This is a genomic window from Prochlorococcus marinus str. MIT 9314, from assembly GCF_000760035.1.
In the GTDB taxonomy this organism is placed as follows: domain Bacteria; phylum Cyanobacteriota; class Cyanobacteriia; order PCC-6307; family Cyanobiaceae; genus Prochlorococcus_A; species Prochlorococcus_A marinus_B.
In genome coordinates this window covers 1-57,425 of record NZ_JNAO01000012.1, presented here as the reverse complement: position 1 = coordinate 57,425, position 57,425 = coordinate 1, and the positions used below count along the sequence as shown (strand labels likewise).

General features: G+C 33.5%; 65 protein-coding genes and 2 tRNA genes (1 of these 67 running past the window's edge). 50 read left to right on the top strand and 17 right to left on the bottom strand.

All coding sequences use genetic code 11. The features are described from left to right. The 27 genes from rplB to prfA all read left to right on the top strand — a co-directional run. On the top strand, positions 1-124 hold the final stretch of the coding sequence (gene rplB, locus EU98_RS02780; protein ID WP_002807290.1) for a 50S ribosomal protein L2. It extends 740 nt beyond the left edge of the window; 124 of the gene's 864 nt are visible here — the last part of the coding sequence; its start codon lies beyond the left edge, outside the window; the stop codon is at positions 122-124. Positions 125-161: 37 nt separating this feature from the next. Continuing rightward, on the top strand, positions 162-440 hold the full coding sequence (rpsS, locus tag EU98_RS0109075) for a 30S ribosomal protein S19 (RefSeq protein WP_011819167.1): 279 nt from the start codon (positions 162-164) through the stop codon (positions 438-440). Further along, positions 437-823: a 50S ribosomal protein L22 gene (gene rplV / locus EU98_RS02785; RefSeq protein WP_032516074.1), complete on the top strand. Its 387-nt coding sequence runs from the start codon at positions 437-439 to the stop codon at positions 821-823. The genes rpsS and rplV overlap by 4 nt, the downstream gene beginning before the upstream one ends. Further along, positions 823-1,554 (top strand): 30S ribosomal protein S3, encoded by a 732-nt coding sequence (rpsC, locus tag EU98_RS02790; RefSeq protein WP_011819165.1) that lies wholly within the window; start codon positions 823-825, stop codon positions 1,552-1,554. Before rplV ends, rpsC begins: the two co-directional genes overlap by 1 nt. A gap of 11 nt (positions 1,555-1,565) precedes the next feature. After that, positions 1,566-2,048, top strand: a complete 483-nt coding sequence (gene rplP, locus EU98_RS02795) for a 50S ribosomal protein L16 (protein ID WP_032516073.1) — start codon at positions 1,566-1,568, stop codon at positions 2,046-2,048. Further along, complete coding sequence (gene rpmC, locus EU98_RS02800; RefSeq protein ID WP_032516072.1) at positions 2,045-2,263, top strand: 50S ribosomal protein L29; 219 nt, start codon at positions 2,045-2,047, stop codon at positions 2,261-2,263. The genes rplP and rpmC overlap by 4 nt, the downstream gene beginning before the upstream one ends. A gap of 9 nt (positions 2,264-2,272) precedes the next feature. Next, entirely contained in the window at positions 2,273-2,539 is a 267-nt protein-coding gene (rpsQ, locus tag EU98_RS02805) for a 30S ribosomal protein S17 (protein WP_032516071.1), read from the top strand. Continuing rightward, positions 2,536-2,901, top strand: coding sequence for a 50S ribosomal protein L14 (gene rplN, locus EU98_RS02810; RefSeq protein ID WP_002807235.1), 366 nt, complete (start codon positions 2,536-2,538; stop codon positions 2,899-2,901). The genes rpsQ and rplN overlap by 4 nt, the downstream gene beginning before the upstream one ends. Then, entirely contained in the window at positions 2,902-3,258 is a 357-nt protein-coding gene (gene rplX, locus EU98_RS02815; protein ID WP_025915151.1) for a 50S ribosomal protein L24, read from the top strand. It abuts the gene before it with no gap. 74 nt (positions 3,259-3,332) lie between these two features. Next, on the top strand, positions 3,333-3,872 hold the full coding sequence (rplE, locus tag EU98_RS02820) for a 50S ribosomal protein L5 (RefSeq protein ID WP_032516070.1): 540 nt from the start codon (positions 3,333-3,335) through the stop codon (positions 3,870-3,872). Positions 3,873-3,881: 9 nt separating this feature from the next. Continuing rightward, positions 3,882-4,283: a 30S ribosomal protein S8 gene (gene rpsH, locus EU98_RS02825; RefSeq protein ID WP_032516069.1), complete on the top strand. Its 402-nt coding sequence runs from the start codon at positions 3,882-3,884 to the stop codon at positions 4,281-4,283. Positions 4,284-4,295: 12 nt separating this feature from the next. Next, positions 4,296-4,835, top strand: coding sequence for a 50S ribosomal protein L6 (gene rplF / locus EU98_RS02830; protein ID WP_032516068.1), 540 nt, complete (start codon positions 4,296-4,298; stop codon positions 4,833-4,835). Between the two features lie 14 nt (positions 4,836-4,849). Then, complete coding sequence (gene rplR, locus EU98_RS02835) at positions 4,850-5,218, top strand: 50S ribosomal protein L18 (protein ID WP_032516067.1); 369 nt, start codon at positions 4,850-4,852, stop codon at positions 5,216-5,218. 15 nt (positions 5,219-5,233) lie between these two features. Next, entirely contained in the window at positions 5,234-5,854 is a 621-nt protein-coding gene (gene rpsE, locus EU98_RS02840; RefSeq protein WP_032516066.1) for a 30S ribosomal protein S5, read from the top strand. Positions 5,855-5,858: 4 nt separating this feature from the next. Further along, positions 5,859-6,317: a 50S ribosomal protein L15 gene (rplO, locus tag EU98_RS02845; protein WP_032516065.1), complete on the top strand. Its 459-nt coding sequence runs from the start codon at positions 5,859-5,861 to the stop codon at positions 6,315-6,317. 29 nt (positions 6,318-6,346) lie between these two features. Next, a complete protein-coding gene (gene secY / locus EU98_RS02850; protein WP_032516064.1) occupies positions 6,347-7,666 on the top strand; it encodes a preprotein translocase subunit SecY in 1,320 nt (439 codons plus the stop codon). After that, complete coding sequence (locus tag EU98_RS02855) at positions 7,666-8,214, top strand: adenylate kinase (RefSeq protein WP_032516063.1); 549 nt, start codon at positions 7,666-7,668, stop codon at positions 8,212-8,214. Before secY ends, EU98_RS02855 begins: the two co-directional genes overlap by 1 nt. A 45-nt stretch (positions 8,215-8,259) precedes the next feature. Further along, positions 8,260-8,376, top strand: a complete 117-nt coding sequence (rpmJ, locus tag EU98_RS09540) for a 50S ribosomal protein L36 (protein WP_011377173.1) — start codon at positions 8,260-8,262, stop codon at positions 8,374-8,376. 41 nt (positions 8,377-8,417) lie between these two features. Then, positions 8,418-8,783, top strand: a complete 366-nt coding sequence (gene rpsM / locus EU98_RS02860; RefSeq protein ID WP_002807728.1) for a 30S ribosomal protein S13 — start codon at positions 8,418-8,420, stop codon at positions 8,781-8,783. A 44-nt stretch (positions 8,784-8,827) separates the two neighbouring features. Continuing rightward, positions 8,828-9,220 carry a 30S ribosomal protein S11 gene (gene rpsK, locus EU98_RS02865; protein WP_002805825.1) on the top strand — a complete coding sequence of 131 codons (393 nt, stop codon included), beginning with the start codon at positions 8,828-8,830 and terminating at the stop codon, positions 9,218-9,220. Between the two features lie 56 nt (positions 9,221-9,276). Then, entirely contained in the window at positions 9,277-10,215 is a 939-nt protein-coding gene (locus tag EU98_RS02870; RefSeq protein ID WP_032516062.1) for a DNA-directed RNA polymerase subunit alpha, read from the top strand. A 14-nt stretch (positions 10,216-10,229) separates the two neighbouring features. Further along, entirely contained in the window at positions 10,230-10,580 is a 351-nt protein-coding gene (rplQ, locus tag EU98_RS02875; protein ID WP_032516061.1) for a 50S ribosomal protein L17, read from the top strand. A gap of 37 nt (positions 10,581-10,617) precedes the next feature. Further along, positions 10,618-11,424 carry a tRNA pseudouridine(38-40) synthase TruA gene (gene truA, locus EU98_RS02880; RefSeq protein ID WP_032516060.1) on the top strand — a complete coding sequence of 269 codons (807 nt, stop codon included), beginning with the start codon at positions 10,618-10,620 and terminating at the stop codon, positions 11,422-11,424. Between the two features lie 115 nt (positions 11,425-11,539). Beyond that, on the top strand, positions 11,540-11,971 hold the full coding sequence (gene rplM / locus EU98_RS02885; protein WP_011863640.1) for a 50S ribosomal protein L13: 432 nt from the start codon (positions 11,540-11,542) through the stop codon (positions 11,969-11,971). Between the two features lie 9 nt (positions 11,972-11,980). Continuing rightward, positions 11,981-12,391 carry a 30S ribosomal protein S9 gene (gene rpsI / locus EU98_RS02890; RefSeq protein ID WP_011819147.1) on the top strand — a complete coding sequence of 137 codons (411 nt, stop codon included), beginning with the start codon at positions 11,981-11,983 and terminating at the stop codon, positions 12,389-12,391. 13 nt (positions 12,392-12,404) lie between these two features. After that, on the top strand, positions 12,405-12,665 hold the full coding sequence (rpmE, locus tag EU98_RS02895) for a 50S ribosomal protein L31 (RefSeq protein ID WP_025895047.1): 261 nt from the start codon (positions 12,405-12,407) through the stop codon (positions 12,663-12,665). 28 nt (positions 12,666-12,693) lie between these two features. Continuing rightward, a complete protein-coding gene (gene prfA, locus EU98_RS02900) occupies positions 12,694-13,788 on the top strand; it encodes a peptide chain release factor 1 (protein ID WP_032516059.1) in 1,095 nt (364 codons plus the stop codon). A 10-nt stretch (positions 13,789-13,798) separates the two neighbouring features. Here prfA and EU98_RS02905 read toward each other — a convergent pair whose 3' ends face one another. Next, positions 13,799-14,305 (bottom strand): HNH endonuclease, encoded by a 507-nt coding sequence (locus EU98_RS02905; protein WP_193743024.1) that lies wholly within the window; start codon positions 14,303-14,305, stop codon positions 13,799-13,801. 68 nt (positions 14,306-14,373) lie between these two features. Here EU98_RS02905 and alr point away from each other — a divergent pair, with 68 nt between their 5' ends. The 5 genes from alr to EU98_RS0109060 all read left to right on the top strand — a co-directional run bounded on the left by alr (position 14,374) and on the right by EU98_RS0109060 (position 18,956). Then, on the top strand, positions 14,374-15,573 hold the full coding sequence (gene alr / locus EU98_RS02910) for an alanine racemase (protein WP_032516057.1): 1,200 nt from the start codon (positions 14,374-14,376) through the stop codon (positions 15,571-15,573). A 61-nt stretch (positions 15,574-15,634) separates the two neighbouring features. Then, positions 15,635-15,723, top strand: a tRNA-Ser gene (locus tag EU98_RS02915). 306 nt (positions 15,724-16,029) lie between these two features. Further along, positions 16,030-17,427, top strand: coding sequence for an arylsulfotransferase family protein (locus tag EU98_RS02920; protein WP_032516056.1), 1,398 nt, complete (start codon positions 16,030-16,032; stop codon positions 17,425-17,427). After that, on the top strand, positions 17,420-17,632 hold the full coding sequence (locus EU98_RS0109070) for a hypothetical protein (RefSeq protein ID WP_052045510.1): 213 nt from the start codon (positions 17,420-17,422) through the stop codon (positions 17,630-17,632). The genes EU98_RS02920 and EU98_RS0109070 overlap by 8 nt, the downstream gene beginning before the upstream one ends. A gap of 349 nt (positions 17,633-17,981) precedes the next feature. Then, positions 17,982-18,956 (top strand): sulfotransferase, encoded by a 975-nt coding sequence (locus tag EU98_RS0109060; RefSeq protein ID WP_052045509.1) that lies wholly within the window; start codon positions 17,982-17,984, stop codon positions 18,954-18,956. 294 nt (positions 18,957-19,250) lie between these two features. Here the strand turns inward: EU98_RS0109060 and EU98_RS02925 are convergent, their stop codons facing one another. Together EU98_RS02925 and cobJ are read right to left on the bottom strand one after the other, a co-directional pair. Next, on the bottom strand, positions 19,251-20,039 hold the full coding sequence (locus EU98_RS02925; RefSeq protein ID WP_032516054.1) for a TIGR01548 family HAD-type hydrolase: 789 nt from the start codon (positions 20,037-20,039) through the stop codon (positions 19,251-19,253). A 95-nt stretch (positions 20,040-20,134) separates the two neighbouring features. After that, the gene (gene cobJ / locus EU98_RS02930; RefSeq protein ID WP_032516053.1) at positions 20,135-21,937 is read right to left on the bottom strand and encodes a precorrin-3B C(17)-methyltransferase; all 1,803 of its coding nucleotides are present in this window, start codon (positions 21,935-21,937) and stop codon (positions 20,135-20,137) included. A gap of 333 nt (positions 21,938-22,270) precedes the next feature. Between cobJ and psaA the strand changes: the two genes are divergently transcribed. From psaA to EU98_RS02945, 3 genes are all read left to right on the top strand, one after another. After that, a complete protein-coding gene (gene psaA, locus EU98_RS02935) occupies positions 22,271-24,574 on the top strand; it encodes a photosystem I core protein PsaA (protein WP_032516052.1) in 2,304 nt (767 codons plus the stop codon). Between the two features lie 27 nt (positions 24,575-24,601). Then, complete coding sequence (gene psaB / locus EU98_RS02940) at positions 24,602-26,830, top strand: photosystem I core protein PsaB (RefSeq protein WP_032516051.1); 2,229 nt, start codon at positions 24,602-24,604, stop codon at positions 26,828-26,830. 103 nt (positions 26,831-26,933) lie between these two features. Further along, positions 26,934-27,896, top strand: a complete 963-nt coding sequence (locus EU98_RS02945) for a glycosyltransferase family 2 protein (protein ID WP_032516050.1) — start codon at positions 26,934-26,936, stop codon at positions 27,894-27,896. Positions 27,897-27,900: 4 nt separating this feature from the next. Here the strand turns inward: EU98_RS02945 and EU98_RS10100 are convergent, their stop codons facing one another. After that, positions 27,901-28,065, bottom strand: coding sequence for a hypothetical protein (locus EU98_RS10100; protein ID WP_241466400.1), 165 nt, complete (start codon positions 28,063-28,065; stop codon positions 27,901-27,903). A gap of 320 nt (positions 28,066-28,385) precedes the next feature. Here EU98_RS10100 and EU98_RS09535 point away from each other — a divergent pair, with 320 nt between their 5' ends. Then, positions 28,386-28,499, top strand: a complete 114-nt coding sequence (locus EU98_RS09535; RefSeq protein WP_011863629.1) for a photosystem I reaction center subunit VIII — start codon at positions 28,386-28,388, stop codon at positions 28,497-28,499. A 27-nt stretch (positions 28,500-28,526) separates the two neighbouring features. Beyond that, positions 28,527-29,126 carry a photosystem I reaction center protein subunit XI gene (locus EU98_RS02955; protein ID WP_032516048.1) on the top strand — a complete coding sequence of 200 codons (600 nt, stop codon included), beginning with the start codon at positions 28,527-28,529 and terminating at the stop codon, positions 29,124-29,126. A gap of 64 nt (positions 29,127-29,190) precedes the next feature. Here EU98_RS02955 and EU98_RS02960 read toward each other — a convergent pair whose 3' ends face one another. Continuing rightward, complete coding sequence (locus EU98_RS02960) at positions 29,191-29,949, bottom strand: C40 family peptidase (protein ID WP_032516047.1); 759 nt, start codon at positions 29,947-29,949, stop codon at positions 29,191-29,193. A 3-nt stretch (positions 29,950-29,952) separates the two neighbouring features. Here EU98_RS02960 and EU98_RS02965 point away from each other — a divergent pair, with 3 nt between their 5' ends. Further along, entirely contained in the window at positions 29,953-30,855 is a 903-nt protein-coding gene (locus EU98_RS02965; RefSeq protein WP_032516046.1) for a serine hydrolase, read from the top strand. A gap of 2 nt (positions 30,856-30,857) precedes the next feature. Here the strand turns inward: EU98_RS02965 and EU98_RS02970 are convergent, their stop codons facing one another. Next, positions 30,858-31,070: a hypothetical protein gene (locus tag EU98_RS02970; protein WP_032516045.1), complete on the bottom strand. Its 213-nt coding sequence runs from the start codon at positions 31,068-31,070 to the stop codon at positions 30,858-30,860. 1 nt (position 31,071) lies between these two features. Next, positions 31,072-31,695 (bottom strand): recombinase family protein, encoded by a 624-nt coding sequence (locus EU98_RS02975; protein WP_241466399.1) that lies wholly within the window; start codon positions 31,693-31,695, stop codon positions 31,072-31,074. A gap of 343 nt (positions 31,696-32,038) precedes the next feature. Between EU98_RS02975 and lipA the strand changes: the two genes are divergently transcribed. Continuing rightward, positions 32,039-32,932 (top strand): lipoyl synthase, encoded by an 894-nt coding sequence (lipA, locus tag EU98_RS02980; protein WP_072165459.1) that lies wholly within the window; start codon positions 32,039-32,041, stop codon positions 32,930-32,932. A 6-nt stretch (positions 32,933-32,938) separates the two neighbouring features. Here lipA and EU98_RS02985 read toward each other — a convergent pair whose 3' ends face one another. Next, complete coding sequence (locus EU98_RS02985; RefSeq protein WP_032516043.1) at positions 32,939-33,232, bottom strand: YciI family protein; 294 nt, start codon at positions 33,230-33,232, stop codon at positions 32,939-32,941. Continuing rightward, positions 33,233-37,804: a glutamate synthase large subunit gene (gltB, locus tag EU98_RS02990; RefSeq protein WP_032516042.1), complete on the bottom strand. Its 4,572-nt coding sequence runs from the start codon at positions 37,802-37,804 to the stop codon at positions 33,233-33,235. Positions 37,805-38,000: 196 nt separating this feature from the next. On the opposite strand from gltB, the gene rpsL reads away from it, so the two are divergent. The 7 genes from rpsL (at position 38,001) to EU98_RS03025 (ending at position 44,356) form a co-directional block, all read left to right on the top strand. Further along, on the top strand, positions 38,001-38,375 hold the full coding sequence (gene rpsL / locus EU98_RS02995; protein ID WP_002805703.1) for a 30S ribosomal protein S12: 375 nt from the start codon (positions 38,001-38,003) through the stop codon (positions 38,373-38,375). Positions 38,376-38,400: 25 nt separating this feature from the next. Further along, a complete protein-coding gene (gene rpsG, locus EU98_RS03000) occupies positions 38,401-38,871 on the top strand; it encodes a 30S ribosomal protein S7 (protein ID WP_032516041.1) in 471 nt (156 codons plus the stop codon). Positions 38,872-38,967: 96 nt separating this feature from the next. Next, positions 38,968-41,043 (top strand): elongation factor G, encoded by a 2,076-nt coding sequence (gene fusA, locus EU98_RS03005; protein WP_032516040.1) that lies wholly within the window; start codon positions 38,968-38,970, stop codon positions 41,041-41,043. Between the two features lie 45 nt (positions 41,044-41,088). Continuing rightward, positions 41,089-42,288, top strand: a complete 1,200-nt coding sequence (tuf, locus tag EU98_RS03010; protein WP_032516039.1) for an elongation factor Tu — start codon at positions 41,089-41,091, stop codon at positions 42,286-42,288. A 98-nt stretch (positions 42,289-42,386) separates the two neighbouring features. Continuing rightward, positions 42,387-42,707, top strand: coding sequence for a 30S ribosomal protein S10 (gene rpsJ, locus EU98_RS03015; RefSeq protein ID WP_002807536.1), 321 nt, complete (start codon positions 42,387-42,389; stop codon positions 42,705-42,707). A 56-nt stretch (positions 42,708-42,763) separates the two neighbouring features. Beyond that, on the top strand, positions 42,764-43,420 hold the full coding sequence (locus EU98_RS03020; RefSeq protein ID WP_032516038.1) for an LON peptidase substrate-binding domain-containing protein: 657 nt from the start codon (positions 42,764-42,766) through the stop codon (positions 43,418-43,420). Continuing rightward, positions 43,421-44,356: a methyltransferase domain-containing protein gene (locus tag EU98_RS03025; RefSeq protein ID WP_032516037.1), complete on the top strand. Its 936-nt coding sequence runs from the start codon at positions 43,421-43,423 to the stop codon at positions 44,354-44,356. Between the two features lies 1 nt (position 44,357). On the opposite strand, the gene pheA is transcribed toward EU98_RS03025, so the two are convergent. Further along, positions 44,358-45,203 carry a prephenate dehydratase gene (pheA, locus tag EU98_RS03030; protein WP_032516036.1) on the bottom strand — a complete coding sequence of 282 codons (846 nt, stop codon included), beginning with the start codon at positions 45,201-45,203 and terminating at the stop codon, positions 44,358-44,360. A 49-nt stretch (positions 45,204-45,252) separates the two neighbouring features. Here pheA and EU98_RS03035 point away from each other — a divergent pair, with 49 nt between their 5' ends. Beyond that, positions 45,253-45,771 (top strand): DUF1997 domain-containing protein, encoded by a 519-nt coding sequence (locus tag EU98_RS03035; protein WP_032516035.1) that lies wholly within the window; start codon positions 45,253-45,255, stop codon positions 45,769-45,771. Here EU98_RS03035 and EU98_RS03040 read toward each other — a convergent pair. Beyond that, entirely contained in the window at positions 45,757-46,374 is a 618-nt protein-coding gene (locus EU98_RS03040; protein WP_032516034.1) for a ribonuclease HII, read from the bottom strand. The two genes, EU98_RS03035 and EU98_RS03040, sit on opposite strands and share 15 nt — an antisense overlap. Continuing rightward, entirely contained in the window at positions 46,331-48,151 is a 1,821-nt protein-coding gene (locus tag EU98_RS03045) for an Rne/Rng family ribonuclease (RefSeq protein WP_032516033.1), read from the bottom strand. Before EU98_RS03045 ends, EU98_RS03040 begins: the two co-directional genes overlap by 44 nt. Before the next feature lie 288 nt (positions 48,152-48,439). Between EU98_RS03045 and EU98_RS03050 the strand changes: the two genes are divergently transcribed. Next, positions 48,440-49,666 (top strand): LL-diaminopimelate aminotransferase, encoded by a 1,227-nt coding sequence (locus EU98_RS03050; RefSeq protein WP_032516032.1) that lies wholly within the window; start codon positions 48,440-48,442, stop codon positions 49,664-49,666. A gap of 32 nt (positions 49,667-49,698) precedes the next feature. Beyond that, complete coding sequence (gene clpS, locus EU98_RS03055; RefSeq protein WP_032516031.1) at positions 49,699-50,016, top strand: ATP-dependent Clp protease adapter ClpS; 318 nt, start codon at positions 49,699-49,701, stop codon at positions 50,014-50,016. Positions 50,017-50,031: 15 nt separating this feature from the next. Here clpS and EU98_RS03060 read toward each other — a convergent pair whose 3' ends face one another. The 4 genes from EU98_RS03060 to EU98_RS03075 form a co-directional block, all read right to left on the bottom strand. Then, positions 50,032-51,651, bottom strand: a complete 1,620-nt coding sequence (locus EU98_RS03060; RefSeq protein ID WP_032516030.1) for a photosystem II high light acclimation radical SAM protein — start codon at positions 51,649-51,651, stop codon at positions 50,032-50,034. A gap of 105 nt (positions 51,652-51,756) precedes the next feature. Continuing rightward, entirely contained in the window at positions 51,757-52,848 is a 1,092-nt protein-coding gene (locus tag EU98_RS03065; protein ID WP_032516029.1) for a glycosyltransferase family 2 protein, read from the bottom strand. 41 nt (positions 52,849-52,889) lie between these two features. Next, positions 52,890-54,443 (bottom strand): ArnT family glycosyltransferase, encoded by a 1,554-nt coding sequence (locus EU98_RS03070; RefSeq protein WP_032516028.1) that lies wholly within the window; start codon positions 54,441-54,443, stop codon positions 52,890-52,892. Positions 54,444-54,467: 24 nt separating this feature from the next. Further along, positions 54,468-54,539, bottom strand: a tRNA-Thr gene (locus EU98_RS03075). Positions 54,540-54,593: 54 nt separating this feature from the next. Here EU98_RS03075 and EU98_RS03080 point away from each other — a divergent pair. Next, a complete protein-coding gene (locus tag EU98_RS03080; RefSeq protein WP_032516027.1) occupies positions 54,594-54,830 on the top strand; it encodes a DUF3493 domain-containing protein in 237 nt (78 codons plus the stop codon). 16 nt (positions 54,831-54,846) lie between these two features. On the opposite strand, the gene infB is transcribed toward EU98_RS03080, so the two are convergent. Next, on the bottom strand, positions 54,847-57,425 hold a 2,579-nt coding region (infB, locus tag EU98_RS03085), incomplete at its 5' end, for a translation initiation factor IF-2 (RefSeq protein WP_032516026.1).

The following is a 57,425-nucleotide window of genomic DNA, read 5'->3' as shown; positions in this document are numbered from 1 at the left end:
TACACCATGGGGTAAGCCAGCTCTTGGACTAAAGACACGTAAAAAGAACAAACCAAGTAATAAATTAGTCGTTCGAAGACGCCGTCGCGTTTCTAAGAGAAGTAGAGGAGGAAGAGACTCTTGATTACTTCATTTATTATTTCAATTTCTATTACATAATCATGGGACGTTCACTAAAAAAAGGACCTTTTATAGCAGATAGCCTGCTTAAGAAGGTAGAAAAACAGAATACCGATAATGACAAGTCTGTTATCAAAACGTGGTCAAGATCCTCTACGATTTTACCTCTAATGATCGGTCACACAATCGCAGTACATAATGGCAAGACTCACATTCCAGTATTTATTACTGAACAAATGATTGGTCATAAGCTCGGAGAATTTGCTCCTACACGCACTTACCGAGGTCATATAAGAGATAAGAAAGGAGCAAAATCATGACAAAAACACCTGAAACTACAAAAACAGCAATTGCTCATGGGAATTATGTTCGAGGATCAGCCTCTAAAGTGAGAAGAGTTTTGGATCAGATAAGGGGTAGGTCTTATAGAGATGCATTAATTATGTTGGAATTTATGCCTTACAGATCTACAGACCCCATTACTAAAGTTTTAAGATCTGCGGTTGCCAATGCAGAACATAACCTTGGAATGGATCCATCCACCTTAGTTATTTCCTCTGCATGGGCTAATAGTGGCCCAGTAATGAAAAGGTATAGGCCCAGAGCTCAAGGTCGAGCTTTTTCAATTAAAAAACAGACTTGCCACATCAGTATTTCTGTTGAATCTGTTCCTACTCAAACTAATGCGGAGGTACAAAACTAATGGGACATAAAATACATCCTTCTGGATTAAGGTTAGGAATTACACAAGAGCATCGCTCTAAGTGGTTTGCTACTTCTAAAACATATCCAATTCTTCTCCAAGAAGATTTTAAAATTCGTACCTTCATACAAAAAAAATATGGAGCAGCAGGAATTAGCGATGTTTTAATAGCTAGAAAAGCTGATCAACTGGAACTTGAATTAAAAACAGCAAGACCTGGAGTTATAGTTGGAAGACAAGGAAGTGGGATTGAAGAATTAAGATCTGGCATTCAAAAAACTATAGGGGATAGAACAAGACAAGTCAGAATAAACGTTGTAGAAGTTGAACGCGTAGATGCTGATGCCTTTTTACTAGCTGAATATATTGCGCAACAACTTGAAAAAAGAGTCGCCTTTAGAAGAACTATAAGGATGGCCTTACAAAGGGCTCAAAGGGCTGGAGTCTTAGGGCTTAAAATTCAAGTAGGGGGAAGGTTGAATGGTGCTGAAATAGCTAGAACTGAATGGACTAGAGAAGGTAGAGTTCCATTACATACATTGAGAGCTGAAATTGACTATGCAACACGTGAAGCTAATACAACTTACGGTGTTCTAGGCATTAAAGTTTGGGTTTTCAAAGGTGAAGTTCTCCCTAAAGAAGAACAAACTATCCCTGTGGGTGCGAGCCCTAAGAGGAAAGCTAGTAGAAGACCTCAGCAATTTGAGGATCGTTCAAATGAGAATTCATAGGAGGTATAAAAATGCTTAGTCCAAAACGTACTAAATTCCGTAAACAACATAGAGGCAGAATGAGGGGTGTAGCCTCAAAAGGTAATACTATTGCATTCGGTCAATTTGCTCTACAAGCTCAAGACTGTGGATGGGTAACTGCACGTCAGATTGAAGCAAGTAGAAGAGCTATGACCAGATATATCAAACGTGGTGGTCAAATCTGGATAAGAATATTTCCTGATAAACCCGTAACCATGAGACCTGCCGAAACTAGGATGGGTTCTGGTAAAGGTAATCCAGAGTTTTGGGTCGCAGTTGTAAAACCTGGAAGAATACTTTTTGAAATGGGGGGTGAAGATATTACTGAGGAAGTTGCAAAGGAAGCTATGCGTTTGGCTCAATATAAACTTCCTGTAAAAACTAAATTTATCTCCATTGATAAAAATCTAGAAAATTCCTCCCAAGAAAATACAAAAAATAGTAAAAAATCTCAAGAGGAGGTTAAACAATGAAAAACTCAGAGTCACTTAAGGAATTTAAAAAATTAAATTCTGAACAAATTACTGAAAAGATTGACCAATTACGAAAAGATCTTTTTGACTTGAGATTCAAGCAAGCTACAAGACAGCTCAATGAAACTCATAAATTTAAAATTATCAAGAAACAAGTTGCGCAATTACTCACTTTCAGTAAAAGTCAATCTGCTTCTAAAACAACTTCTGATTAATTATTAGTTATGGCACTTAAAGAAAGAATTGGTACTGTTGTCAGCGACAAAATGGATAAAACAGTTGTTGTTGCTGTTATTAACAGATATCCACATCCCACTTATAAAAAAATTGTAAGTAGAACTACACGATATAAGGCGCATGATCCAGAAAATACATGTGTTTTAGGTGATCGAGTTAAAATTAGAGAAACTAGACCGCTCAGTGCTCATAAAAGATGGGCAATAGAAGAGATTCTCAATAAACCAACTCAGGCTATGGAGGTTAAAAAATGATTCAACAAGAAACCTATTTAACAGTTGCTGATAATAGCGGAGCAAAAAGACTCCAATGTATTAGGGTTTTAGGTTCTAATAGAAGGTATGCGCATGTCGGAGATGTAATAGTAGCAACTGTAAAAGATGCTCTTCCTAACATGGGAGTTAAGAAATCTGAAGTTGTTAAAGCTGTTATCGTTAGAACTAAAGCAACGTTAAGAAGAAATACTGGTAATTCAATCAGATTTGATGACAATGCAGCTGTACTAATTAATGAAGATAAGAACCCTAAAGGTACGAGAGTCTTTGGTCCTGTAGCTAGAGAACTGCGGGATAAAAATTATACAAAGATTGTTTCTCTTGCTCCGGAGGTGATTTAAATGTTGGATTCATTAAAGCAAAAGAAAAATTTCCAGAGAATAAAAATGAGAATTAAAACTGGAGATTTAGTTAAGGTAATTAATGGAAAAGAAAAGGGTAAAACTGGAGAGGTTTTAAAAACTATCCCTCTTGAAAATAGAGTAGTTGTAAAGGGAATTAACCTTAGGACTAAACATGTAAAACCAACTCAGGAAGGAGAAACTGGAAGAATACTTACAGAAGAAGCATCTTTACATGCATCAAATGTAATGTTCTTTTCAAAGGATAAAAATCTTACAAGTAAGATTGAATACTTCATTGATAAAGAGGGGGTTAAGAAAAGAAGATTGAAGAAAACTGGTGAAGTAATTGATTAATTTTTCATCAGAAACCAGATTTCAACTTTTTCTAATTTATCAATTCTGACAAAGACCAGAATTAACAAAAAATTATGACTCTAAAAAATCGCTACAAAGAATCAATAAGACCAAAACTTTTAAAGGATCTTGGTCTTAAAAATATTCATCAAGTACCTAAAGTTGTCAAAGTCAACGTTAACAGAGGTCTTGGTGAGGCAGCTTCAAATTCGAAATCTTTAGAAGCATCTTTAAACGAAATGGCAACAATTACAGGACAAAAGGCACTTGTAACTAGGGCTAAAAAAGCTATCGCGGGTTTTAAAATTCGTGAGGGCATGCCGATTGGTTGTACAGTTACTTTGAGAGGAGACAGGATGTATTCCTTTTTGGAGAGATTTATAAATCTAGCTTTACCTAGAATAAGAGACTTCAGAGGAGTTAATCCAAAAAGTTTCGATGGGAGAGGGAATTATACCGTTGGAGTGAAAGAGCAATTGATTTTTCCTGAAATCTCTTTTGATAAAATAGATTCAATAAGAGGTATGGATATAACTATTGTCACTAGTGCAAAATCAGATCAAGAAGGTAAAGCTCTTTTGCAGGAGTTAGGAATGCCTTTTAGTAAGAATTAAATTAAAACTATGTCAAATCACGATCCTATTTCAGATATGCTTACTCGAATTAGAAATGCGAGTCAAAAAAAGCATACAACCACAACAATCCCAGGTTCAAAAATGTCCTTAAGTATCGCCAAAGTGCTTCAAAAAGAGGGATTCATTTCTGATATTAATGAGGAAGGTGAAGGTTATAAATCACAAATTGTACTCGGTCTCAAATATAGTGGTAAAAACAAATTTCCTACTATCCGATCTATGCAAAGAGTTAGTAAACCTGGTTTGAGAATATATAAAAACACTAGAGGTTTACCAAAAGTTCTTGGAGGTCTTGGTGTTGCCATAATTTCAACTTCCAAAGGCGTTATGAGTGATCGCGATGCTAGAAAGCAAGGCATTGGCGGCGAAGTCCTCTGCTATGTTTATTAAGGAGAATTAATCATGTCAAGAATCGGAAAAACACCAGTACTTATTCCAGAGAAAGTTACAGTTGATTTTGATGGATTAACAGTTACAGTTAAAGGCCCAAAGGGTGAGTTAAAACGCCTCATGCCTGAGGGAGTTAGTTTTGATAAGAAAGATAATACTGTTGTCGTAAGTCCTTCCACAACCAAAATATATTCAAGGCAGAGACATGGTTTATGTAGAGCCTTAATTGCAAATATGGTTGAAGGGGTTACTCAAGGTTTTTCAAAGAAACTAGAAATTGTTGGCGTTGGATCAAGAGCACAAGTAAAAGGTAAAAATCTAGTTGTAAGTGCAGGATATAGTCATCCTGTAGAAATGATCCCCCCTGATGGTATAACATACAAAGTTGAGAGTAATACAAACGTTACCGTATCTGGAATTGATAAGGAAATTGTTGGCAATGAAGCAGCAAAAATCAGATCAATTAGACCTCCAGAGCCATATAAAGGAAAAGGAATTAAATACCATGATGAGAGAATTCTCAGAAAAGCTGGTAAATCTGGCAAAAAATAATTTGAATTAAAAAAATGACCAAACTTTCCAGGAAATTACAAACCCAAAAAAGACATAGAAGATTAAGGAGATTCTTAATTGGAGATGCAACGCGTCCAAGATTATCTGTTTTTCGTTCAAATAACCATATTTATGCCCAGGTCATAGATGATAGATCTCAAACAACTATTTGCTCAGCTTCGACTATTGATAAGGAATTGAAAGAAAAATCTGATAAATTATCTGCTGATTGTAATTCTTCTTCCATTGTTGGAAAATTATTAGCGAATAGAGCGATAAAAAAAGGTATTAAGCAAGTAATTTTTGACCGTGGAGGTAACTTATATCACGGGAGAGTAAAGGCACTTGCTGACGCTGCTCGTGAAGCTGGCCTAGAATTCTAACTCTTAATTTTTACTATGACTGACACTCCAACAAAACAAGAAATTCAATCCAAGAACGATAACGTTCCTGGAGCTATGCCTGTAGAACAAAAAAAGAATAATCGTAATGATCGAAAAAGAAATAGAAGAGGTGATTCAAAAAATCTTGAGAGAGATTCTGATTGGCAAGAAAGAGTTGTTCAAATTCGACGTGTTTCTAAGACTGTTAAAGGTGGAAAAAAAATGAGTTTTAGAGCAATTGTTGTTGTAGGTAATGAGAAAGGTCAAGTTGGAGTTGGAGTTGGTAAAGCAGGGGATGTCATTGGTGCTGTGAGAAAGGGAGTTTCAGATGGTAAAAAGAATCTTGTTAGGGTTCCCTTAACCCCAAATAATTCAATACCGACTTTATCCAAAGGTCGAGATGGTGCTGCTAATGTACTAATTAGACCAGCTGCCCCTGGTACAGGTGTAATTGCTGGTGGTTCAATAAGAACAGTTTTAGAATTAGCCGGCATAAAAAATGTCTTAGCAAAAAGATTGGGTAGTAAAACACCTTTGAATAATGCAAGAGCTGCTATGGTAGCTCTTGCTCAATTAAGAACACACAAATCTGCCTCAAGGGAGAGAGGCATCTCACTTGAACAGCTCTATTCTTAAAATTATGACTTCAACATTAAATACACTTAAATCAAACTCTGGCTCGAGGAAGAAAAAACTAAGAAAGGGTAGAGGAATCGCAGCCGGTCAGGGCGCATCATGTGGTTTTGGAATGAGAGGACAAAAGTCACGTTCTGGAAGACCTACACGTCCAGGTTTTGAAGGTGGCCAAATGCCTTTATATAGAAGAGTTCCAAAATTAAAGCACTTTGAAATAATTAATCAAAAGAACTTTTCCATAATTAATTTAGAAAAATTAAATGATTTCAAAGATAACGATACAGTTAACCTTGACTCATTAGTTAAGAAGGGATTAATCTTCAAACCAAAATTTCCTTTAAAAATCCTTGGTAATGGAAAAATTAATGTAAAGCTAAAAGTCCAAGCTCATGCATTTACAAAAGCTGCAAAACAAAAAATTGAGGACGCAGGTGGATCCTGTGAGCTTATAAATAATAAATAAATTTACTAAAAATTTAAGTAAGCTTTAAAATGTTTGTCAACAAAAGTAGAAATCCTAGCGCTTCTGAAATACTTTCCCAATTATTTTTAAATAAAGAGTTAAGGAGTAGAGTTTTAACTACTTTAGGCCTTCTCCTTTTAGTAAGACTTGGTATATATATCCCTATGCCTGGTATTGATAGGGTAGCTTTTAAAAGTTTTATAGACCAAGGGGGGCAATTAATAGGTTTTTTAGATATTTTTACCGGAGGAGGAATTTCAACCTTAGGAATATTCGCATTAGGCATACTGCCCTTTATTAACGCATCAATTATTATTCAGCTTCTCACAGCTTCATTGCCTGTGCTTGAAGATTTACAAAAAAATGAAGGAGAAGCGGGTAGAAGAAAAATTGCTCAAATAACTAGATATGTCTCATTGGGATGGGGGTTTTTGCAAAGTATAATTTTTTCCTTGATTCTAAGACAATATGCTATTCAGGGGATAAGTGAAACTACATTTGTTTTACAAACCTCCATTGCCTTAGTTACTGGCTCAATGTTAGTAATGTGGTTTAGTGAAATCATTACGGAAAAAGGGATAGGTCAAGGAGCTTCACTGGTAATTTTTTTGAATATTGTTTCGACTTTACCTAAGGCTCTTAGTTCAACAATTGAAAAAGCTCAAACTGGCGATAGAGGAGATGTTTTAGGTATAGCAGTTTTACTTGGAGTCTTTTTACTGACAATTGTTGGGATAATTTTTGTCCAAGAGGGAGCAAGACGCATTCCTATTGTTAGTGCAAAAAGGCAGATAGGTAATTCAACACTACTTCCTACAAGGCAAAGTTATTTACCTTTGAAATTAAATGCAGGAGGAGTCATGCCTATCATATTTGCATCTGCTTTAATATTTTTACCTATTACTATTGCTAATGTTACGGGCAATCCAGTCTTAATTAAGTTAGCCAGTAGTTTAAATCCAGGATCTTCTAATCCATGGCCATATGCTCTTACATTCTTCTCCTTGATTTTGGGGTTCTCCTATTTTTATGCATCTCTTACTATTAATCCAGTTGATGTAGCTTCAAATTTAAAGAAAGGAGGAGTTGCAATACCAGGAGTTAGACCAGGAACTAAGACAGCAAACTACTTATCAGGTATACAAAATAGATTGACTTTATTGGGAGGATTATTTCTTGGCTCAGTAGCTATAATCCCAGCTGCAGTAGAGAGAGCTACAAATGTTCAGACCTTTCAAGGTTTAGGAGCAACTTCATTACTGATTCTTGTTGGTGTTGCTATTGATACTGCTAAGCAAATTCAAACTTATGTTATTTCACAAAGGTATGAGGGACTAATTAACAATTAATGAAGAAACATTTACTATTTTTAGGAGCTCCTGGAGCAGGGAAAGGGACTCAAGCGGAATTGCTAAGTAAAACTAATTCTTACTTACACCTTTCTACTGGTGAATTATTAAGAAAAGAAATCGAAATGAATACTAATCTTGGTATTCAGGTAAAGGATATTATGAATCGAGGGGAACTTGTTAGTGATGAACTAGTATTAAAGATAGTAAGACAAAATTTAGTCAAGGATAATAAAGGTTGGATTCTAGATGGTTACCCAAGAAATCTATCTCAAGTAAATTCATTGAATGAAGTCTTGAATGAAATAAATCAACCTTTGGAATTAGTTTTCTATTTAGATATTCCAGAAGAAGTACTAATTAAGCGTTTGTTATTAAGAGGAAGAAAAGATGATACGGAACAGACAATTAGAAAAAGAGTTGACATTTATAAAAAAACTACAGAACCATTAATTCAATATTTTAAGGATCTCTCATTGTTAGAATATATCGATGCTGATAGAGATTTAAAAATCATTTCCTCTGATATCAAACAAAAAATGGCTTGATGATGATGTAGAATATAGTATTAACGTTTTATTTGTTAAACCCCTATGAAGGTCAGATCTTCAGTCAAAAAAATTAGTCCTGACGATCAGATCGTGAGGAGAAGAGGTAAAATCTATGTTATTAACAAGAAAAGACCTCGCAATAAACAGCGTCAGGGTTAAATTTAAACCCTTAAATTCAAACTTTTACTTATTCAAAACACGTGGCTAGGATTGCAGGAATTGACATACCTCGCGAAAAGCGAGTTGAAATTGCACTTACATACGTCTATGGAATTGGTTTAACGAGATCAAAGCTAATTCTTGCTAATACGGGCGTAAACCCTGATACTCGTGTCAAAGACCTTTCAGATTCTGATGTTCAAAAGCTTAGAGGTGCTACAGAAGAATTCACTTTAGAGGGTGATTTGAGAAGAAAAGAGGGAATGGCTTTAAAACGCCTACAAGATATAGGATGTGTAAGAGGAAGAAGACATAGAATGAGTCTTCCAGTAAGAGGCCAAAGAACTAGAACCAATGCAAGAACAAGACGGGGTTCTAGAAAAACAGTTGCTGGAAGAAAAAAATAAATAACTAAATCTATGTACAAATTGAAGTATTAAATTTAAACATCATGGCAGCTACAGTAAAAAAAACAGGTTCAAAGAAATCTAAACGTAATGTACCTAATGGAGTGGTACATATCCAAAGCACATTTAATAACACCATAGTCTCAATTACTGACACCTCTGGCCATGTAATTTCTTGGTCTTCTGCAGGCGCAAGTGGATTTAAAGGTGCTCGGAAAGGAACCCCATTTGCCGCTCAGACAGCTGCTGAAGCTGCAGCTAGAAGAGCACTTGATCAAGGCATGAGACAAATAGAAGTACTAGTTAGAGGTCCTGGCGCAGGTAGGGAAACGGCCATAAGGGCTTTACAAGTGGCCGGATTAGAAATAACTCTAATAAGAGATGTAACTCCATTACCTCATAATGGATGTAGAAGACCTAAGCGGAGACGCGTTTAGGTCTTAACCATTCTCACCCCCCCCCCAAACAAAAACTCTTAACCTCATTAATTTCCGTGTTGCAATACCAGATTGACAGAATCGACCATCAAATATCAGATGATCGCTCCCAAACAGGAACTTTTCTAATTGGCCCTCTAGAAAGGGGACAAGCTACAACTTTAGGTAATTCACTTAGAAGAGTCCTTATGGGAGGACTTGAAGGGAGTGCAGTTACTGCAGTAAGAATAGCAGGAATTAATCATGAATATGCCACTATTCCTGGAGTTAGAGAAGACGTTTTAGATATTCTTCTTAATTGCAAGCAACTATCAATAAATAGTTCTAATCCAGAGCTCGAAATCGGCAGGTTAGTAGCGAGTGGTCCAATGCAGGTGAAGGCGAACGACATCCAATTCTCCTCTCAAGTTGAAATTGTTGATGGCGAAAAACCGATTGCGACTATTCAGGAGGGTCATAACTTAGAGTTGGAAATCCATGTTGAAAGAGGTATTGGATATAGACCTGTAGACCGTAAGAGTGAAGAGACTACTGCTATTGATTTACTTCAAATAGATGCTGTATTTATGCCAGTGAAGAGAGTAAATTTTACGATTGATGAAACTGCTGTAGCAGAAGGCGGAATAGGAAGAGAAAGATTAAAAATGGAAGTCGTGACAGATGGTTCAACAAGTCCTGACGATGCTATTGCTGAAGCTGCAAATCAGTTAATAGAACTTTTTCAACCCCTTGCTACTGTCACAATGGTTGAGGAAATTCCTGAAGAACCTGAACCATCCCCTGAAGCTCAAATTCCTCTCGAGGAACTAAACTTGTCCGTTAGAGCATATAATTGTTTGAAAAGGGCGCAAGTTAATTCAGTTTCGGATTTAATGGGCTTCAGCTATGAAGATCTTCTTGAAATTAAGAACTTTGGCTCTAAATCTGCAGATGAGGTTATTGAGGCTCTTGAGCGCATCGGTATTTCTATTCCACAAAGTAGAACATCTGTTTAACCATTTTTAAGATTATGAGACACCAACTTAGAATTCCATTATTAAGTAAACCTGCTGACCAGAGGAAAGCACTTTTAAGAGGTTTAACTACGCAATTAATTAGGGAAGGTAGAGTGACGACAACAAAAGCTAGGGCAAAAGCTTTAAGAAATGAAGCTGAAAAAATGATTTCACTCGCTAAAGAGGGAAGTTTGGCTTCTAGGAGACGGGCTATTGGATATATTTATGATAAAAAATTAGTTCATTCATTATTTGAAAAAGCAAAGGAAAGATATGGAGACAGAAATGGTGGTTATACACGCATAGTTAGAACTGTATCTAGAAAAGGTGATAACGCTCAGATGGCCATAATCGAACTCGTTTAAGTTAGATAATTAAGGGGCTTTTACTATAAAATAACTTTTGAAAAGGGTAGCGTTACTAGTCCAATATGATGGATCTCATTATTCAGGTTGGCAAAAACAAAATAATGCAAGTACTGTTCAAGAAATTTTAGATAGAGCTATCTTAAAGATTACAAATAATACAGTAAAGACTTTTGCAGCAGGCAGAACTGATGCTGGGGTTCATGCATCAGGCCAAGTAGTACACTTTGATGTTGATTGTGTTATTCCAGGAAATAGTTTTTCTGATGTCTTAAATAGTCTTTTACCATCAACAATTAGGATTTTGGAATCAGTTGAGGTTAAAGATAGTTGGCATGCATGCTATTCAGCAATGTATAGACATTATCGATATGTCATTAATAATAGTAAATTCCCTAATTTGTTCATTAGTAATTGGTCATGGCATAGATATCAAAAAGTATTAGATGAAGTTTTAATGTTTAATGCATCTAAGACAATGGAAGGAGAACACGATTTTTTTGCTTTTCAAAAAAGTGGAAGTAACCGAACAAACTCTATTACGAAAATAAAAAATATAGATATTAAAAGAGTAGAAGATTTGATTTTAATTGATATTAAAGCTACTGGTTTTCTATATGGAATGGTCCGTTTAATTGTTGGTCAACTTGTTTTAGTTGGAGAAAAAAAAATATCCCCAGAAATTTTCACAGATAGATGGGTTAAAAAAAAGAAAAATGATGTTAAGGAATCTGCTCCAGCTAAGGGGTTATGCTTTGTAAATGCTGTGTATGAAGAAAATGTTTTTAAAAACATTAATAACAATGATTTTTTTCCTTTATTTTTAATTAAGGGTTTTTCTTAAAGAAAGTTTAATTAAGCAAATTTTTTGTTTAAATCATTCAAAACTGTTGTTTATTATTCCTCCAATAAGGTAGAATTTATTACTAACTTTAAATTTATTTGCATAAATTTGGTAAATGAATAAAACAATTACTCCATCTTTAGAAACCATTGAAAGAAATTGGTTTTTAGTTGACGCAAAAGATAAGACACTTGGGAGACTTGCTACAGAAATTGCAACTGTTTTAAGAGGTAAGAATAAACCAACATTTACACCTCACCTAGATACTGGAGATTTTGTCATTGTAGTTAATGCTGAAAAAGTTGAGGTCACAGGTAAAAAAGCATCACAAAAGTTGTATAGAAGACATTCTGGAAGACCCGGAGGAATGAAAATTGAAAAATTTGAGTCTCTACAAGAAAGAATTCCTGAAAGAATTATCGAGCAAGCTGTCAAGGGTATGCTGCCACATAACTCTTTAGGAAGACAGCAATTTAAAAAACTAAAAGTTTATAAAGGTGCTGATCATCCTCATGCTGCTCAGAATCCTGTATTATTAAATAGTTAATTCATAAAAATGAACAGTCAAATAAAAAACAAAGCTGTGTATTGGGGAACTGGAAGAAGAAAAACTTCAGTAGCTAGAGTGCGCTTGATTCCAGGAAATGGACTCATAAAAATTAATGGTCGTTCTGGAGATGATTACTTAAACTTTAACCCTCTTCACTTAAATTCAATAAAAGCACCTTTGCAAACATTAGGCCTTGAGAATTCTTATGATATCCTCGTAAATGTTTTTGGTGGTGGATTGACAGGTCAAGCAGATGCTATTAAGCAAGGAGCCGCAAGAGCACTTTGCGAGTTATCTCCTGACAATAGGAAACCTCTAAAAACTGAAGGTCATCTCAGTAGAGATCCTAGAGCTAAGGAAAGAAGAAAATATGGCCTTAAAAAAGCAAGAAAAGCTCCTCAATTCTCCAAACGTTAAAAAAATTAAAATCATGCCAAAATCAGAAATACACCCAAAATGGTATCCAGATGCAAAGGTTATTTGTAATGGAGAAGTTGTAATGACAACTGGCTCAACTCAGCCTGAATTGCATGTTGATGTATGGAGTGGTAATCATCCCTTCTTCACTGGAACTCAGAAGATTCTTGATACAGAAGGTAGGGTGGATAGGTTTATGAAAAAATATGGAATGGGTTCAGCTAATTCAGCTACATCAAAAGACCAAAAAGAAGAAAAAGATTCTAAAAAATAGAATTTTCAAGAATTAAGCACAATTTCAATTGGAATACTCAACATTAATTGCAAGGTTGAAAACTGCTTCAGAAAGTTTTGAAAATTTGGAAGTGCAACTTGCAGATCCTGATATAGCTAATGATCCAAAAAAATTAGAATCAATAGCAAGAGAAAGGTCAAAATTGGAGCCTTTGGTGATTGATTTTAATAAATTGCTTGATACTGATAAAGAAATCGAAGATTCAAAAAATCTACTAAAAGAGAATAGAAATGATAAAGAAATGGAATCTTTGATAAATGAGGAGTTAATAACTCTAGAGGAATCTAAGAGTGAACTGATTCAAAAAACTACAATCGCCTTATTGCCAAAAGACCCAAGAGATGAAAGAAGTGTAATGTTAGAAATCAGAGCCGGCGCTGGAGGTAACGAGGCTTGTATCTGGGCAGGTGATTTAGCAAGAATGTATGAAAGATATGGCCAAAAAATTGGATGGTCTGTAAAACCTGTTAGTGCTTCCGAGTCAGATATGGGTGGATTTAAGGAGTTAGTTATCTCCGTGAAGGGAGATTCAGTATATAGTCAACTTAAATTTGAGGCTGGTGTACATAGAGTCCAAAGAGTTCCAGCTACTGAATCGCAAGGTAGAGTTCACACCTCCACTGCTACAGTGGCTGTTATGCCTGAGGCTGATCCTGTTGAGGTTAAAATTGATCCAACAGACCTAGAGGTTGGAACAGCAAGATCAGGAGGTGCAGGGGGACAAAATGTTAATAAGGTAGAGACAGCTATTGATCTTCTCCATAAGCCTACAGGAATAAGAGTTTTTTGTACTCAAGAGAGATCACAACTGCAAAATCGCGAACGAGCGATGGAAATTTTAAGAGCTAAATTGTATGAAATTCAATTAAAAGAAGCCAATGCAAAAGAGAGATCACAAAGGCTTTCCCAGGTTGGAACAGGCGATAGAAGTGAAAAAATAAGAACTTACAATTTTAAAGATAACAGGACAACTGATCATAGATTAGGTTCCAATTTTTCTCTTGAGCCAATTCTTGCTGGTCAATTAGAAGAAGTCATTAATGCATGCATAGCTCAAGAACAAAAAAGAATGATGGAAGATTTTAATAAAGAAGTAAATTAAGATTTTTTTATTAGATTGCAACCCCTATTACGTATTTACTCCATTCTTTATGCCTGCCAGAGTCAATTTGTCTTGTAGCTTCAAAATTTAGATTACTTAATGGACGATAAGGCTTACGTTTTAAGGGCATATTCGCCTCTTCGGGGGTTCGATTACCTTTTTGAACATTACATCTGAGACATGCTGTAGTAACATTTTCCCAGTTATCTTTTCCACCTCTGCTTCTAGGTAAAACATGATCTATTGATAGGTCACTACCCATATAGTTACAGTATTGGCAAGAATTATTATCTCTTAGAAGAATATTTTTTCTTGTTAAAGAAACCTCTCTAAAAGGAACTTTGACGTAGTAACGAAGTCTTATAACTGTCGGCAACTTTTTCCCGCTATGTATTGAATATGTTTTATCTTCCTCTAAGCTTTCTGCTTTACCTTTAATCATCAAAATTACTGCTCTTCTCCACGAAGTGATGTTTAAAGGTTCATAAGAAGCATTTAAAACTAGAGTCTGGCCCATGCCAAAATACAATTTACATGTCATGCTAACTGTATATTTCTATAAGCGCATATATTTGTGCAAAGTTAATGCAAAATAGTCAAACAAATCAGGTATTTAATTTTGACAAATTTCCAAATTTTGAAAAAGATATAGATCTAAAACAAAGAGCATGGATAGAAGTTAAAGGTAAAGCAATAGAAACAAACGTTAGACAGTTAAGATCAAAATTAAGTAACAATTGTCAATTTATGGCAGTCGTTAAAGCTGATGGATATGGGCATGATGCGAAATTAGTATCAGAGTATGCTATCAAAGGTGGAGCATCTCAATTAGGTGTTGCCACATTAAATGAAGGCTTTAAGCTTCGTTCTTCTGGAGTTAAAAAACCAATACTTATCCTCGGAAATCTTTATACGAAAAGAGATCTCAATATATGTTTTAAAAATGATCTTATTCCAACTATCAGTAGTATAAGAGAATGTTTAATTTGCAATAATATTGGTAAACACTTTGGAATGAAATTTCCTTTACATCTTAAAATTGATACGGGAATGTCGAGATTAGGATTTGAATACAATAAATTTGTACAGCAATTTGAAAACATCAAATCTTTTGACAATATTTCTATTGAGGGAATATATAGTCATTTATCATCTGCAGATGAACTCAACTCATTAGATCCAAAAAGTATTACACAATTACAAAGGAAGAAGTTTCAGCAATTATTAAAGCAAATTAATGTTGATAGAAATAAAAATATCAAGATTCATTTGGCTAATTCAGCGGGTATGCTTCTTGACAAAAATTTCCATTTTCATATGGTACGTGTTGGATTATCTATGTATGGATATAAACCTTTGTCAAAATTAAATAAAAATTTATTACTTAAACCAGCTTTATCTTTGAAGGTCAAAGTAGCTTTTATAAGAACTATTGATAAAGGTGTAAGTGTAAGTTATGGAGGTCAATTTGTAAGTAGAAGAAAAACTAAGTTAGCTGTATTAAGTATTGGTTATGCAGATGGTGTACCAAGAAATCTTTCAGGCAAGATTAACGTTATCCATAATAATAAATTTTATCCTCAAGTTGGATCTATAACTATGGACCAAATGATGGTAGACATAACAGATTCTAATGAAATTCAAGTTGGTAGTACCATGGTATTACTAGGATCTGACGGAGATAAAATAATTTCTCCTCTTGAATGGGCAAGAAAATCTAATACTATCCCTTGGGAAATTCTTTGTTCTTTTAAAAATAGATTACCGAAAGTTCAAGTAGATTAGACATTTCGATTAAATAAAAAATTTTGAATGTTTGCATAAAAATTGATAATGTATAAGAGCTGGAGAGGTGGCTGAGTGGTTGAAAGCGGCTCCCTGCTAAGGAGTTACAGGAGGTAACTTTTGTCGAGGGTTCGAATCCCTCCCTCTCCGTGATTATTTGGTTCGTGGAAGTTTATAAGAGTTCGCTGAGGTCAGATCTTCTGATACGACTACAGATATCAGAATATGAGGTGCTTACAGGTTCACAGAGGTTCAATATTAAGTCAACAAATTGGTAGGTAAATTGGTGGGTAAAACGAATTTTCGGAGTAAAAATGGTGGGAAGAGATAAACGTAGTCATAGAGATAGTTCCAAGCGATTGTAGTGGATAAAATATAGACTAAATTTGATTTAGTAAATGAGAAATTTAATTGTGGGGCGGTTTATAATTGAAAAAAAATATTTGATGAAATTTAATGTTTAAAAAGATTGAAATTTGGATTCTATTCTTATTTATAATGTTAGGGATACCCATAACCATTGGTTTTGGTGTTTTAGTAAGACAAGAAATAGAGGGAGTTACAAAAAAAGGGAATATTGATATTTCTTTTTTGACTAAACCTGCCGCATATCTTGCAAGATTACCTGAAAAGTTGATAAAAATATATTTAAATCCTTCTTCTAATAGGATAAATGATCCTTGGAATGAAAATAGATATTTCTATAATCAAAATGGTTTCAAAGGAAAACCTCATTCAAAAGAGTCTTATCTTTTGCTCGCTAAATTTGATGGCGATTTAAAAGAGTCAGTAGTTGAACTTATTGATCTAACAAACTTTCAAATATTACATACGTGGAACCCTGATATTGATAAATTTAATAAATTAGTTGAAAAGATTGATAAATTTAAGTATTTAGATCGAGATAGTAATAATTCAAGAGCAAGAATATTTCATCCTCAACTTCTTAAAGATGGAGATTTAATTTTCCATACGAATGGTTCCCCATTAATGAAAATTGATTATTGTTCTAATTTAGTATTTCAAAATAAGCATGATTTATTTCATCACTCTATCTCAATAGATAAAGATCAGAATATATGGGTTCCTTCTCATATGTATCCTCAAAAACTTCCTATATATAAGGTAGGTAGAAAAATGGTTCAAGAAGGTGGGTTTCAGGAAGATGCAATAGTGAAATTATCTTTTGATGGAAGAGTTTTATATGAAAAATCTGTACCTCAAATTTTTATAGAAAATGGGTTGGGTTATCTTTTATTCTCTTTTGGAATAGATGGTTTTTTAAATGATCCAATACACTTAAACGATATTGAACCAGTGGATTTTGATGGGGAATATTGGAAAAAAGGAGATGTTTTTTTATCCTTAAGAAATCAATCTATGGTATTACTTTATAGACCCTCTACTAATAAAATTATTTGGATAGGATCAGGACCATTTGGTCATCAACATGATGTAAATATATTAGATGATCATAGAATTTCTGTTTTAAATAATAACTCTAAATATTTTGAAAATGGAAATGTTGTTGATGGTCATAATGAAGTAATTATTTATGATTTCAAGAAAAATCAATATAATTCATATTTATCAAAAGGTTTAATTACTCATGATGTGAGAACAAAGTCACAAGGTAGAAGTCGTATATTACCAAACGGAGATTTATTTTTTGAAGAAACTGATTATGGAAGGACATTGTATTTTAATAGGGATGGTTCTCTACGATGGAGTCATGTAAATGGTTCAGCAAATGGGGGTGTTTATGGAATAAATTGGTCAACCATTATTTACTCTGAAACAGATAAAATTAATATAAAGAATTTTTTAAAATCACCTATTAACTGTAATGATTAATTTTTTAATTTTTAATACATTCCAATTTTTTGCATATTTAGGACCTGGAATGGGAGGAGGAGTTATTGCAGCAATTTTTGGAATAATTGCAGCATTTTTCTTAGGATTATGGGGTATTTTATATTATCCGATCAAACGTGCTTTTAAAAACAAAAGAAAAAAAAAGAATATTTTATCTAAAAATGCTAATCAAAAAGGGAAGTGAACCATCTGATTCTTTTTATTACTTGTTTATTGACTGTTGAAATATTTATCAGGTCAAATTATTTATGCTTATTCAACTCTACAATTAAAGCCAGCAAGAAAGCGATTGCTATTATATTGAACAAAAATATCAGTGATCACTGGAAAGAAAATATTATTCCCAAATATTCATTGCAGATGATGATGTATTCACTGCAAATGATATTAATTCTATTTTTGGTTATTTTTATCTTTGTTATTGCAGATAACTTGTTTAGCGGATTTCTTGCTTTCACATTGTTTTGGAATGGAATAATCGAATCTATTTTGATCTCTTTTACTTATGCCTATATTAGAAAACTAATATTTAAATGAATAATTACTCTTGGTTAGAACAAAAGTTGCATAAATTTGCTCTTTCATCGCAATTTATGCGTGAAGCAACCTTTGATTTTGAAAGTAGAAATATTTCTTCTATGAGTGAAACTGAAGATCATATTTTTATTACCGGTTTAGCACGGGCAGGTACAACTATCTTATTGAATGCGATTTATAAGTCAAATATTTTTGCATCTATCACTTATGCTGATATGCCATTTGTCCTCGCTCCCAATCTTTGGTCTAAAATAACTTTTAAAAATAAAGATTTGAAGTTAAAGGAAAGAGCACATGGAGATGGAATTAAAGTCTCTACAGATTCACCAGAAGCATTTGAGGAGGTATTTTGGAAAACTTTTGCTGAGGAAGATTATGAGGAATTAGAAGAAAAGTTTAGAGTCTATGTAGGAAATATTCTTCGTAAGTATAAAAAAGGAAGATACCTTAGTAAGAATAATCAAAATATTAAAAGAGTTGAATTAATTAATTCTATTTTTAGTAACTCAAAGATACTTATTCCTTTTAGAGAACCCATACAGCATGCATATTCTTTATTGACTCAGCATAAAAAATTTATTGACATCGCTAAAAATGACAAGTTTACATCAAAATATATGAAATGGATTGGACATACAGAATTTGGTCCTAATTACATTCCTATTCACAATCAAAATCTAAATTTTTATGATGATTTAGAAATAAATCATTGGATTGAACAATGGTATCTCACCTATAGTAATGCTTTTCAATCTTATAAAAATAAGGATAATTTTCATTTCATTTCTTATGAAAAAATCTGTTTAAACAAGGATTATTGGTTCCAAATTCAAAAATTAGTGAAATTAGAGAAACCTTATGATTTTGAATTTAGAGAATCAAAGAAAGATACTCCATGCAACATTGATACAGAATTGAAAGAAAAAGCAATGTCTTTATATTTTTATTTAAATGCTTTAGAACTTATCTAAAAAAAATTAAATATGAAATTATGATGAGACCAGTTAAGTGATTCTATCAAGAAAAATATTACCTAATTCTTAGTTAACACATTATGTTTATACTTTTGCTTAAAATTTGTATTTACTAATTGATAATTAAGAAGCGATAAATTACTAATCTTCAAGTAATATTCAAGGATTGGTGGGTAATTTACTTCCATCTCTTAGCTATTAGTTCAAATAAGATAAGGGGTGTTCGCTTAGGTTTACTTACTTGGGACTCCCTCTGTGATTTATTTAGAAAATATTTAATTAATATTTGTTTTAAAACAAGTCAAGATTAATATATTTAAGGTCATAAATAGAATTTAAAATCAAGTCAGCTCCTGCATCTCTAAGATTTGTTTCGTAAGAATTACGTTCTTTTAATCGAGAATTTAAATGTAAATGAGGGGGAGCTATTCCGATACTTATGAATTTCTGAGATGGTATTTCCTTTCTAGCGTTTATAACTGTATTTATATCTGCAATAGTATCTCCTACATATGCAATGGGAATATTTGATTTGCCAAGTTTATTTCCAATAAGCTTTTTTGATAAGTTAATAAAACCTTTAGGATCAGGCTTGTCAGGGGCATCTCCCATAGATATTAATGGTGGTGATTTTAGTCCAAGTCTTTTTTCTAAAACAAATTTTGCAGAAGCAGTTTCTGCACCACTAACAAAACCCCAAATTATTCCATTACCTTGAATTAAATCAAAAAACTTTTTATCAACTAATAATTCCTCATTCGTTATATAACCAGACCAGTATTTACTATCTTTATTTGGATCTCCGCCAAAGTAAAACTCTTCAAAACATTTTACTATCTCCTCTCTTGGAGGAATTTTAAGGTTTAAGTTCTCTTTTTTTATATATCTTCTTATAAGTTCTAAACTTAAATCCCAGTCATTATTCCAGATCCCTTCATTTTTTGCATTATCAATATCTATATAACTTGGCTCCCATCCGGAAAATTTGTAAACTGTTTTTTTTAATGAAAGTCTGTAACTATTTTCTACGCTGCGAATTACTCCATCAATGTCAAACAATATTAAACCAATATTTTTCAATTAATTTTCCTACATCATTATTATAAAAGATTAGTATTCTTATAAAGAAAAAGCAAAGAAAAACACTTATTTATAAAATTATGGATTATCTAAACTTAATTTTGTAAATATCCTCTGGGAGTGAGAAATATTTCGTCAACTAAGGTTGTTTGAGAATTTCCAATAATAATGATTGATAACATATCAATCTCTTTAAAAGGAATGGTTTTTAAAGTAAAAAATTGTTTGGTTTGATTTTCTCTCCCTACTTGTCTGGCTAATAAAACTGGAGTATCACCATGCCTAGATTGTAAACATATATCTATTACACTTTTTAGCTGCCAATTTCTTTCAATGGATTGAGGATTAAATAAAGCTATTACAAAGTCACCCACAAGGGCTCCTTCAATTCTTTTTTCAATTAAAGACCATGGAGTTAATTTATCGCTTAAGCTTACTGAACAAAAGTCATTCATTAGTGGTGCTCCACTAATCGCAGCAGCTAATTGAACACTACTTATACCTGGATGGATTTCAAAGTAAGGTCTATATTCTTTTTTGATTTTTTGAAGTAATTCTAAAAGTAAACCTGCCATGCCATAAAATCCAGATTCACCTGAAGAAATTAAAGCCACTTTTATTCCTTCCTCAGCTAGTTTAATTGCTTTACTGCATCTCTCTTTTTCTTCAGTAAGTTTACTTTCAATTAAAACTTGGTCACTCCTTTTTAAGGACTTAATTAAATCTAAATACATTTTGTAACCGATCCAAATAGTACATCTTGAAAGTGCTTTTCTTGCATCACTGGTTAGGAAGGAGATATCACCAGGCCCACTTCCAATAATGTGGATTTCGCCGTGGGTTGGATTATATTGATTTTTCGATTCTGCTACAGCGATAGTTACTGCCCCAGATTGATTTTTAAAAATTCTTTTTTCTTCTAATAATTTTGATTCTTCTCCTGCTGCGAGTAAGCAAGAGGCTTCCGCTACAGAAGCGGTGCCAATTTCATTTTTCACAACATTTGATGGATTTGGAACAATTATTTTTGAAAGATCTTCTTTACTAAAAAACTTTATAGGCAAGTTTTTTTCTTCAGCAAGTTCTAAAATTCCTTTCTCATCTTTTTTGATATCAATGGTTGCAAATCCCGCGATTGATTGCTGTGATAAATCTCCTGACTCAAAAAAATTATTTAAAGAATTTGTTATTAATTCTTTGCTTGTATTTCTTTCACATCCAATACCAATCCATAATACTGGCGGGTTCCAAGTTGTTTCATTATTTTCGAATATACTCACATGAAATGTTGATTCTGGTTTTTCAATTTCTTTTTCATTAATTTGATTGATAAACCCACCTGATTCTGAATTTTTCCATAAGCTATTACCAGATGATTGTTTGCAAAATATTTTTTGGTTATTAGCTTGTTTAATTACTAATTTTGACCAAGCTTTTATGTTGCCAGATCTTTCCCAACCCCATTGATTCCCAAATGCATCAAGATTTAAGAAGCGTTGATTATTTGAATTATTAGTTTCTATTATTTCGCCACCAAGCAAATTAGCAATTTGAAATGCAATATTTTGTGTATTTGACTGATGTAAGCCAATTAAAGGAACTATTTTGGAACATTTGTTATCTATTACTATTACACCAGGATCTTTATCTTTAGAGGTTAAAAAAGAATTTATTATGCGTATTGATGCAGCAATGGAGCCTATAAAGATTATTAAATCTATCTCCTGCCATTTTTTAAGTAAGATTTCTCTTGGTTTTTGAACTTGAATAAGTTCATTTTCCTCTCCATTATCTTTTGAAGAACCTGCAATGTATATATCTTTGACAAATTCTGTTTTTTTAAGCCTTTTTAAAATTTCTCTTGAATTATTAGATAGACCTATAGCAATTCCTTTCAAATCAGAAACTATTGATAGTTATATTGAAATTATATCCTGCCGATTGATTTAAAAATTTTCTTTGAAATATAAAAAAAAATTTAAGAAATTTATATTAAATTTAAGTAGAAATACCCATAATTATGTCATAGACTAGAATTTAACAAAATATTCATATAGTAACAATCATTAGAACATTTGTTACGTTAATGCATAACGAAAGAATCTTTGCCTTATTATTTTTGAAACGAATATCAAAAGTTTCGAGGGATTCGTTTTCTTGAACATTATCATTAAAAATAAGTTCAAGATCCGATCAATCGGCTTTAATGTCAATTATTTTCGAGGTGCTAGATGACCATCAGCCCACCAGAAAGTGGAGAAAAAAACAAAAAAGTTTTGGAGGATCCTGTCAAGGCCGATCCAAGACCAATTGATTTTGCCAAATTAGATAAGCCAGGTTTCTGGTCAAGTAAATTATCTAAAGGTCCAAAAACTACAACTTGGATCTGGAATTTGCATGCTGATGCACATGATTTCGATGTGCATACAGGCGATGCTGAAGAAGCAACAAGAAAAATCTTTTCAGCTCATTTTGGACATCTTGCAGTCATTTTTATATGGATGAGTGCTGCATTTTTCCATGGAGCAAGATTTTCTAATTATTCAGGTTGGTTAGCCGATCCAACTCATGTCAAGCCCGGAGCTCAGCAAGTATGGGCAATTGTTGGTCAAGAAATGCTTAATGCTGATCTTGGAGCTAACTACAACGGAATTCAAATCAGTTCTGGAATTTTCCACATGTGGCGAGCATGGGGAATAACTAATGAAAGTGAACTGATGGCTTTAGCAATTGGTGCTGTAGTAATGGCTGCACTTATGCTTCATGCCGGAATCTTTCATTATCACAAAGCAGCTCCAAAAATGGAGTGGTTCCAAGATATTGAGTCTATGCTTAACCACCATATAGCTGGTTTAGTAGGATTAGGATCTTTAGCATGGGCTGGTCATTGTATTCATATCGGAGCTCCTACTGCAGCTCTCTTAGATGCAATTGATGCAGGCTCTCCTTTAGTTATCAATGGTAAAGAAATAGCAACTATTGCAGATATGCCTATGCCGCATCAACTCTGTGATCCACAAATCATCGGTCAGATATTTCCAGGATTAGCAAGTGGTACAGGTAATTTCTTTAGTTTAAATTGGTTAGCTTTCTCAGATTTTCTTACCTTCAAAGGTGGACTTAACCCTGTTACAGGAAGTTTATGGATGACTGATGTTTCACATCATCACTTAGCTTTTGGTGTAATAGCAATCATTGGTGGTCACATGTATAGGACCAATTACGGTATTGGTCATAGTATGAAAGAAATATTAGATTCACAGCAGGGAGACCCAATATTATTTCCTGCTCCTAAAGGTCATCAAGGTCTTTTTGAGTTCATGGCAGAAAGTAGACATGCCCAGCTTGCAGTAAACCTAGCAATGCTTGGATCGATAAGCATACTTGTATCTCATCATATGTATGCGATGCCTCCATATCCATATATAGCTACTGACTACATGACAGTTCTTGGATTATTTACTCATCACATGTGGATAGGTGGATTATTCATAGTAGGTGCAGGCGCCCATGCTGGAATTGCAATGGTTAGAGATTATGATCCAGCAAAACATATTGATAACGTTTTAGACAGAATCCTTAAAGCAAGAGATGCCTTAATTAGTCACTTGAACTGGGTATGTATGTGGTTAGGATTCCATAGCTTTGGACTCTACATTCACAACGATACTATGAGAGCTTTGGGTAGACCTCAAGATATGTTTAGTGATTCTGCAATCCAACTTCAGCCAATTTTTGCTCAATGGGTACAGAGTATTCAAGCATCTGCTGTTGGAACTTCTCTTTTAGCAGGTACTGCAGAAGCTTTACCTCACAAAGCTTTAAGTGAAGTTTTTAACGGAAGCTTAATTGAAGTGGGTGGAAAGGTTGCTATAGCTCCAATTCCATTAGGGACAGCTGATTTAATGATTCATCATATTCATGCTTTCCAAATCCACGTAACTGTTTTGATACTTCTCAAAGGAGTACTTTATGCAAGAAGTTCAAGGTTGATCCCTGATAAAGCTTCTTTAGGATTTAGATTCCCTTGTGATGGACCTGGAAGAGGTGGTACATGTCAAGTTTCTTCATGGGACCACGTGTTCTTAGCCCTTTTTTGGATGTATAACTGTTTATCAATAGTAATTTTCCACTTCTCTTGGAAAATGCAGAGTGATGTTTGGGGACTTACTGGTGGTAACTTCGCACAAAGTTCCATTACTATTAATGGCTGGTTAAGAGATTTCCTTTGGGCGCAAGCTTCTCAAGTATTAACAAGTTATGGTCAATCAATAAGCATGTACGGTTTGATGTTCTTAGGAGCTCACTTTATTTGGGCATTTAGTTTAATGTTCCTCTTTAGTGGAAGGGGATATTGGCAAGAATTATTCGAATCAATTGTTTGGGCACATAACAAACTTAAAGTTGCTCCAACCATTCAACCAAGAGCTTTATCTATCACCCAAGGTAGAGCAGTAGGTGTAACACACTTCCTTGTCGGTGGTATTGCTACCACATGGGCCTTCTTCCACGCTCGCCTTTTCGGCCTGGGCTAATTACCTGAACTTTTCCTTTTTAATACAATGGCAACAAAATTTCCATCATTTAACCAGGGTCTAGCTCAGGACCCTACAACCCGACGAATATGGTACGGAATAGCTACCGCTCACGACTTTGAAAGTCATGATGGTATGACCGAAGAAAAGCTTTATCAGAAGCTTTTCTCCACACATTTTGGTCATCTAGCAATAATCGCTCTTTGGGTAGCTGGTAACTTATTTCATATCGCCTGGCAAGGTAACTTCGAGCAGTTTGTACTTGATCCAACTCACGTTCGTCCTATAGCTCATGCTATTTGGGACCCACATTTTGGATCTGGTATCACAGAAGCAATGACACAAGCTGGAGCTAGTGGTCCAGTAAACATAGCTTATTCAGGTCTCTACCATTGGTGGTACACAATTGGAATGAGAACTAATGAGCAACTCTTCCAAGCTTCAATATTCATGAGTATTTTGGCCTGTTGGACTCTGTTTGCAGGTTGGTTACACTTACAACCAAAATTCAGACCTTCTCTAGCTTGGTTTAAAAATGCAGAATCAAGATTAAATCATCACTTAGCTGTTTTATTTGGTTTCAGTAGTATTGCTTGGACAGGTCATTTGGTTCATGTTGCCATACCTGAATCAAGAGGTCAGCATGTAGGTTGGGATAACTGGTTAACAGTACTTCCACACCCTGCGGGATTAGCTCCTTTCTTTACTTTAAACTGGGGTGCATATGCCCAAAATCCTGATTCTCTAGATCAGGTGTTTGGAACAGCTGAGGGAGCTGGTACAGCAATCTTTACTTTCTTAGGTGGTCTTCATCCTCAAAGTGAAGCATTATGGCTTACTGACATTGCGCATCATCATATCGCTATTGGAACAGTTTTCGTAATTGCTGGTCATATGTATAGAAATACCTTCGGTATTGGTCATAGCCTCAAAGAAATTACAGAAGCTCATAATACAAGACACCCTAATGATCCTCATAAAGGTAGTTTCGGAATTAACCACGATGGAATATATGAAACAGTAAATAACTCATTACATTTCCAACTGGGACTAGCATTAGCATCACTTGGTGTAGCAACTTCTCTAGTGGCGCAACATATGGGTGCACTTCCCTCTTATGCTTTCATTGCAAGGGACTACACTACGCAATCTGCTTTATATAGTCATCATCAGTACATAGCAATGTTTTTGATGGTTGGTGCTTTTGCACACGGTGCTATTTTCTTTGTTAGAGATTACGACCCAGAATTAAACAAAGATAATGTATTAGCAAGAGTGCTTGGAACAAAGGAAGCTTTGATCAGTCACCTTAGTTGGGTAACAATGTTGCTTGGATTCCATACTCTTGGAATTTATGTTCATAACGATGTTGTTGTAGCTTTTGGTAATCCTGAAAAGCAAATCCTAATTGAGCCGGTATTTGCTCAATTTGTTCAAGCTGCTCAAGGTAAGATGATGTACGGCTTTAACGCTCTATTATCTGATCCTACAAGTTCAGCAAGTCTCGCTGCTAATTCACTACCAGGTAATCATTACTGGATGGATCTGATTAATAGACAAGATGCATTAAGTGCTTTCTTACCTATTGGTCCTGCAGATTTCTTAGTTCATCACGCTATCGCTTTAGGTCTTCATACAACCGCTTTAATCCTTATCAAAGGTGCACTTGATGCTAGAGGAACAAAACTAATTCCTGATAAGAAAGATTTAGGTTATGCTTTTCCTTGCGATGGACCCGGACGTGGAGGTACTTGTGATAGTTCATCTTGGGACGCTATGTACTTAGCTATGTTCTGGGCGTTAAATTTAATAGCATGGGTAACTTTCTACTGGCATTGGAAACACCTAGCAATTTGGCAGGGTAACGTAGCACAATTTAACGAATCAGGAACTTATCTAATGGGTTGGTTCAGAGATTATCTCTGGTTAAACTCCGCTCAACTTATTAATGGATATAATCCATTTGGAGTTAATTCTCTATCTCCTTGGGCTTGGATGTTCCTATTCGGTCACTTAGTTTGGGCTACTGGTTTCATGTTCCTAATATCATGGCGTGGTTACTGGCAAGAATTAATTGAAACATTAGTTTGGGCACATCAGCGTACTCCAATTGCTAACCTTGTTGGCTGGAGAGATAAGCCAGTTGCACTTTCAATTGTTCAAGCTAGATTAGTCGGACTAGCACATTTCACGATTGGAAACATACTTACATTCGGGGCATTTGTTATCGCTTCCACTTCAGGTAAGTTTGGTTAAATTCCGCTTAAATAATTTAAATCACCACGTTTGTGGTGATTTTTTTTGTTTAATTTTAATGTTCTAAATTAAGTTAAAATTGTGTAATTATTATTAGATATAAATGTCAGATATAAAACAATTAATTTCTATTATCATCCCTGTTTTCAATGAAAGCGAGAGTATTGATCTTTTATTGGATGAAGTTATAAATGTAATGTCTTCTCATAAATTTAATTTTGAATTGATTGTTGTAAATGATGGTTCTAAAGATAATACTCATCAAGTATTGAAAGAACTAACTCTCAAAATAAAAGAATTGTCAGTAATTTCCCTTCGCAAAAATTATGGTCAAACTGCAGCCATGTCAGCTGGCTTTGATAATTCTAAGGGCGATATTGTGATTACTTTGGATGGTGATTTACAGAATGATCCAAATGATATTCCTTTATTAATTTCAGAAATTAATAATGGTTATGATTTGGTTTGTGGTTGGAGGTTTGATAGAAAAGATAAATTAATTAATAGAAAGATACCATCAAAAATAGCGAATAAGTTAATAGCTCGCGTAACAGGTTTGAAGTTGCATGACTATGGTTGCTCATTAAAAGCGTTTAAGAAAGAAATAATTGAAGATATAAAGTTATATGGGGAACTTCACAGATTTTTGCCCGTTTTGGCAAATATTGAAGGTGCAAGAATCAAAGAAATTAAAGTAAATCATAGGAGCAGGCAATATGGATCTAGTAAATATGGAATTGATAGAACTTTTAGAGTTTTAATGGATTTACTAACTGTTTGGTTTATGACTAAATTTTTAACAAGACCGATGTATGGGTTTGGTTTTGTTGGAATTATAAGTATTTTCTTTAGCCTTGCGATAAGTTCTTATTTGATAGTTTTGAAAATAATGGGTGAGGATATTGGAAATCGTCCGTTGCTGATGTTTGCATTAATATTAGGAATTGCTGGTGTTCAATTATTTAGCTTTGGATTATTGAGCGAACTTTTAATTAGGACATATCATGAAAGTCAAAGTCGTCCAATTTATAGAATTAGATCAATAAACAGCGCTAAGCAAAATTAATTTTTTACTTGAACTGTCTTATTAATAAAGCTGAAATTTCAACGACTTCAGGAGAAATATCTCTTAAGCCTTTTCGTAAAATCGGTAATGTTGATTTATCAGCCAATTCTTCCGCAATTTTTAATGCCTTTAATTTATTTTCTGTATCACCCTGAAAAAAACTAATCATTTTATTTCTTTGAGAATTTTTATAAAATACTGAGTACTTTTTTTCTTCATGATTATAAAAATAACTATTTTTTTTAGATAGAAATTTATTATTGCTTTTTTTATTTTTCTTTAATTTAATGGAATTTAAATTGCTTTGATTTATTAACTTTTTAAAGCTTCTTTTTTTAAAAACTAGAAGTAATATTCCTATAAAAATAATAAGTAAAATTGCGAAAAAATTTAACATGTAAAAAGTTAATAATTTTTATATCATCCAGTAATAAAAGTAACATTATTTCGCTTATCAATACTAAAGTGTTTAAAGATGTTTAAAGAACTATGCCATCTGATTTACCAAGTCTTTTACCTTCAATTTTTGTTCCATTAATTGGTATAGCAATGCCTGCTGTTTTTATCGTATTGATTGGAAGATTAATTACAGCAACTGAATAAATTATCAAACACTAAACTATTAAAAAAATGAGCGACTTTCAAAAATCATTCTCTGAATCAACAAGTTCTATTAAGTTTGATGAGAAATACATAGATACTTCTGTACAACCAAATGATATTGGCGTAGCAGAACAATGGGCAGTAAAAACAGTTGCTGATCCTTGTGTTGGTAATTTAGCTACTCCAGTTAATAGTGGTTATTTTACAAAAGCCTTTATAAATAATTTACCTTTTTACAGAGAAGGTATTTCCCCTAATTTTAGAGGTTTAGAAACTGGAGCAGCTTTCGGATATCTTTTATACGGACCTTTTACCATGACTGGCCCATTAAGAAATTCTGAATTTGCTCTAACAGCTGGACTTCTCGCTACTATTGGAGCTGTTCATATTTTGACAGCACTTTTTGTTCTATACAATGCACCTGGTAAAGCACCTAATATTCAGCCTCCAGATGCGACTGTCAATAATCCGCCAAAGGACTTATTTACAAGAGCTGGTTGGGCTGATTTTACAAGTGGATTTTGGTTAGGAGGATGTGGAGGAGCTGTTTTTGCTTGGTTACTTGTTGGGACATTACACTTAGATACCATAATGCCAATCATTAAAAATATTTGGACTGCTGGTTAATTTCTAAATAAAAGAATAGGTAATATTTTAATTTAATTTAAAATTTTTAGGTGAGCTCTATTAATTAACGTATGGTGCGGTCCCATCTATAATTTCTAACTACTCTTCCTGCAGAAATAAGTTTAGATTTATAGTGCAATGAGATTTTATCATTAGACTTTTTTAGGGTATCTAATCCTATTCCATTTCTGCCAAAATCCATTCCAGAGCTATGGTAATAGAATCCCTCTCCTTTGTAGATTCCAATATGATCACATTTTTCTTCACTTCCAAAAAATAAAAGATCGCCTGGTCGGAGAGCCGCATACGATTCTTTGTAATAAAAAAGGTGCTTACAAAAACTTTTTATTTGAAAAGAGTCTCGAGGTATATAAATTTGATGCTTTAAAAAAGCAGTCTGAATTAATCCAGAACAATCAAAATTGGGTCCTAATGTACCTCCCCAAAGATATTCATTATTTAGCTCAGATTGATCCTTGATCCATTTTAGAATTGAGTGAACTTTATCTTGTATAAAGAAGTGTTCATTTTCTAAACTGTTATTTTTTTTGAATTCGTATTTCTCAATAATTAATCCATCTAAATTTATCCAACAGACGTAACCATCTTCATATAGTTGAACTAATATTCTTGAAAATTTATGGTTGTTTTGATAAATATTTGGAGAAAGAAGCCTAAAAATTCTATTTTTAAATATTTCAGTAACTAATTTATCTTCTGTTTCACTTTGATATCCCGAAATATTAACTTTTAATTTCCACCAAATAGTTTTTGAAAAATTAGTTTGTTTAAATGGTGAGATAGGATTTTTATTACTTTCCATACAATGTCCTTTTACTATTTAAGTGAAGAGATGGGTCTAGCCTTAAATGATATTTTAGAGAGCGTATGCTCTTATAATAAAGATTTTTCAAGTGAAGATATTGCCATAACTTGGATTAATTATAAAAGTGGGAATAAAAGTGTATTTAAAGGTTTTGGTACTGGCATAAATAATAAAAAAATGGTGTACCCTGCCAGCATAGTCAAGTTGGTTTATGGTCTTGCTACATATTATTGGATTAAAAAAGGAAGTTTATTATTATCGGATGAAATTATTGATGCTGTAAGGAAAATGTTATCTTTCTCAAGTAATAATGCAACAAGCTTCTTAATTGATTTACTTACTGGAACAACAAGTGGACCTTGTATTGAGGGCGAATCATGGGAAAATTGGAAATATCAAAGAAGTATAATAAACGATTGGCTATATGATTTACATTGGGAGGAATTGAGTGGTTTAAATTGCTGTCAGAAGACCTGGGATGATGGACCATTTGGTCGTGAAAAAGAATTTTATGGACATAATAATAAAAATAGAAACGCTATGAATTCTGATTCGGCTGCAAGGGTTTTGGAGGAAATTATGATTCATATTGATTATCAAAAAAATGATTTAAATTTACGAAGTTTTTTAAAAAGAAATTTAGATAAAGTTGTTTTGAAAAACGATTCTCTTAATCAAATAGATGGTTTTTTGGGTGCAGGCTTACCAGAAAGCATTAATCTTTGGAGTAAAGCAGGCTTGATGTCAGAAGTTAGACATGATTCTGCATGGTGGACTAATGGTCAATCTCTACACACTTTATTAGTTGTTTTTTGTGATGGTGAGCAATATTCTAAAGATTCTTCTTTTTTACCATTAATATCAAAAGAAATATATGAATTTAATAAAAAATATACTATTTAGGACTAAATTGAATCTTCTAAGAAATTAGAGTCTAATTTATCAGTATAGGCTTCATAAGGTAACATCATTACCCCTTCAGAATCTAAATCATTCATAATCCATTCTCTATATTCTGCTAACAAACTTTTTCTATCTTCATTATCTAATTCATAAATACGTAATGCTGTATCTTTCAAATTTTCTTTAATTAAATTTTCAATTTCTTTCTTACTCATTTTATGTTAATTCTCCTTCCAAAATAACTCTTCTTATTGTTGATAATGCAATTCCGGTTTGTGATCTGATTGATCGATATGAATATCCTTCATTACGTAATCTGATTACTAAAGATTCTTTTAAAGGACTTATTTTGGGCCTTCCTCCCAGATTATTTCCAGATAATTTTCTGCGTAACAGTTGTTCTTTTTTTCTTTCACCTAAACTTTTGTCTTCTAAATTATCTAATTCATGTAAAATCTTAAAAATTGAAGAATTTAATTTAGTTGATTCATTAGTCGCAGAAAAACCAGTCAAAGTTCGCAATTTAATATCTTTATTAATAAGTTTATTTATTGTCCTCAAACATTCTTTTTTATTTTTAAACGCTCGATCAAGCTGAGTTATTATTAGTTGATCGCCTTTAGACAAGCAATTTATAGCTTTATTGAGTTGGGGTTTAATTTCTTCATCTAAACTTATCAATTCAGAGAAAACTAAACTGCAACCCTCTTCCTTTAAAAATTTTATTTGTTCTTCTAAATACTCATATTCATTATTAGTAGCTCTAGCATAACCTATTGCTTTAGAGTTTTTATTTTTTTCAGATAGTAAAATACGCTTTCTTTTAAATCTAAAAGTCAATGTTTTATTACATATATTTTTTACTGTATCAATAAATATATAAAAAAACACTTTTTAGTACAAAAAATCTTATTAAAAATATGCAAATTTTTTGAATAAAAGGTGAAAATTTGTTCTGATATCCATATTAAAAATAACGTTCTAAATACTGTTTTATATATAGTTGATAGAACAAAAATATTTTATAAGTAGTAACTTGAATTAGGATTTTTTAAATTATCGATGGACTAGTTAAATTCATTTATTTTTTGACCTCTATTGGGTAGTCTTCATTTTTGAAATTATTAATAGTTAATTTAAAATGTTTTTAGTAAAATAAGATTACAGGCTAGAAAAAATTAATTTGACTAATAATTCCAATAGTTTAATTTCAAAACCTGATTGGTTAAGGGTAAAAGCTCCGCAAGTTGAGAGAATTGGGAATACAGCAAATTTGTTAAGTGATTTAAATCTCAATACTGTATGTCAAGAGGCAAGTTGTCCAAATATTGGCGAATGTTTTGCAAGTGGTACTGCAACTTTCCTTATAATGGGTCCTGGTTGTACCAGGGCATGTCCATATTGCGATATTGATTTTGATAGATCTAAAAGAGAATTAGATCCAACAGAACCATATCGTTTAGCCGAAGCTGTTTATAGAATGCAACTTAAACATGTTGTAATCACATCAGTTAATAGAGACGATCTTGAGGATGGTGGCGCATCTCAATTTTTTGAATGTGTTTATCAAGTTAGAAAAAAATCGCCTGAAACTACTATTGAGCTTTTAATACCTGATCTTTGTGGTAACTGGAAAGCTCTTAAAAAAATTCTTGATTCTAATCCAAACGTTTTAAACCATAATATTGAGACTGTGTCTTCGCTATATAAAAAAGTAAGACCTCAAGGCAAATATGAAAGAACTCTTGAGTTGCTTAAAAGAACCAGAGACTATTCTCCCAAAATTTATACAAAGTCAGGCTTCATGCTTGGTTTAGGGGAAAAAGACGAGGAGGTCTTAAGTCTGCTTAAGGATTTAAAAAGTAATTTCGTTGATATTGTTACTATTGGCCAATATTTATCTCCTGGCCCTAGTCATTTACCTGTTAAAAGATTTGTAAGTCCTTCAAAATTTAACTACTTTAAAGCGTTCGGAGAAAAAGATTTAAACTTCATGCAAGTAGTTAGTTCTCCTTTAACTCGAAGTAGCTACCATGCTGAAGAGATTCAAAAACTTATGATAAAGTATCCAAGATAGTTATATTCATGTATTTGGATCTACCCACTCATTTAATTTCCATTCAACTAGATCATTTTTAATCATTGGATCATTCTTAATTATTTTAAGTGCGTTTCTATAATTATTCATTTCAAGAATAAGTAATCCGCCGTCACCTGGCCTATTTAACTCATCTACCAAAAAGCCACTTTTTATATTAATTCCCTCTTTTTTTAATTTTTTTACCCAATCAATATGTTTGTTAATTATTTTTCGTTTTAAATCATTATTAATTAAGTATTCTTTTTTTATAATTTCAGTTTTTACAAAAAAAGGCATTTAAATTTTTTTTATACCAAGCATCTCTTCTTCGCTTGGGGGTACAATCAATTTGAAAGTACTCTTAAAATGAGACCAATTTTCAATTATTTTGGCAGCCTTTAAGCTATTTGTTTTTGCTTGATATTCTCTAATAATTTCCAATAAGATATTTTCCTGCTTTGATGAAGTTATTTGATGAATGCTTACTATTTCTTTATTTACTTTATTACTTAAATCATTATTTTCATCGATTATAAAAGCTATTCCACCAGTCATGCCCGCACCAATATTCCTTCCTGTGGAACCTAGAATAACAACTTTCCCACCAGTCATGTATTCACAACAATGATCACCTGCTCCTTCTGTTACCGCTGTAGCACCACTATTTCTAACCGCAAATCTTTCTCCCGATTTTCCTAATGCAAATAATTTCCCACCTGTTGCTCCATAAAGACAAGTATTTCCTAGGATGACTTGTTCGGAGGAGATTTCATTTATTTTTGGGGGAATTATTGTGAGTATTCCTCCATTCATTCCTTTACAAACATAATCATTAGCTTCTCCGATTAATTGAACATTCATTCCCTTCAATAAAAAGGCCCCAAAGCTTTGTCCTGCATATCCTTTGAAATTTAAGTTGAGTTCGCCATTGAAGCCAGTGTTGCCATGAAGTTCTGCGATTTCGCCGGATATTTTCGCACAAACACTTCTATCTGTATTTTTTATCTCAATTTCTTTGGTTAATATTTCATGATTTTTAATTGAATCTATAAATTTAGTATCAGACAAAAACTCGTTTTCTAATACAGAACCATTACTATGAGCATTTTTGGAATGTTTTAACCATGATCTATCAGGGGTTGAGTGTTCATTGACTAAAGAAGAAAGATCAATATTAGAAGTTTTTGGAAGATCGATATTTCTTTCAGAAAGAAATTCTTGATTACCAATCAGTTTTTCCATATTAGAAACACCGATACTACTCATTATCTGTCTTACTTCTTCAGCAATATACAAGAAAAAATTGACGACATTTTCTGGAATACCTTTAAATCTTTTTCTTAATTCTTCTTTTTGAGTGGCAACTCCAACAGGACACTTGTTTGTATGACAAACCCGAGCCATTATGCATCCTTCAGCAATCATCGCTACAGAACCAAAACCGTATTCTTCAGCACCTAGTAAAGCTGCAATAACTACGTCCCAGCCTGTTTTAAGACCTCCATCAGTTCTCAAAATTACTCTTTCTCGTAAGTTATTCTCTAAGAGAGATTTATGAACCTCAGCAACACCTAGTTCCCATGGTAAACCTGCATGTTTAATAGAACTTAGGGGTGAAGCACCTGTGCCTCCGTCATGGCCTGATATTTGAATTACATCTGCATTAGCTTTGCTTACTCCAGCAGCAATAGTGCCTATACCAATTTCAGAAACAAGCTTAACGCTTACTTTCGCTTTTGGATGAACTTGGTGTAAGTCGTGTATAAGTTGAGCTAAATCTTCAATTGAATAAATATCATGATGCGGGGGAGGAGATATTAAAGCTACTCCAGGTTTACTATTTCTTAGTTTTGCGATGTAAGAATCAACTTTTGGACCAGGTAATTGTCCACCCTCTCCAGGTTTTGCACCTTGAGCCATTTTAATTTCGAGTTGTTTACCACTTCTTAGATATTCAGGTGTAACTCCAAATCTTCCTGATGCTATTTGTTTAATAGCTGAGCATGCGGTGTCTCCATTCTCTAAGCCTTTAATAAATGGCAACGTCGCTGACTGAGTATTTTCATCGATATCATTTAAAACATTAAAACGAGCTGGATCTTCTCCCCCTTCTCCACTATTACTTTTTCCGCCAATTCTATTCATTGCAACTGCTAAAACTTCATGCGCTTCTCTGGATAAAGCACCTAAACTCATTCCTCCAGTACAGAACCTTTTGCAAATTGATTCAACACTTTCAACTTCCTCTAATGGAATACTTTTTCTTGTTGAATTAATTGTTAGTAAATCTCTAAGAGATGTTGTGGGTCTATTACTAATAAGTTTTTTGTAAGTTTCAAAATGATCGTATCCTGGCCCTTGTTTTACAGCTGAATGTAAAACTTTTGACATTTCTGGGTTATTGGAATGATATTCTCCATTATTTCTAAATTGTACAAATCCTAAAAATTCTAATTTCTTTAAATCGATCTCTGGGTAGGCTTTCGTATGTATTGAAAGTGTTTCATTAGTTAATTCTTTTAATGTTATGCCAGCAATACGACTTGTTGTACCATCAAAAGCAATTTTTATTAAGTCAGATCCAAGGCCTACAGCTTCAAAAATTTGTGCACCATGGTAACTAGATAAAAGTGAGATGCCTATTTTTGAGAGAATTTTTCTTAGACCGTCTTCTAGAGCTTTTTTAATATTTTCTTGAACATCAACTATTGATAATGGAGTTATTTTTTTGCTATCAATGAGATTTTGTGTTTTTGGATGTTTTAACCAGTGTCTACTTGCTTCGAAGCTCAACCAAGGGCAAACTGCACTTGCTCCATATCCAATTAAACAAGCTAAGTGATGTGTGCTCCAACATTGACCGGTCTCAATTATTAGAGAAGCTTTTAGCCTGATTTCTTTTTTAAGAAGATAATGATGAATTGCTCCAACAGCAAGTAAAGGAGGTATAAAAGTCTTTTTAGGATTAATTCCCTTATCAGAAATGATAATTAATGAGCAACCTTCATTTATAGAAAGCTCACTCTGTTTACAGATTGCTTTTAATTGGTTCTCTAAGCCTTGAATACCTTCCTCTAAATCAAACAAACTTGAAATTGTCTGAGATTTAATTTTTGATTTTTTGATGGAAATGAGTTCTTCCTCATTAAGAATCGGACTTTGCAAATGAACAAAGGGTTTAGCATCTTTAATTTCAAATGGTGTACATCTTTCTCCTAGATGCATCTCTAAACTCATTACAAGTTTTTCTCTCAGAGGGTCAATAGGAGGATTAGTAACTTGCGCAAATCTTTGCTTGAAGTAGTCGTATAAAATATGTGGCTTAGATGAAAGAACTGCTAGTGGGATGTCGTCTCCCATGCAATAAGTAGGCTCTTTAGCTAATGAAGCCATTGAATCTAAGATAAGGTCATTATCTTCCGATGAAAAACCGTATGCAGTTTGTTGTTGCAACAATTCAAGGTCATTTAGTTTGCAGTCTTTAACCCATTCATTATTTTCAATTTTTATAGTTCTATTACTGAGAAGATTTTTATAATCATGCCTTTGAGCGGCTTCAGATTTTACTTCCCAATTTCTTAGGATTCTATTTTGATGAAAATCAACTGCCAACATTTGTCCCGGTCCTAATCGACCTTTTTCTATTACTCGTTCTTCTTCGAGATCTACTACTCCTGTTTCAGAACCCATTATTACAAAACCATCATTTGTGATTGAATATCTTGCTGGCCTTAGGCCATTTCTATCAAGAGTTGCTCCGACAAAATTTCCATCAGCAAATACAAGGAGTGCTGGACCATCCCAAGCTTCTTGTAGGCTTGCAGAATATTCATAAAAAGCTTTTATATGTTCTCTCTGCTCAAGTTCTGGTTGATCTCTAAATGCTTCAGGAACAAGTTTTAATAATGAGTCAGTAATGGGCTGACCTGAACGAATATTGATTTCTAGGGTTGCATCAAGATTTGATGAATCACTTTTGTTTACATCTACAATGGGCTTGATTTCATTAGATAACTCTCCCCAATAATCATCTATATGTGTTTCTGAAGCTTTAGCCCAGTTGATATTACCTAAGAGAGTATTTATTTCGCCATTATGACCCAAAAATCTCATGGGTTGAGCTAGTGGCCATTTTGGAAGTGTATTAGTACTAAATCTACGATGATAAACAGAAAATGAAACTTTAAAACTCTCTTCTTTTAGATCTTGATAAAACTCGGATAATATTTCAGAGCGAACCATACCTTTATAAACAACTGTTTGAGAACTTAGTGAGGCAAAATAAAATTCACAATCCCCAACATCGTTTTTAAAAGTTTCTCTTATTTTTTTCTCAATTCTTTTCCTTAATTGGAATAAAAGCTTTTCAACATCCTGATGATCTTTTTTATCTATAAATAAAATCCACTGGCAGATGAATGGAGCATTTGCTTTAGCTAAAGGACCTAAGATTTCATTATTAACAGGTACTTTTCTCCATGATGTTTTGCTGACTTTTAATTTTTCTGCTTCTTGATCACATATTGATTTACATACTTCAACTTTTTCTTTTTTATTAGGCATAAAAACCATGCCTAAACCTCTATTAAATTCTCGATTATTTTTTAGATTAATTTTCTTTTCTAGATATCCCCATGGAATTGAACATAAAATGCCCGCTCCATCTCCTGAGTCACTATCTCCTCCACAACCTCCTCTATGCTCCATGCAGTTAAGACCCTTTAGTGATTGCTTAAGGATCCAATTGCTTTCTACCCCTTTTATATTTGCTATGAAACCAACTCCACACGCATCTTTCTCCCCAATTATTCCGTTTGGGGAATAACTATCTTGATATGGGCCAACGATTCTTTTGATACTCTCTCCCATAGATTATTTAATTCTATTTAGTTATTTATGTATTTCTATTATAAAAATAAATATGAAAATAAATCTAAAGATAATGAATATTTACCAAAGAATTTTAATTTGACAATTTTTGAAAAAATATTAATTAAAAACTTTTAGTTGGTGCTCGCAAAAGGTTATGATAGTTAAATATTTATTTTTATCTAAGTTTTAATAGATGCCCACCATCTCGCAATTAGTAGGTTCAGAAAGAAAACGTCTGACAAAGAAAACAAAATCTCCTGCATTAAAAGCTTGCCCTGAGAGAAGAGGGGTATGTACAAGAGTATATACATCAACACCAAAGAAGCCTAATTCAGCTTTGAGAAAAGTTGCTCGGGTTAGATTGACTTCTGGTTTCGAGGTAACGGCTTATATTCCTGGAATTGGACATAATCTGCAAGAACACTCTGTCGTACTACTTAGGGGTGGAAGAGTCAAAGATTTGCCAGGAGTTAGATATCATATAATAAGAGGAACTTTAGATACGGCTGGAGTCAAAGATAGACGTCAATCCAGATCTAAGTATGGAGCAAAAGCTCCAAAAGATTAATTTGTAAACATCACTTTTTTTAAACATGTCACGTCGTAATGCAGCAGTAAAAAGACAAGTTCTTCCTGATCCTCAATTTAATAGTCGTCTTGCTTCAATGATGATTTCTAGATTGATGAAACATGGTAAAAAATCTACAGCTCAAAGAATATTGTCTGATGCGTTTTCTTTAATAAGCGAGAGAACAGGTGGTAATCCAGTGGAATTATTTGAAACAGCCGTAAAAAATGCTACTCCTCTTGTCGAGGTACGAGCTAGAAGAGTTGGTGGAGCAACATATCAAGTACCTATGGAAGTTCGCCAAGAGAGGGGTACAGCTATGGCATTAAGATGGCTTGTTACATTTTCACGTGCAAGAAATGGTAAAAGCATGTCCCAAAAACTTGCTGGCGAGTTGATGGATGCAGCAAATGAATCTGGTAGTGCCGTTAAAAAAAGAGAAGATACCCATAAAATGGCAGAAGCTAATAAAGCTTTTGCACATTACAGATATTAATTTCATCAAAAGGTACTTAAGTAGTTTATTATTATTAAAGTTTGCTTTTAGGGTGAACTATACTTATCAAAAATTATTTTATTTGGAGCTTTAAAATTGGCACGCGACTTTCCCCTGGAACGAGTAAGGAATATAGGTATAGCCGCTCATATTGATGCAGGGAAGACAACAACAACTGAAAGAATTTTGTTTTATTCAGGTGTAGTTCATAAGATAGGAGAGGTTCATGATGGTGCTGCCGTAACAGATTGGATGGCTCAAGAAAGAGAAAGAGGAATAACTATTACTGCTGCTGCAATATCTACTAGTTGGCAAGATCATAGGATTAATATTATTGATACTCCTGGACACGTTGACTTTACCATTGAAGTTGAAAGATCAATGCGTGTTTTGGATGGAGTTATAGCCGTATTTTGCGCAGTTGGTGGAGTTCAGCCTCAATCCGAAACGGTTTGGCGTCAAGCAGATAGATACTCCGTTCCAAGAATGGTCTTTGTCAATAAAATGGACAGAACTGGTGCGGATTTTTTAAAGGTTAATAAACAAATTAAAGATCGACTAAAAGCAAATGCACTTCCAATCCAGTTACCAATTGGTTCTGAAGGTGATTTAACAGGCATTATTGATTTAGTAGCCAACAAAGCATATCTCTACAAAAATGATTTAGGGACGGATATTGAAGAAGCACCAATTCCATCTGACATGGAGGAAGAAGCGGCCGAGTGGAGATCCAAGTTAATGGAAAGTGTTGCAGAAAATGATGAAGAGTTAATAGAAATATTTCTCGATACAGGAGAATTATCTGAAGAACAACTTAAAAAGGGGATTAGGGAAGGGGTTTTAAAACATGGATTAGTCCCAGTATTATGCGGTTCAGCTTTTAAGAATAAAGGTGTCCAACTTGTATTAGACGCTGTAGTTGATTACTTGCCAGCCCCAGTTGATGTGAAACCAATACAAGGTGTTTTGCCAAGTGGCAAAGAAGATGTGAGACCTTCAGATGATAATGCACCTTTCAGTGCATTAGCATTTAAAGTGATGTCAGATCCCTATGGGAAGTTAACTTTTGTAAGAATGTATTCAGGTGTTCTTTCAAAAGGAAGTTATGTAATGAATTCTACTAAGGATGCTAAAGAGAGAATTTCTAGACTAGTGATTCTTAAGGCTGACGAAAGAGAAGAGGTTGATGAATTGAGAGCTGGGGATTTAGGAGCTGTACTAGGTCTTAAGAACACAACAACTGGTGACACTTTGTGTAACACAGAAGATCCAATAGTTTTGGAGACATTGTTTATCCCTGAACCAGTTATTTCAGTAGCTGTTGAGCCAAAAACTAAAGGCGATATGGAAAAATTATCAAAAGCTTTAACTGCTTTGTCTGAAGAGGATCCCACCTTTAGGGTAAGTACAGATCCTGAGACAAATCAAACTGTTATTGCAGGTATGGGTGAGTTGCACTTGGAAATCCTTGTTGACAGAATGTTAAGGGAATTTAAAGTTGAAGCAAATATAGGAGCTCCTCAGGTTTCATATAGAGAAACTATTAGATCTAGTTCTAAAGGTGAAGGTAAATATGCAAGACAGACCGGAGGTAAAGGTCAGTATGGTCATGTAATTATTGAAATGGAACCTGCTGAAGTTGGTAAAGGTTTTGAATTTGTAAACAAAATTGTTGGTGGAGCTGTACCAAAAGAGTATATTGGACCTGCATCTAATGGAATGAAAGAGACCTGTGAATCTGGTGTTCTTGCCGGTTATCCACTCATTGATGTAAAAGTAACACTAGTCGATGGTTCATTCCACGATGTAGACTCATCTGAAATGGCCTTCAAAATTGCAGGTTCCATGGCTTTTAAAGATGGGGTTAAAAAATGCAATCCTGTCCTTTTAGAGCCTATGATGAAAGTTGAGGTCGAAAGTCCTGACGACTTTCTTGGATCTGTAATTGGTGATCTCTCCTCAAGGAGAGGTCAAGTAGAGGGACAATCTGTTGATGATGGATTGTCTAAGGTACAGGCCAAAGTGCCATTAGCCGAAATGTTCGGTTATGCCACTCAACTCCGATCAATGACTCAAGGTCGGGGTATATTTTCAATGGAGTTCGCAAATTATGAGGAAGTACCTCGTAATGTTGCGGAAGCTATCATTTCCAAGAATCAGGGCAATTCCTGATCTCTAAACTAAAACACTCTTAAACCCTCGATTCTTTAATTCAAAATGGCTCGCGAGAAGTTCGAAAGAAACAAACCACATGTCAACATAGGTACTATTGGCCATGTTGATCATGGAAAAACAACACTTACAGCTGCTATTACAAATGTATTAGCCAAAAAAGGTCAAGCTCAAGCTCAAGACTATGGAGACATTGATGGTGCTCCTGAAGAAAGAGAGCGTGGTATTACCATTAATACTGCTCATGTTGAATATGAAACTGAAGGCAGACATTATGCTCATGTCGACTGCCCAGGACATGCTGATTACGTGAAAAACATGATCACAGGAGCCGCCCAGATGGATGGTGCTATTCTAGTTTGCGCAGCTACAGATGGTCCTATGGCTCAAACAAAAGAGCATATCCTTTTAGCTAAACAGGTCGGAGTCCCTGCTCTTGTAGTTGCTCTAAATAAGTGCGATATGGTCGATGACGAAGAAATTATAGAACTTGTCGAAATGGAGATTAGAGAACTTTTAGATAGTTATGACTTCCCCGGAGATGATATTCCTATAGTTCAAGTTTCAGGTTTAAAAGCTCTCGAAGGTGATTCTACTTGGGAATCAAAGATTGAAGAATTAATGAAAGCAGTTGATGCTAACATTCCCGAACCAGAAAGAGAAGTTGATAAACCATTCTTGATGGCAGTTGAAGACGTTTTCTCGATTACTGGTAGAGGAACTGTTGCTACTGGAAGAATTGAGAGAGGTAAAGTTAAGGTTGGAGAAGAAGTAGAAATAGTTGGAATAAGAGATACACGACTAACAACTGTTACTGGAGTTGAAATGTTCCGAAAACTTCTCGATGAAGGTATGGCTGGCGATAATGTTGGTTTACTTTTACGGGGTCTCCAGAAAGAAGATATTGAGAGAGGAATGGTTCTTGTGAAAAAAGGATCTATTACCCCTCATACTCAGTTTGAAGGAGAAGTTTATGTTCTTAAAAAAGAAGAGGGCGGAAGACATACTCCTTTCTTTGCAGGATATAGACCTCAGTTCTACATCAGAACAACTGATGTGACAGGTCAAATAACCGCATTTACCTCGGATGACGGCTCTAACGTTGAAATGGTTATGCCAGGAGATAGAATTAAAATGACTGGAGAATTAATTTGTCCAGTAGCTATTGAACAAGGTATGCGATTTGCTATACGAGAAGGTGGACGTACTATTGGTGCTGGAGTTGTTTCTAAAATTCTCAAATAATAAATTTGAATTTTAAAAATTATACCTCAATCATCTAAAATAGGTTTATGCATAAGGGTCATTTAATTAATGACCCTTAATAGAATTAATTTCAAACTATGACTGCATCAATTGCACAACAAAAAATAAGAATAAGACTCAAAGCGTTCGATAGAAGAATGCTCGATTTATCTTGCGACAAAATAATCCAAACTGCTGATACAACTTCTGCCTCAGCAATAGGCCCAATACCTTTACCTACAAAAAGGAAGATTTATTGTGTCCTAAGATCACCACATGTTGATAAAGATTCTAGAGAGCATTTTGAAACAAGAACACATCGAAGAATAATAGATATCTACAGTCCCTCTGCAAAAACTATTGATGCCTTAATGAAATTAGATCTTCCTAGCGGAGTAGATATAGAAGTTAAACTTTAATAAATCCCGAAACCGGCCTAAATTGATTAGTATAAATACAATGAAATGAGGTTTAAATGGGAGAACTCTCAGTAAGGGATTTACCTTTATTTCCTTTGCCAGAGGTAGTCCTTTTTCCTCAAGAAGTATTGCCTTTACATATTTTTGAATCGAGATATAGGATTATGCTCCAATCTGTTCTCGAAAGTGATTCTATGTTTGGAGTGATTAAGTGGGATCCAACTACTAAAAGTATGGCTAATGTAGGATGCTGCGCACAAATTTTAAAACATCAAACTGCAGATGATGGGAGAAGCAATATTATCACTCTCGGCCAACAAAGATTTCAAGTCTTAGAAATTACCCGTTCGACCCCATTTTGCTCTGCGATGGTTAGTTGGATTAGTGATGATAATATTGATGACTTTCAAAAATTAGATTCTCTAAAAGATTCAGTAAAAGAAGCACTTAGTGATGTCATTAATTTAACGAGTAAATTGACTAATACTAAGAAAAATCTACCTGATAAATTACCTGACAACCCAATGGATTTATCATTTTGGATAGGAGCTCATTTGGGCGGTCCTGTTGCGGAAGAACAGCAAAGACTTCTTGAGGAGAGAAATACTTTTACCCGTTTACAAAGAGAATATGAAATGCTTGATCATACAAGAAAACAACTTGCAGCAAGAACAGCATTGAAAGAGAGTTTTCCTGATATAAAAGAAAATTAAATGTTTGAATTATTATTCTCTTTGTTTTTAGTAGTTTTATTCTTTCTAGTCCTAGCGATAACGTGGAGAAATAATGCTAGAAAATATATTTCTTCCGGTACTGTAGCTTCTGCATATGATGCTTGGACCCAGGATAAATTGCTTGAGAGATTATGGGGAGAACATATACATTTGGGTTTTTATCCCTCAGGAAAAAAAAATATTGATTTTAGAAAGGCTAAAGTCCATTTTGTTCATGAATTAGTCAAATGGAGTGGTTTAGATAAATTACCAAAGGGATCAAGAATACTTGATGTAGGTTGTGGAATAGGAGGGAGTTCTAGGATTCTTGCAGAATATTATGGGTTTAATGTTACTGGCATTACAATTAGCCCGGCTCAAGTTAAAAGAGCAAGAGAACTTACTCCTCACGGGTTAAATTGCAACTTCCAAGTTATGGATGCTTTGGATTTAAAATTTGAAGATGGATCATTTGATGCCGTTTGGAGTGTTGAGGCTGGTGCACATATGCATGATAAAACTAGATTTGCAGATGAAATGTTGAGAACTTTAAGACCTGGGGGGTATTTAGCTTTGGCTGATTGGAACTCAAGAGATCTCAGGGCATATCCCCCATCATTTTTTGAAAAGTTAGTTCTTAAACAATTACTTGAACAATGGGTACATCCTAATTTTATTAGCATTAAAGAATTTACCAATATTCTTAGAATTAATGAAAATAGTTCAGGAAGAGTAATGTCTGAAAATTGGAATTTCTATACAAATCCTTCATGGTTCGACTCAATTATTGAAGGCTTTCGAAGGCCCTTCGTAATTTTGTCACTTGGCCCATTTGCCATAGTGAAGTCTATTAGAGAGATTCCAACAATACTTTTCATGAATTGGTCATTTAGAAAAGGTTTAATGGAGTTTGGGGTTTATAAATGTAGAGGATAAATTAATTTAGTTCAACATTTTCAGAAAAATAATTTCCAAAATCTACAAAATTCTTGCAAAGTGGCTTTAGCTTATTTTTTAATTCAAGAAAATTTTTAATGTTATTTTGATTATTGATTTCTAAATCAACATAAATTATGTATTCGCCTAATTCTCTTTTTGAAGGTCTTGACTCAATTTTACTCATATTAAAACCAAAATCTGCAATATAATTTATAGCTTTAAGCAAAGCACCAGGTTTATTTGAAATTAATGAGAAAGCAAAACTGGCAATATTAGCTAAATTTGAATTTGATTCCTTGCTCAATAAAACAAATCTAGTGCAATTACCTGGAACATCATTAATGGGAAAGGCTAATTCTTTAAGTCCTTCGATTTGAATTAACGATTTTGAACCGATAGCAGCTCTAAATTTACTCCCCTTGATCATATTGACGGCTTCTGATGTTGAATTTGTTGGGAGAGGAATTGCATGTGGAAGATTCTCAGATAACCATTCTGAACATTGAGCTAATGCTTGAGGATGAGATAATACTTCTGAAATGTTTGAAAGTTCTCCATCACTAATTAATGCATGTTTTATAGGTAAAACAATTGCTTTATTTATAAAAATTTCAGGAAATTTCCAAAGGGCATCTAGGGTAGCTGTTACCCCACCTTCTACAGAATTTTCTATAGGGACTACAGCAGCATCACAATTGTTGTACGCTATTGTTTTAATGACCGAATGTAACCCATTACATGGTACAAATATAGGTGTCTGAAAATTTGCAAGCTTTGATAATATATGGGCTGCTTTTTCTGCGTATGTTCCTTGAGGACCTAAATATGCAACTTGTTTGCGCATGATTAATTGTAAAAAAAGAGATCAAATAAGCATTGGAGGAATATAGAGAATGCTATTGTCTTTTGATGCTAAACAGAAACTCAAACTTTCTGTAACACATAATAAAGAATATCTTTCTAAATATCTTTTGGAAGAAGAAAGAGTTGTTGGAGCAATGCTTGACTCCAAAAAATTAGTACCAGAAGGAGTAGGACGATATAAGTATACAGTAACAAGTTTTAAGGTTTTTCAATTAGATATTAACCCTGTTGTCTCAATAGCGGTAGAAAATAAAGATGGAATTTTAAAAATGAGTGCTCTTGAAAGTACATTGGATGGTTTGGGAATGATAGATGATTTTAATCTTATTTTGAAAGCGAATTTGGAAGCAACTGATATTGGTTTAGAAGGTGAGGCGCTTCTTGGAGTATCTGTAAGCCAACCTCCTCTACTGAAGCTGGTACCAAGGAAAATTTTGGAATCTACTGGTCATTCGGTATTAAATGGGATTCTGTTGGGTATAAAGTCAAGGGTACAACAGCAACTCGTAAAAGATTTTTTAGGTTGGTGTGAATTAAATAAGTTTTGATTTTTTTAAAAAACTTTTCCTATGAAGTTGAGTTATTCCATTATTTTTGATTAATGAAAAATGCTCTCTGGTTCCATAACCTTTGTTTTTTGATATCAAGTATCCTGAGTATTTTTTTTCTAACCTCTCCATAAGATCGTCGCGAGAAACTTTGGCAACTATGCTTGCTGAAGCTATCGAGATAAACTTTGAATCTCCAGATACTATGTTTTTCTGAATTCCGTTCCATGGCCTTAATAATAAGGGCCCATCAATTATTAATTCAGATGGCTTTTCATTTAATTTTTTTAAAGCTCTTATCATTGAAAGTTCTGTCGCAACCCTGATACCTAACTTATCTATTTCTCTGGCTGAAGATTGCCCAATTCCATAATCTGAAGAGAGTAATAAAATTTTTGGTAAAAGTAATTTTCTTTTTTTGGGAGTTAGTTTTTTACTATCTGTTACTCCAAATTGTTTTAAAGTAGATTTATTTTTTTCAGTTAATACTACAACTGCTGCAAAAACTGGACCAAAAATTGCTCCCCTTCCAACTTCATCTATTCCAACTTCAAATACTTTATTCAATGCTTGCTGAAGATCTTCTTCTCTTTTTTCTTGAATTGTTTAGCTCATCTGTAAGTTCAATTTCTTCTTTTTTATCTGTATTTACAACATCATTATTTTCATTAGTTTGATTTGTTGATTTATCTTTAGAATTTGCATTTTCTTCGATTTTAATTTGAATCTTTTCTTCTTCTGATTTTGAGATTTTTTTAATTTGTTTTGCTTTTGTTTTTTTATTATCTAGGGGGTTTTCATTTTCATTATTACTTTCTTTTAAACGCACAAAATTATTGCTGGTGAGAAATTCTTTACCTATCTTTATAAGTGGATTAATACCTAATTGACTGAAAACAATTTTTTCTTCATTTGTAAGATCAACTGTTATTATATTTTTTTCTTTTGAATTTGATTGGTTCAAATTTTCATTATCATTTTCTTTTTTATTAGAAGAATTCTCTTTACTAAGATCTTTAGAGTTAACTAAATCGTTGTTAATTATTTTTTCCTGAATATCAATTGATTGAGAAGTGTCTGTATCTAAAGATTTTTGATTGTTTGATTGATTCGATTTATTTTCAACATTTTTAATTTTTAAGTTTGAAATTTCGTTATTTAATATATTTTCTACATGTCCGGTACCATCGCATGTAGAACATTTTTTACCGAATAATTCATATATATTTTGACCTTGTCTTTTTCTAGTTAACTCTAATAAGCCTAATTCTGTAAGTTGCGCAATTTGAGGCCTAGCAGAATCATCTTTTATTGCTGAGGTAAAATGCTCAAGTAACTGAAATTGATCTCTTCTAGATTCCATATCTATAAAATCTATTACTATAACTCCACCAATGTTTCTTAATTTCATTTGCCTTGAAATTTCAACTGCTGCTTCGCAGTTTGTCCACAAAACGGTTTGTCTTGAATTTGCGGATCTTGTAAATGAGCCAGAATTTACATCGATTACTGTTAAAGCTTCAGTAGGTTCGATAATGATATAACCTCCCGAAGGAAGTTCTACTCTGGGCTGGAGAGCTTTTTGAATTGTTTTCTTGATTTCGTACTTTTCGAAAATATGTTGGTTTAAACTGTTATCGTGAAATTCAATATCTATATCAGATTCATAATTTATTAAAAAATCTTTTGCCCTTGCAACTGAAAATTTACTATCAATAATTATACTTTTAGTGGATTCTTTAATATGATCTCTTAAAATCTTAAGAGAGAAATCATCATCTCTTTTTATTAAATTTGGCGGATTAGAAGCTTCAGAAACTTTTAGTACATTTTCCCATTGTTGAATCAATTTTTCTAAATCTTCAATTAGAAGTTCTTCTTTTATTTTTTCAGCTTCTGTTCTAAATAACAAGCCTGTGCTGGGTGGTTTTATTAAAACTCCAAGAGCTTTCAAACGGCTTCGTTCTGTCTCTGTATTTATTTTTCTTGAAATATTTACTCCTTGGCCATATGGCTGTAATATCAAGTATTTTCCTGGGATTGAAATACTTCCTGTAAGTCTGGGACCTTTAGATCCTGTGGGTTCCTTTATTACCTGTACTAGAACTTTTTGTTTTGGTTCTAGTAATTCAGTTATTCCAAATGCCCCTTTCTTAAGTCTTAATGGACCTAAATCTGAAACATGGATGAATCCATTTTTTTCACTTTCACCAATATTTATAAAAGCGGCATCAATGCCAGGGAGAACATTTTCAACTGTCCCTAAAAAAATATCGCCAATTTGATATTGACCTTGTGCGACGATTAATTCATCAACTCGATCATCTGTGAGTAGTGCTGCTATTCGAGCCTGCTCAGCGATGATAATTTGCTGAGACATATAATTGATTCTGAATGATTTGGACTTTGAAAAACGTCTAAATTAAAAAATTAGATTTTATCTTTAATAAAGCAATTTTTTTTAGCATTTATTATTTACTTTTTAAAAATTAATAGTGATTGAATTCTGCTATTTATAAAGCTTTAAACGATTTTCAAACTAATTGAAATTGATTTCACAGCTATGATTATCTCTTAAATTAACCATAACTAATATAATTTTAACATCTAATCACCACTAAAGCACGTTAATACATTATTCTAATATTGATGAAATTTTTTATCTAAAGTGGTTCAAGTAAACGAAAATTATTTAAAACTCAAAGCAGGCTATTTATTCCCTGAAATTGCTAAAAGGGTAAAAATATATTCTGAATCAAATAAGAGTGCTGAAATTATTAAGCTTGGCATAGGAGATGTTACAGAACCATTACCTGGAGCATGTATAGAGGCTATGAGTAAAGCTTTAGATGATTTGGGAACAACAGAGGGTTTCAGAGGTTATGGACCAGAACAAGGTTATTCTTGGCTGAGAGAAAAAATATCTAAGCATGATTTTATTTCAAGAGGCTGTCAAATTTCACCTGAAGAAATCTTTGTTTCAGATGGTTCTAAATGCGATAGTAGCAATATTTTAGATATTCTTGGCAAAGATAATTCAATTGCTGTAACGGATCCTGTTTACCCTGTTTATGTAGATAGTAACGTCATGACGGGCAGAACTGGAGATGCTCTTGAAAATGGCACTTATCAAGGATTAACATATCTTGCAATAAATGAAGGGAATAACTTTCTGCCAAAACTACCTGAAAAAAAAGTTGATATTTTATATCTTTGTTTTCCTAATAATCCGACTGGAGCAACGATTAATAAAGCAGAATTGAAAAAGTGGGTTGACTATGCTCTTCAAAACAAATCTCTAATACTTTTTGATGCAGCTTATGAAGCATTTATTCAAGATAATGATATTCCACATTCAATATATGAGATTGAGGGAGCAAAGGATTGCGCCATTGAATTTAGATCTTTTTCAAAGAATGCAGGATTCACTGGAGTTAGATGCGCTTTTACAGTAATACCTAAAAATCTTAAAGGTTTGAGCTCAACAAATGAGGAAATAGAGTTATGGCCTCTTTGGAATAGGCGACAATCTACAAAGTTCAATGGAGTAAGTTATGTGGTTCAGAAAGGAGCAGAGGCTGTTTATTCTTTTGAAGGGAAGAAACAGGTGAGAGGTTTAATTGATTTTTATATGGAAAATGCAAAAATAATGAAAAATAAACTTCAGAATTCAGGCTATAAAGTTTATGGTGGGGACAATGCTCCTTATATTTGGATTAAAGTTCCCGATCAAATGACATCTTGGGACTTTTTTGATTTTCTTCTCCAAAAAGTTAGTGTAGTGGGAACACCTGGGAGTGGTTTTGGATTAGCAGGAGAGGGTTATTTTCGCTTGTCAGCATTTAACTCACGATCAAACGTCCTTGATGCAATGGAAAGAATAATTAATATATAATTACTAGTACAATTTAAACTCTAATAAATTTAATGCTTTCTATAAAGTTAGAACAAAGTGTAAATAATAATTCAGCAGTGATTGAAAAGAAACCTGCTGAATTAAAAAATAAATCTCCAAAATATAAGGTTTTACTCCATAATGACCCAGTTAATTCTATGGAGTATGTAACTATTTCACTAAGAGAAGTTGTGCCGCAATTAAGCGAACAAGATGCTATCGCCATAATGCTTGAAGCACACAATACTGGTGTAGGTTTAGTAATTGTTTGTGATTTAGAGCCAGCAGAATTCTACTCAGAATCATTAAAATCTAAAGGAATTTCTAGTTCAATTGAGAAAGAGGATTAATAATAGTTCAATTTATTATTTTGAATGAGCTAATTTCCTTTCTGATAAAGGGCGGACTTTTAAGGATTCTTTTAAGGAGGATTTTCCATATTCTCTTTCAAGAATGTCGATAACTGTTTTGCCAAATTCGTCTTCTGGATTATCAAAAGCTTCTAAGCAAACCTGACCAAGTTTTTTTCCTAGTGAGCCTGGATTCCAAAGTAGTTTTCTCGCTGTCCAGGGCATCATGCTCATTGGATTATAATTTGGCTTTAAAATTTTGTTTTCTAAGGCGTACTTCTCAAGAAGAGTGTGAGGTTGCAAACCTATAAAGAATATAGCTGGATCAACTAAGCCTTTACCAAAAATATTTTCTAATTCCCTATGGTAAGCAATTGTTTGTCTTATAGTGCTGGGCGTTTCATCAAAAACATTAAATGAATAATTGACTGAAACGTGATTCTTGAAACCTGATTTGACTAGCATTCTGCAATTATTTAATACAGTCTCAAGGTCATACGCTAATCTCATTTTCCTAACAAGTTCTTGAGATCCCGACGTGATACCAATTTCAAAGTAGCTCATACCTGTATCAACCATAAGCTGAGCTAGCTCAGCATCAATATTATCTGCTCTGATGTATGCAGCCCAATTAATATCGTCCCAGCCTTGGTCCTTAATTGCTTGCAAAAGTGTTTTTGCATCTTCAATATGTTTTTTTGCTGGAATAAACTGTGCATCAGTGAACCAAAATCCCCTTACTCCAAGATCGTATAATTGCTTCATTTCTTTTATTACTTCATTAACAGGATTAACGCGAACCTGCTTACCCTCCACAACTGTGTAAACACAGAAACAACAGTTATGAGGACAACCTCTTTTTGTTTGTACCCCTACGTAATAATCACCACCTTCTATGTACCAATCAAATTCAGGCCATATTGATTTAATATATTTATAGTTGCAGGCAGTTTTAATAGTGCCTGAAGGTTGTTCATGAATTAATTTGCTGCGAGGTTTTTGTCCAGCAATGTAACATCTTTCTTCCTCTATTGAATCTCCTCTAATGATTTTTTCTATTAGATTTTCTCCCTCTCCAACTGAAATAACAGTTCCTTTTGGAAGTAGATTTCCCAATTGTTCATAGAAGACACTTACAGCCCCACCTCCTAAAATTACTTTTACATTTTTATTGTATTTTTGTGCTCTTTTTAGTCCCATCTTGACTAAAGAAGTATTTCTGTATATTTCTCCATAATGAGATGCAATTAATTTTAATCCTCCCCAGGAACCTCTAATTTTTTTAAGGATATTATTTGAGTAGAAGACTTCAAAAGAATTTTGTAGAGGATTTCCACTTCTACCATCAACAGGTGCATAAATTTGTATGTCTCTCCATGAAAAAATGATTAGATGAGGTCTAAATTGATCAATTTTTCTAGCTAAATATTTGGAAACTTTATTTGATGGAATTATTGCTAAATCAATGAATTGCTGATCTAAATCTGGAAAACATTTATGAAGATGGTCTGCTAAATAAATAGGTCCTATTGGAAATATTGGATTACACGGCAATCTTACAGTTAGTATTTTTCCATAGTGATTTCCTTGATAATTTTTTTTATTTAATTTGTCAAACTTCAAATTAAAATTCATGTCATGAAATTTAATGAATTTATTTCCTTTAGAATCTAACTACTTTATTACTAATTTGGAGAAATTAAAAATCCTAAGAAAATACTCGCGAAAATTTTATTAAATTCAGATATCAGAAATCATATAATTCCAACATACTTTTAGAAGTTTTAATCCATCTACCCATCTAGATATATTTGGTGCTCCAGATTTTCTTGCGTAATATCTGACAGGATAATTTAGTATTTTGATGTTATTGTTAGCAGCCTCAAATATTATTGTAAAGTCTCCAAATGGATCAGACTTTGAATCCCAACTTCCGTTTTTTTTCATAAGTTTAAAGAATTTTCTTGAAAAAACTTTTGTTCCACAGAGTGAATCTGATACAGGCTTATTTATGAGAATTGATAGAAAAACTGCGAAGAGTCGATTTCCTATATAATTTGCCCATCTCATCGCATCTTTTTCCATTGGAAAAGTTGTGCGGGCGCAATTAATTAGGATATTTTTATTTTTGGTTGATTCCATAATTGCTGCGATACTATCATCAATATCTACAGTAAAATCACTATCAATTATGGCAAGGGTTTCACCTGAAGAAATATTAAATCCCTCCACGACTGCATTTTTCTTCCCTTTAGAAGTTTGTTTTAAAAGATATATCTTGAAGAAATTTGAGAAATTTTCTTTTAATTCTTTCAAAATGTCATAGGTATTATCATTGCTATTGCCTTCAACAAATATAATTTCTAATTTATTGGGTATACTTTTGAATTTATTTAAAGCATTAATTAAAAGTTCTTTATTACCAGCTTCATTTCTTGCAGGAATTACTATTGATATTAAATGCTCAGAAATATTTTCACTATATTTATAAAAAACTATTTCGAGTTCATAAGCTAGTTGTTTTATTATTGGTATCTTCCGAAAAATATTTTTAATAGATTGTGGAATTATCTTGGTGGGAATAGGAGTTAATTTTTTTGCTTTCCATCTAATTGATCTGTAGTTATAAATTTCCGCAAGAGATTCGATATCGCATAAAGTTATTCTTGCTTTGCTAGTAGTTTCTCTAAAAATTCTTGAATCTAATCTTAGCCATCTAGTGATTGGCTCCCAAGTATTACCACGGACTTTAATAGAAATAAATTCGTTATTGTCTTTGAATAATTGATGAAGTTTATAATTAGTTAAATTCCAACTATTAACAGATTTCATTATTAAAAATTACAAACAACATTTCATTATATATGGATTATTTACTTTTTTAATATTAATTTCCATGGATTTAAAACATCATTTTCGTAAATCACTTCATAAGAATAATTATTATTGTTTATTGTTTTAAGGTCAGTAGTCCATGCTAATTCAGATTTTTTTAACTGATTAATATTTTTTAATCTCCCACCTAATTTAGGAGTTAATAAAGAAATTCTTATGATTTTTGATTGAGATAGAGAGTTGTTCATTCCTTTTTTATCAACCATGATCGTTTGATTTTTTACTAAATCAAGGGATGCAACATATTCCATCTTCTCTCTTAGTTCTCTAGATCTATCAGTGAATAAACCTGATTGCAAAATAAATGAAGTGAATAAGTAAGGCCCAATTATGAGAGTTATTAATATTTCTTTGAACGAATTTTTATGTTTTATTAATGACCAAGATAAGCCGAACGATAATAATCCAAGAACTATAAATGTATTTTCCTTCGTATTAAAGTTAATTGAATCTTTTAAGAAAAAATAATATGTGAAAGTTAGAGCAAATATCAATAATGGAACTATTTTTGAAGTAATAAATAAAAAAAATCGACTGTATTTACAAGAATTGAATAAATAATTTACTCCTACATAAGTATTTAATGAAAAAATAGATGAGATTTGTAGAGAATAGTAGGGGGTTTTCGTTGAGAAAATGCTAAGGGTCGCTAATAAAATTAAGGGGAATAAAGCAAGTATATATTTATTCTCTTTACTTTGAGAAATATTGTATATTATGCCAATAATTGAAAAAAAACTCCATGGTAGGTATGTTACAGGCACATTCCAGAGATAATAATAGAAAGGATTTGTAAAATTATTTTTACTTGATAATTCGTTAAACTTTTCAACTAAGTAAAAAATAATATTTTTGTCTAAATAAGGATTGATAGAAAACGTCCAGAATAAAAAAGGAATAAATCCAATTAGTAGTCCTAACCAAAAGAATTTGATGAATAAAAAATTTTTTTTAGAAAAAATATACGGTATAAGTGAAAATAACGGTACAAAAACTAAAAAAGTTTTCATCATAAAAGCTAAACCAATCCAAATTCCAAAAAGCAGAATATATAATTTGTTATTTTTACTTTTTATTTTTACTAAAGCTAATACTCCAATAGTTACTAAGCTTGAATAAATAATATCTTGAGTGGCTAAGTGTGAGTAGTCAAACCATAGATATGTAGTGGCAAGGATTAGTGGAGATATAATTGCATATTTTTTATTAAATAATTCTTCATGCAATTTATAAGTTGTAAATAGCATCAATATTGAAGCCACTGTTGTTGGTAGATATGCAGAAAAAATATTTCTTCCAAATAAGTCTTGTGACTTTGCTATTAAAAACTGTAATCCTATTGTTCTATCTAAAACATATTCATCCCACCAAAGTGGAATTGTCCAGTTGCCTTTTTCTAATATCCATCTAGCTTGTAGTGCATAAAAACCTTCATCAAAAGCAATATAACTTCTATTGCCAAAATAAAATATAAGAGGAATAAAAACAAATAATTTAAAAATGTATCTAAATTTTGAAATTTTACTAATCATTTAAGTTTTAATTTGCTTTTTGAGTGCCGATAATTGGAATTGAACCAATGACCTACTGTTTACGAGACAGTTGCTCTACCGCTGAGCTATACCGGCCAAATTAAATATTGAATTTTTCATATAGACTTAATTTTATAATTGAAAGAATTTATGTCAAAAATAGATCCTGAACTGAAAAAGAAATTATTAAAGGAATCACAAGCTCCTTTCAAGGGATTGAGAAGAATATTGTGGATAGCTTTTAGCGGTTCTGCTTTTTTGGGACTTCTAATAATGCTTTCCAGAATTGCAAGCGGAACTGAATTACAGCAAAATAACCTTCTCATACAATTGGGTGCTTGTATAATCTTTCCTACTTTATTAATCTTTGACAGAAATAAAGATTAATAAGCTAGATGTCTAATTATTGTGATAAGGTTCTCTTTTTGGTGACAAATTTGAATGCTTCGATTACATCTCCTTCAATCCATGAAGAGAATTTATCGCAGCCAACTCCACATTCAAATCCTGTATTTACTTCTTTCACATCATCTTTAGCTCTTTTTAAAGAGTCTAGATTACCCTCAAAGATCACTTTCTCTGATCTAATAACTCTCAGAGAACAATTCCTTTGTAATTTGCCAGTTTGTATATAACAGCCTGCAATCGCTCCTTTACCGACCGCGAAAGTTGCTCTTACTTCAGCTTGTCCTAATGATTCTTCGACAAGATCGGGTTCAAGTAGCCCTTCCATGGCCAACTGAATATCTTCTAAGAGTTTATAGATTACTTCATATTCTCTTATATCAACGTCATTAGCATCAGCTGCTCTCTTCGCACCAGAAGCTAATGAGGTGTTAAATCCAATGATTACTGACCCAGATGCAGCAGCGAGATCTATATCTGTCTCAGTTATTTCTCCAGGAGCAGAAAGTAGTACTCTGACTTGAACTTCATTTTTAGGTAATTGTTCTAATGATCCTAATATAGCTTCAATACTACCTTGAACATCAGCCTTAAGAATTAAGTTTAACTCCTTTAGTTCTCCATCATTTGCTTGAGTTGATAAGGATGATAAGCTGACTCTTCTAGAGGCCATTTGTTGAGCTAATTTTGTGGCTCTAGCATCTGTTGCCCTTTCTCCGACAATGGATCGAGCAGTTTTCTCGTCAGGATATACTTCGAATTCATCTCCTGCAGTGGGTACTTCACTGAATCCTAGCGCTTCCACTGGGAATGATGGCCCTGCTTCTTTGATTCTATTACCATGTTCATCAACCATTGCTCTAATTTTTCCAAGGACTGAACCCGCAGCTAAAACATCTCCAGATTTCAAGGTTCCATTTTGTACTAACAAAGTAGCCACAGGTCCTTTCGCTTTGTCTAGGTGGGCTTCAATAACAGTACCTTTTGCAAATCTATCAGGGTTAGCTTGTAGATCTTCTACCTCTGAAACTAATAAAATCATTTCGAGTAATTTATCAATGTTTTGTTTTTTGATAGCACTTACTGGAACCATAACTGTATCTCCTCCCCAATCTTCAGCAATTAGTTCTTTTTCTGATAATTCTTGCTTTACTCTGTCTGGAGACGCACCTTCTTTGTCAATTTTATTTATTGCAACAACAATTGGTACTTTTGCAGCTCTTGCATGACTAATAGCTTCTAGTGTTTGAGGTCTGCAACCATCATCTGCAGCAACTACAAGAACAGCTACATCTGTAACCTTTGTACCCCTTGCTCTCATTGCAGTAAAGGCTTCATGACCAGGAGTATCAAGAAAAGTTAATTTTTTCTTTTGAGATTCATGTTCAAATTCGACTTGATAAGCTCCTATGTGTTGAGTGATGCCCCCTGCTTCCCCCGAAGCTACTCTTGATTCTCTGATGGAATCTAAAAGACTTGTTTTGCCATGATCTACATGACCCATCACTGTAATAACAGGTGGTCTTCTTATAAGATTATCAATATCTTCAGACTCAATCATATCAACTGTTTTCTCAGCAGCTTCTTGGATATCATCTTGTAAAACAGGTACCCCAAATTCTTCTGCTACTGTTTCAATAGTTGCTAAGTCGAGTGATTGAGTAACAGTTGCAGTTATTCCTTTAAAAAATAGAGATTTGATTATTTCAGAACTTTCAAGACTTAATTTATCGGCTAATTCTTGGACTGTTAAATTATCTTCGGGCACGATTATCATTTCAGGTCTTACTTGTTTTGCTTCTTTGGCAGCCTTTAACTCCAAAGCTCTTCTTTTCTGTCTTTGCCTAGTAGTTTCTTTTTTCTTCTTTTTAAATTGTTTGATAGATTTTTGAGATTTAGTTTCCTCAGACTTTTCTTTCTTAGGACGTGCCAGACTTGCTGATAAAATTGAAATTTTCTCGCCTGAATATCCACTAGTTTCAGATGTTAATGAATCATCATTTTCACCAATAATATGCACTTTCTGCCTTTGTTTTTGGGTATTTTTACTTCTTAATGCTTCAAGTTTTGCGCTATCATCCCAGTCTGTCTTCCCAGGTTTCTTTGAACTATTTGAAAATGTTCTATGAGGAGGTTTTTTGGAACTTGGAGTAGCATTTGGACGACTATTAGGCGCTTTCGGCTTCTGATTAGGTGAATCGATATTTTGTTTTGCGTTATTCTTCGTACCTAGTTTGTCTTTCTCAGAGTTATTATTTTTTTGAAGTTGTAAAAGTTCGTTAGGTGATACTGGCTTCCTAATCCCAGAGGAATTTTGGCCATTGAATTTAGAACCAGGCCTATTGGGCATACCAGGTCTGTTTGGAGAACCAGGTCTATTTGAATTGCCTTGCCTATTAAAGGAGCCAGGTCTGCCTTGATCTGAAGGTTTGTTTCTTAAACCAGGCCTATTGGGCATACCAGGTCTGTTTGGAGAACCAGGTCTATTTGAATTGCCTTGCCTATTAAAGGAGCCAGGTCTGCCTTGATCTGAAGGTTTGTTTCTTAAACCAGGCCTATTGGGCATACCAGGTCTGT

What these genes read in the sequence shown, in the direction of transcription:
- EU98_RS03035 (WP_032516035.1), top strand. Translation starts at nt 45,253, where the DNA reads ATGCTATTGTCTTTTGATGCTAAACAGAAACTCAAACTTTCTGTAACA.
- EU98_RS02945 (WP_032516050.1), top strand. Translation starts at nt 26,934, where the DNA reads ATGTCAGATATAAAACAATTAATTTCTATTATCATCCCTGTTTTCAAT.
- rplO (WP_032516065.1), top strand. Translation starts at nt 5,859, where the DNA reads ATGACTTCAACATTAAATACACTTAAATCAAACTCTGGCTCGAGGAAG.
- rpsG (WP_032516041.1), top strand. Translation starts at nt 38,401, where the DNA reads ATGTCACGTCGTAATGCAGCAGTAAAAAGACAAGTTCTTCCTGATCCT.
- rpsL (WP_002805703.1), top strand. Translation starts at nt 38,001, where the DNA reads ATGCCCACCATCTCGCAATTAGTAGGTTCAGAAAGAAAACGTCTGACA.
- EU98_RS02920 (WP_032516056.1), top strand. Translation starts at nt 16,030, where the DNA reads ATGTTTAAAAAGATTGAAATTTGGATTCTATTCTTATTTATAATGTTA.
- EU98_RS03065 (WP_032516029.1), bottom strand. Translation starts at nt 52,848, where the DNA reads ATGAAATCTGTTAATAGTTGGAATTTAACTAATTATAAACTTCATCAA.
- rplX (WP_025915151.1), top strand. Translation starts at nt 2,902, where the DNA reads ATGTTGGATTCATTAAAGCAAAAGAAAAATTTCCAGAGAATAAAAATG.
- EU98_RS03045 (WP_032516033.1), bottom strand. Translation starts at nt 48,151, where the DNA reads ATGTCTCAGCAAATTATCATCGCTGAGCAGGCTCGAATAGCAGCACTA.
- EU98_RS03025 (WP_032516037.1), top strand. Translation starts at nt 43,421, where the DNA reads ATGTTTGAATTATTATTCTCTTTGTTTTTAGTAGTTTTATTCTTTCTA.
- rplE (WP_032516070.1), top strand. Translation starts at nt 3,333, where the DNA reads ATGACTCTAAAAAATCGCTACAAAGAATCAATAAGACCAAAACTTTTA.
- rpsI (WP_011819147.1), top strand. Translation starts at nt 11,981, where the DNA reads ATGAACAGTCAAATAAAAAACAAAGCTGTGTATTGGGGAACTGGAAGA.
- EU98_RS03080 (WP_032516027.1), top strand. Translation starts at nt 54,594, where the DNA reads ATGTCAAAAATAGATCCTGAACTGAAAAAGAAATTATTAAAGGAATCA.
- rpsJ (WP_002807536.1), top strand. Translation starts at nt 42,387, where the DNA reads ATGACTGCATCAATTGCACAACAAAAAATAAGAATAAGACTCAAAGCG.
- rplM (WP_011863640.1), top strand. Translation starts at nt 11,540, where the DNA reads ATGAATAAAACAATTACTCCATCTTTAGAAACCATTGAAAGAAATTGG.
- EU98_RS03020 (WP_032516038.1), top strand. Translation starts at nt 42,764, where the DNA reads ATGGGAGAACTCTCAGTAAGGGATTTACCTTTATTTCCTTTGCCAGAG.
- EU98_RS02955 (WP_032516048.1), top strand. Translation starts at nt 28,527, where the DNA reads ATGAGCGACTTTCAAAAATCATTCTCTGAATCAACAAGTTCTATTAAG.
- rpmJ (WP_011377173.1), top strand. Translation starts at nt 8,260, where the DNA reads ATGAAGGTCAGATCTTCAGTCAAAAAAATTAGTCCTGACGATCAGATC.
- EU98_RS03070 (WP_032516028.1), bottom strand. Translation starts at nt 54,443, where the DNA reads ATGATTAGTAAAATTTCAAAATTTAGATACATTTTTAAATTATTTGTT.
- EU98_RS02905 (WP_193743024.1), bottom strand. Translation starts at nt 14,305, where the DNA reads ATGGGCCAGACTCTAGTTTTAAATGCTTCTTATGAACCTTTAAACATC.
- alr (WP_032516057.1), top strand. Translation starts at nt 14,374, where the DNA reads ATGCAAAATAGTCAAACAAATCAGGTATTTAATTTTGACAAATTTCCA.
- rplV (WP_032516074.1), top strand. Translation starts at nt 437, where the DNA reads ATGACAAAAACACCTGAAACTACAAAAACAGCAATTGCTCATGGGAAT.
- EU98_RS02960 (WP_032516047.1), bottom strand. Translation starts at nt 29,949, where the DNA reads ATGGAAAGTAATAAAAATCCTATCTCACCATTTAAACAAACTAATTTT.
- pheA (WP_032516036.1), bottom strand. Translation starts at nt 45,203, where the DNA reads ATGCGCAAACAAGTTGCATATTTAGGTCCTCAAGGAACATACGCAGAA.
- EU98_RS02970 (WP_032516045.1), bottom strand. Translation starts at nt 31,070, where the DNA reads ATGAGTAAGAAAGAAATTGAAAATTTAATTAAAGAAAATTTGAAAGAT.
- rpsE (WP_032516066.1), top strand. Translation starts at nt 5,234, where the DNA reads ATGACTGACACTCCAACAAAACAAGAAATTCAATCCAAGAACGATAAC.
- EU98_RS09535 (WP_011863629.1), top strand. Translation starts at nt 28,386, where the DNA reads ATGCCATCTGATTTACCAAGTCTTTTACCTTCAATTTTTGTTCCATTA.
- EU98_RS0109060 (WP_052045509.1), top strand. Translation starts at nt 17,982, where the DNA reads ATGAATAATTACTCTTGGTTAGAACAAAAGTTGCATAAATTTGCTCTT.
- rpsK (WP_002805825.1), top strand. Translation starts at nt 8,828, where the DNA reads ATGGCAGCTACAGTAAAAAAAACAGGTTCAAAGAAATCTAAACGTAAT.
- clpS (WP_032516031.1), top strand. Translation starts at nt 49,699, where the DNA reads ATGCTTTCTATAAAGTTAGAACAAAGTGTAAATAATAATTCAGCAGTG.
- rplQ (WP_032516061.1), top strand. Translation starts at nt 10,230, where the DNA reads ATGAGACACCAACTTAGAATTCCATTATTAAGTAAACCTGCTGACCAG.
- rpsH (WP_032516069.1), top strand. Translation starts at nt 3,882, where the DNA reads ATGTCAAATCACGATCCTATTTCAGATATGCTTACTCGAATTAGAAAT.
- gltB (WP_032516042.1), bottom strand. Translation starts at nt 37,804, where the DNA reads ATGGGAGAGAGTATCAAAAGAATCGTTGGCCCATATCAAGATAGTTAT.
- tuf (WP_032516039.1), top strand. Translation starts at nt 41,089, where the DNA reads ATGGCTCGCGAGAAGTTCGAAAGAAACAAACCACATGTCAACATAGGT.
- psaB (WP_032516051.1), top strand. Translation starts at nt 24,602, where the DNA reads ATGGCAACAAAATTTCCATCATTTAACCAGGGTCTAGCTCAGGACCCT.
- EU98_RS02965 (WP_032516046.1), top strand. Translation starts at nt 29,953, where the DNA reads ATGTCCTTTTACTATTTAAGTGAAGAGATGGGTCTAGCCTTAAATGAT.
- rplF (WP_032516068.1), top strand. Translation starts at nt 4,296, where the DNA reads ATGTCAAGAATCGGAAAAACACCAGTACTTATTCCAGAGAAAGTTACA.
- EU98_RS02855 (WP_032516063.1), top strand. Translation starts at nt 7,666, where the DNA reads ATGAAGAAACATTTACTATTTTTAGGAGCTCCTGGAGCAGGGAAAGGG.
- EU98_RS10100 (WP_241466400.1), bottom strand. Translation starts at nt 28,065, where the DNA reads ATGATTAGTTTTTTTCAGGGTGATACAGAAAATAAATTAAAGGCATTA.
- rpmC (WP_032516072.1), top strand. Translation starts at nt 2,045, where the DNA reads ATGAAAAACTCAGAGTCACTTAAGGAATTTAAAAAATTAAATTCTGAA.
- psaA (WP_032516052.1), top strand. Translation starts at nt 22,271, where the DNA reads ATGACCATCAGCCCACCAGAAAGTGGAGAAAAAAACAAAAAAGTTTTG.
- secY (WP_032516064.1), top strand. Translation starts at nt 6,347, where the DNA reads ATGTTTGTCAACAAAAGTAGAAATCCTAGCGCTTCTGAAATACTTTCC.
- rplR (WP_032516067.1), top strand. Translation starts at nt 4,850, where the DNA reads ATGACCAAACTTTCCAGGAAATTACAAACCCAAAAAAGACATAGAAGA.
- rpsS (WP_011819167.1), top strand. Translation starts at nt 162, where the DNA reads ATGGGACGTTCACTAAAAAAAGGACCTTTTATAGCAGATAGCCTGCTT.
- rpsC (WP_011819165.1), top strand. Translation starts at nt 823, where the DNA reads ATGGGACATAAAATACATCCTTCTGGATTAAGGTTAGGAATTACACAA.
- rpsQ (WP_032516071.1), top strand. Translation starts at nt 2,273, where the DNA reads ATGGCACTTAAAGAAAGAATTGGTACTGTTGTCAGCGACAAAATGGAT.
- rplN (WP_002807235.1), top strand. Translation starts at nt 2,536, where the DNA reads ATGATTCAACAAGAAACCTATTTAACAGTTGCTGATAATAGCGGAGCA.
- EU98_RS02985 (WP_032516043.1), bottom strand. Translation starts at nt 33,232, where the DNA reads ATGCCTTTTTTTGTAAAAACTGAAATTATAAAAAAAGAATACTTAATT.
- rplP (WP_032516073.1), top strand. Translation starts at nt 1,566, where the DNA reads ATGCTTAGTCCAAAACGTACTAAATTCCGTAAACAACATAGAGGCAGA.
- rpmE (WP_025895047.1), top strand. Translation starts at nt 12,405, where the DNA reads ATGCCAAAATCAGAAATACACCCAAAATGGTATCCAGATGCAAAGGTT.
- EU98_RS0109070 (WP_052045510.1), top strand. Translation starts at nt 17,420, where the DNA reads ATGATTAATTTTTTAATTTTTAATACATTCCAATTTTTTGCATATTTA.
- EU98_RS03060 (WP_032516030.1), bottom strand. Translation starts at nt 51,651, where the DNA reads ATGAATTTTAATTTGAAGTTTGACAAATTAAATAAAAAAAATTATCAA.